The 44,704-nt window shown below is 44.7% G+C and carries 31 protein-coding genes; 12 read left to right on the top strand and 19 right to left on the bottom strand.

Annotated features, from left to right (window positions below):
* Nucleotides 1-62: 62 nt before the first annotated feature.
* Nucleotides 63-2,132 carry a DEAD/DEAH box helicase gene (locus AB4167_RS03955; RefSeq protein ID WP_080582207.1) on the bottom strand — a complete coding sequence of 690 codons (2,070 nt, stop codon included), beginning with the start codon at nt 2,130-2,132 and terminating at the stop codon, nt 63-65.
* A gap of 309 nt (nt 2,133-2,441) precedes the next feature.
* Here AB4167_RS03955 and rnb point away from each other — a divergent pair, with 309 nt between their 5' ends.
* Complete coding sequence (gene rnb, locus AB4167_RS03950) at nt 2,442-4,448, top strand: exoribonuclease II (protein ID WP_017059497.1); 2,007 nt, start codon at nt 2,442-2,444, stop codon at nt 4,446-4,448.
* Between the two features lie 188 nt (nt 4,449-4,636).
* Nucleotides 4,637-5,467, top strand: a complete 831-nt coding sequence (locus AB4167_RS03945) for an AraC family transcriptional regulator (RefSeq protein ID WP_017064362.1) — start codon at nt 4,637-4,639, stop codon at nt 5,465-5,467.
* A gap of 184 nt (nt 5,468-5,651) precedes the next feature.
* Here AB4167_RS03945 and AB4167_RS03940 read toward each other — a convergent pair whose 3' ends face one another.
* Entirely contained in the window at nt 5,652-6,014 is a 363-nt protein-coding gene (locus tag AB4167_RS03940) for a DUF3024 domain-containing protein (RefSeq protein WP_017059495.1), read from the bottom strand.
* Between the two features lie 264 nt (nt 6,015-6,278).
* Here AB4167_RS03940 and AB4167_RS03935 point away from each other — a divergent pair, with 264 nt between their 5' ends.
* The gene (locus AB4167_RS03935; protein ID WP_017068410.1) at nt 6,279-7,094 is read left to right on the top strand and encodes a phosphate ABC transporter substrate-binding protein; all 816 of its coding nucleotides are present in this window, start codon (nt 6,279-6,281) and stop codon (nt 7,092-7,094) included.
* A 91-nt stretch (nt 7,095-7,185) separates the two neighbouring features.
* Here AB4167_RS03935 and AB4167_RS03930 read toward each other — a convergent pair whose 3' ends face one another.
* The 3 genes from AB4167_RS03930 to AB4167_RS03920 form a co-directional block, all read right to left on the bottom strand.
* On the bottom strand, nt 7,186-7,872 hold the full coding sequence (locus AB4167_RS03930; protein WP_017059493.1) for a MaoC family dehydratase: 687 nt from the start codon (nt 7,870-7,872) through the stop codon (nt 7,186-7,188).
* 334 nt (nt 7,873-8,206) lie between these two features.
* Nucleotides 8,207-11,359, bottom strand: a complete 3,153-nt coding sequence (locus AB4167_RS03925; protein WP_137002375.1) for an efflux RND transporter permease subunit — start codon at nt 11,357-11,359, stop codon at nt 8,207-8,209.
* Between the two features lie 11 nt (nt 11,360-11,370).
* Nucleotides 11,371-12,507 (bottom strand): efflux RND transporter periplasmic adaptor subunit, encoded by a 1,137-nt coding sequence (locus AB4167_RS03920; protein ID WP_137002374.1) that lies wholly within the window; start codon nt 12,505-12,507, stop codon nt 11,371-11,373.
* 259 nt (nt 12,508-12,766) lie between these two features.
* Between AB4167_RS03920 and AB4167_RS03915 the strand changes: the two genes are divergently transcribed.
* Nucleotides 12,767-13,210, top strand: coding sequence for a dCMP deaminase family protein (locus tag AB4167_RS03915; RefSeq protein ID WP_017059490.1), 444 nt, complete (start codon nt 12,767-12,769; stop codon nt 13,208-13,210).
* 144 nt (nt 13,211-13,354) lie between these two features.
* Here AB4167_RS03915 and AB4167_RS03910 read toward each other — a convergent pair whose 3' ends face one another.
* From AB4167_RS03910 to pepT, 3 genes are all read right to left on the bottom strand, one after another.
* On the bottom strand, nt 13,355-14,197 hold the full coding sequence (locus tag AB4167_RS03910; protein WP_137002373.1) for a mechanosensitive ion channel family protein: 843 nt from the start codon (nt 14,195-14,197) through the stop codon (nt 13,355-13,357).
* Nucleotides 14,198-14,333: 136 nt separating this feature from the next.
* Entirely contained in the window at nt 14,334-14,801 is a 468-nt protein-coding gene (locus AB4167_RS03905; protein WP_372136161.1) for a DM13 domain-containing protein, read from the bottom strand.
* 76 nt (nt 14,802-14,877) lie between these two features.
* The gene (gene pepT / locus AB4167_RS03900; protein WP_372136160.1) at nt 14,878-16,110 is read right to left on the bottom strand and encodes a peptidase T; all 1,233 of its coding nucleotides are present in this window, start codon (nt 16,108-16,110) and stop codon (nt 14,878-14,880) included.
* Between the two features lie 348 nt (nt 16,111-16,458).
* Here pepT and AB4167_RS03895 point away from each other — a divergent pair, with 348 nt between their 5' ends.
* From AB4167_RS03895 to AB4167_RS03885, 3 genes are all read left to right on the top strand, one after another.
* Nucleotides 16,459-16,605, top strand: a complete 147-nt coding sequence (locus tag AB4167_RS03895; RefSeq protein ID WP_017059486.1) for a hypothetical protein — start codon at nt 16,459-16,461, stop codon at nt 16,603-16,605.
* Nucleotides 16,606-16,977: 372 nt separating this feature from the next.
* Nucleotides 16,978-18,030, top strand: coding sequence for an aldo/keto reductase (locus AB4167_RS03890; protein ID WP_032545660.1), 1,053 nt, complete (start codon nt 16,978-16,980; stop codon nt 18,028-18,030).
* 175 nt (nt 18,031-18,205) lie between these two features.
* Complete coding sequence (locus AB4167_RS03885) at nt 18,206-18,940, top strand: RNA methyltransferase (RefSeq protein WP_065584752.1); 735 nt, start codon at nt 18,206-18,208, stop codon at nt 18,938-18,940.
* Nucleotides 18,941-19,037: 97 nt separating this feature from the next.
* Here AB4167_RS03885 and fdxA read toward each other — a convergent pair whose 3' ends face one another.
* On the bottom strand, nt 19,038-19,361 hold the full coding sequence (gene fdxA / locus AB4167_RS03880) for a ferredoxin FdxA (RefSeq protein WP_136982565.1): 324 nt from the start codon (nt 19,359-19,361) through the stop codon (nt 19,038-19,040).
* Between the two features lie 253 nt (nt 19,362-19,614).
* Between fdxA and AB4167_RS03875 the strand changes: the two genes are divergently transcribed.
* The 4 genes from AB4167_RS03875 to AB4167_RS03860 all read left to right on the top strand — a co-directional run bounded on the left by AB4167_RS03875 (nt 19,615) and on the right by AB4167_RS03860 (nt 23,868).
* Nucleotides 19,615-21,246 (top strand): NAD(P)/FAD-dependent oxidoreductase, encoded by a 1,632-nt coding sequence (locus AB4167_RS03875; protein WP_017059483.1) that lies wholly within the window; start codon nt 19,615-19,617, stop codon nt 21,244-21,246.
* Between the two features lie 196 nt (nt 21,247-21,442).
* Nucleotides 21,443-22,639 (top strand): DEAD/DEAH box helicase, encoded by a 1,197-nt coding sequence (locus tag AB4167_RS03870; RefSeq protein WP_372136159.1) that lies wholly within the window; start codon nt 21,443-21,445, stop codon nt 22,637-22,639.
* Between the two features lie 133 nt (nt 22,640-22,772).
* Nucleotides 22,773-23,174: a PPC domain-containing DNA-binding protein gene (locus AB4167_RS03865; protein ID WP_017059481.1), complete on the top strand. Its 402-nt coding sequence runs from the start codon at nt 22,773-22,775 to the stop codon at nt 23,172-23,174.
* 70 nt (nt 23,175-23,244) lie between these two features.
* Nucleotides 23,245-23,868 carry a PolC-type DNA polymerase III gene (locus AB4167_RS03860; protein ID WP_017068401.1) on the top strand — a complete coding sequence of 208 codons (624 nt, stop codon included), beginning with the start codon at nt 23,245-23,247 and terminating at the stop codon, nt 23,866-23,868.
* A gap of 72 nt (nt 23,869-23,940) precedes the next feature.
* Here AB4167_RS03860 and AB4167_RS03855 read toward each other — a convergent pair whose 3' ends face one another.
* Nucleotides 23,941-24,777: a DUF6279 family lipoprotein gene (locus AB4167_RS03855; protein ID WP_372136158.1), complete on the bottom strand. Its 837-nt coding sequence runs from the start codon at nt 24,775-24,777 to the stop codon at nt 23,941-23,943.
* Between the two features lie 303 nt (nt 24,778-25,080).
* Between AB4167_RS03855 and AB4167_RS03850 the strand changes: the two genes are divergently transcribed.
* Nucleotides 25,081-25,254 (top strand): hypothetical protein, encoded by a 174-nt coding sequence (locus tag AB4167_RS03850; protein ID WP_017059478.1) that lies wholly within the window; start codon nt 25,081-25,083, stop codon nt 25,252-25,254.
* A 140-nt stretch (nt 25,255-25,394) separates the two neighbouring features.
* Here AB4167_RS03850 and dbpA read toward each other — a convergent pair whose 3' ends face one another.
* The 9 genes from dbpA to AB4167_RS03805 all read right to left on the bottom strand — a co-directional run.
* Nucleotides 25,395-26,774: an ATP-dependent RNA helicase DbpA gene (gene dbpA, locus AB4167_RS03845; RefSeq protein WP_017064348.1), complete on the bottom strand. Its 1,380-nt coding sequence runs from the start codon at nt 26,772-26,774 to the stop codon at nt 25,395-25,397.
* A gap of 148 nt (nt 26,775-26,922) precedes the next feature.
* Entirely contained in the window at nt 26,923-27,831 is a 909-nt protein-coding gene (locus tag AB4167_RS03840) for an aldo/keto reductase family oxidoreductase (protein WP_017064347.1), read from the bottom strand.
* A 217-nt stretch (nt 27,832-28,048) separates the two neighbouring features.
* Complete coding sequence (locus AB4167_RS03835) at nt 28,049-28,636, bottom strand: hypothetical protein (protein ID WP_372082810.1); 588 nt, start codon at nt 28,634-28,636, stop codon at nt 28,049-28,051.
* A gap of 210 nt (nt 28,637-28,846) precedes the next feature.
* On the bottom strand, nt 28,847-29,791 hold the full coding sequence (locus AB4167_RS03830; protein WP_372136157.1) for a PstS family phosphate ABC transporter substrate-binding protein: 945 nt from the start codon (nt 29,789-29,791) through the stop codon (nt 28,847-28,849).
* Nucleotides 29,791-30,429 carry an OmpA family protein gene (locus AB4167_RS03825; RefSeq protein WP_017059473.1) on the bottom strand — a complete coding sequence of 213 codons (639 nt, stop codon included), beginning with the start codon at nt 30,427-30,429 and terminating at the stop codon, nt 29,791-29,793. The genes AB4167_RS03830 and AB4167_RS03825 overlap by 1 nt, the downstream gene beginning before the upstream one ends.
* The gene (locus AB4167_RS03820; protein ID WP_372136156.1) at nt 30,429-31,742 is read right to left on the bottom strand and encodes a TolC family outer membrane protein; all 1,314 of its coding nucleotides are present in this window, start codon (nt 31,740-31,742) and stop codon (nt 30,429-30,431) included. The genes AB4167_RS03825 and AB4167_RS03820 overlap by 1 nt, the downstream gene beginning before the upstream one ends.
* A 34-nt stretch (nt 31,743-31,776) precedes the next feature.
* A complete protein-coding gene (locus AB4167_RS03815) occupies nt 31,777-33,102 on the bottom strand; it encodes an HlyD family type I secretion periplasmic adaptor subunit (protein ID WP_017059471.1) in 1,326 nt (441 codons plus the stop codon).
* Complete coding sequence (locus tag AB4167_RS03810) at nt 33,095-35,254, bottom strand: type I secretion system permease/ATPase (protein WP_372136155.1); 2,160 nt, start codon at nt 35,252-35,254, stop codon at nt 33,095-33,097. Before AB4167_RS03810 ends, AB4167_RS03815 begins: the two co-directional genes overlap by 8 nt.
* 33 nt (nt 35,255-35,287) lie before the next feature.
* On the bottom strand, nt 35,288-44,704 hold a 9,417-nt coding region (locus AB4167_RS03805), incomplete at its 5' end, for an Ig-like domain-containing protein (protein WP_372136154.1).

Below are 44,704 nucleotides of genomic sequence, written 5' to 3'. Positions count from 1 at the left end.
TAATCCGCGATGAACCTTTTAAATTCAGTGTCTAGACCTAAAGCGTCTAAGCGACAGGTTGATTAACCTTCGTTGCGCTCTGGACGACGACCACGGTTACCACCGCCATTGCCGTTACCATGGCCACGTTCGCCACGGAAGTTACCACGGTGATCGCCACCACGGTTACGGTCGAAACGACGTTCGCCATCACGTCCGCCAGCAGAGTTACCATCGCGAGCACCATCACGGTTGCCACGGTATCCACCACGACCGCCTTCACGGTTACCACCTTCGCGGTTGCCGCCTTCACGGTTACCACGGTAGCCGCCACCATCACGACCGCCACGGTTGCCACCACGGTTGCCATCACGACCGCCGCCGCCACGACGAGGCTCACGGAAGTCATTGAAATCAACAACTACAGCGCCAGCTTCTTTTTGACGAATGCGAAGTTTGCTTAGCTTACCAGCAGTTTCAGAGTTCATTGCTTTTGGCAGTTGAACGTAAGTAGAACCTTGGTCTAGCTTGATAGCACCGATAGAACCTTTAGTTAGGCCAAGTTCGTTTGCTAGTGCGCCAACGATGTCTTTAACCTGAACGCCTTGCTCACGGCCAACTTGTAGTTGGTAAGTATCCCAATCTTGAGTATTGAAGTTGCGACCACCACCGTCACGGCCGTTGTCACGATCTTCACGACGCTCTTTGCGACGGTTCTTATCACGCTCAATAGCAGCGATCATTGGGTCTTCGCCAACGTAGAATAGTGGGCTCTTACCTTGCTGACGCTTAAGAAGCATTGCAGCTAGAGTAGCAGCATCAACTTCTAGAGACTCTTGAAGAGTAGAGATAAGACCTGCAAAGTTTTCTAGTGCTTTGCTTTCTTTCTCAGTTTCAAGTTCAGCGCCAAGCTTAGCAACACGTGCAGCAGCAACTTGGTCACGTAGAGGAAGTTGAATTTCTTCCATTTGAGACTTAGTTACGCGCTCGATTGTGCGAAGCATGCGAATTTGGTTAGTGCGAACTAGTAGGATCGCTTTACCTTTACGTCCAGCACGGCCAGTACGACCAATACGGTGGATGTAAGATTCAACATCGAATGGGATGTCGTAGTTGAATACGTGAGTGATACGTGGAACATCAAGACCACGAGCTACAACGTCAGTTGCAACTAGGATGTCGATAACACCTTGTTTGATGTGATCAACAGTACGCTCACGTAGAGACTGAGGAATATCACCGTGCAGTGCAGCAGCTTTGAAGCCACGTGCAGATAGCCAATCAGCTAGACGCTCAGTGTCTTGACGAGTACGTACGAATACGATTGACGCGTCAGTTTCTTCAGTTTCTAGAAGACGAGACATTGCTTCGTCTTTTTCTACGCCTTTAACAACCCAGAAGTTCTGCGCTACTTTATCAACTGTGTGGTTAGTACCAGCAACGTCAACTTTAGCCGGGTTACGTAGGTAACGGTCAACAATAGTCTTAACCATTGGAGGCATAGTTGCAGAGAAAAGTACACGTTGTGCAGATTCTGGAGCTTGCTCTAGGATCCAAGTAACGTCATCTACGAAGCCCATTTTCAGCATTTCATCTGCTTCATCAAGAACAAATGTGTGTGCTTCATCTAGGTGTAGACGGTCACGAGTTAGTAAGTCTTTAACACGACCTGGAGTACCAACAACAATGTGAGCACCGCGGCTTAGAGCACGCATTTGGTCAACAATTGAAGCACCACCGTAGATTTCAATAACTTTAAGACCTTTGATATCACGGCCAAGGTTTTTGATTTCCGCAGCAACTTGAATCGCTAGCTCACGAGTAGGAGCCATGATGATTGCTTGTGGTTTGTGTTGGTTCAGGTTGATTTTGTTAAGTAAAGGCAGAGAGAATGCTGCTGTTTTACCAGTACCAGTCTGTGCTTTACCTAGTGCGTCACGGCCTTCAAGAAGAAGAGGAATAGCTGCTGCTTGGATTGGAGTCGGAGAAACGAAACCCATGCTATCAAGAGCTGAAAGAATGTTATCGTTTAGGGCTAATTCATTAAATTGAATTACAGATTCGGACATTGGGATCCCACTATATATAAGTAAACAAAAGGTCCCGGGAGCTCTATCAATTCCAATACTGATCCAATCAGATACTGATTCCATTCAGAGTTACGAAGCAGTAATAAAACACTTCAAGCCATTAGGGACGTCTAAGGGAGGCGGATTATTCCCTAAATGCATAAAAAAATCCAGAAAAAATTGAAATACATCACATATTTTTCGCTTTTACATCAGTACTGGTTATCATATCGTCAAAACTTGATGAATATCTCGTCACAGCACCCATCTCCTAGCAAATTGACCTAGTTAAATAAGAGGGCAATTAATTAACGCTCACTTCGCCTTTAAGTAGTAATCAAGCCTCGCAATGATTATAGTGTGCTCAATTGTCCTCGATAGATAAAAGTCAAAATGTTTCAAGATAATCCTCTACTCGCTCAGCTCAAGCAGCAAATCCAAGAAACCCTCCCTAAAAAGGAAGGTACCATCAAAGCCACTGAAAAAGGTTTTGGTTTTCTCGAAGTTGATAGCAAAACAAGCTTCTTTATCCCGCCTCCGTACATGAAGAAATGTGTGCACGGTGACAAGGTGATTGCCATCATTCGCACAGAGAAAGAGCGCGAAGTAGCAGAGCCTGAGGAATTGGTTGAACAAGGTCTTACTCGCTTTATTGCACGAGTTAAGCTTTTCAAAGGCCGATTGAACGTTGTTCCTGATCACCCGCAGCTCAAAAAACTGCAACTTAAAGCGAAAGCAATGAAGGGTCTAAACCCTGAAACGCTTAAAGAAGGTGACTGGGTTGTTGCTCATATCGTTCAACACCCATTAAAAGGTGACAACGGATTCTTGGCTCAGATCTCTGAGAAAATCACAGACGCTGACGACAAGATTGCACCTTGGTGGGTAACGCTGGCACAAAACGATCTACCAAACAGTGAGCCTGAAGGCATCGACAACTGGCTAATCAACGATGACGCCGATCTTGAACGTGTAGACATGACGCACGTCCCTTTTGTGACTATCGATGGCGAAAGCACAAAAGATATGGATGACGCGCTTTACGCGAAGAAGAAAGAGAACGGTGATTTTGAACTGACTATCGCAATTGCTGATCCAACGGCTTACATCTCTCCAGATGATGCGATGGATAAAGTGGCACGCGAGCGCGGTTTCACTATCTACCTTCCTGGTCGCAACATCCCAATGTTGCCTCGTGATCTTGCTGACAACCTATGTTCACTGATCGAGAACGAAGTTCGTCCTGCACTTTGCTGCACAGTAACGGTATCTAAAGATGGCGTTATCGGTGATGACATTAACTTCTTCGCTGCAAACATCAAATCTCATGCTCGTCTTGCTTACGACAACGTATCAGACTGGCTAGAAACAGGTGCATCAGAGAAATGGCAACCATCAGAAGAGATTGCTGCAATTGTTTCTGATCTTCACCAATTTGCTCAAGCACGTTCAGCATGGCGCTCAGCAAACGCTGTTGTGTTCCCAGATCGCCCTGACTACCGCTTTGAACTGAGCGAAGATAACGATGTTGTCGCTATCCACGCTGACATGCGTCGTAGCGCAAACAAGCTGGTTGAAGAATCAATGATCAGCGCGAACATCTGTGCGGGCCGAGTACTAAAAGAGAGCTTCAACCAAGGTGTGTTTAACTGCCATTCTGGTTTCAAGGCTGAGAAAATCTCCGACGTTCTTGAACTGGTAAACCCGCAAGCGGAAACGCCGTTCACTGAAGAGCAAATCATTTCTCTAGAAGGTTTTGCTACTCTACGTCGTTGGTTAGGTTCTTTAGATAACAGCTACTACGACAACCGTATTCGTAAATTCCAAGCGTATAGCGAGATCAGCAATGAGCCTGCACCGCACTACGCGATGGGATTAGATATTTACGCAACTTGGACTTCTCCAATTCGTAAATATGGCGACATGATTAACCACCGTATGCTTAAAGCACACATCTTAGGTAAAGCGCCAATTCAAACACCAGATGAAACTATCGGTGATGAACTTGCCCTGCACCGCCGTCACCACGGCATGGCTGAGCGTAATGTTGGCGATTGGTTGTATGCTCGCACTCTAGCCAATGCTCCAGCAGAAGAAACTCGTTTCCAAGCTGAGATTTTCGATATTAACCGTGCAGGTATGCGTGTACGTTTACTTGAAAATGGTGCTGCTGCATTTATCCCTGGATCTCTCATTCTTAATAATAAAGAAAGAATAGAGTGCAACGGTGATATGGGTACTGTATCTATCGATAAAGAAATGGTATACAAACTGGGAGACGTTTTAGAAGTAGTTCTCTCTGAAGTTAATCAGGAAAACCGTAACTTAGTAGCAAAACCTACTCAAGTATTTGCGGACTTGCCTAGCGAGCCTGAAACGACAAACGAAACCGAAGCTTAAAGGCTTTAACAGCTACAGCTTTCAAGGTTACGGCTTTCAAGGTCAAAGCTATCAAGGTCAAAAGCTTCAAAGGTTCACTTCTAAAGGCGCTAATTATTAGCGCCTTTTTTGTAAATGTCTCATGCTTAAACAATACTTAAAAAAAACAATCAATAAGCAATCAATTTACAACGTCAAAGAAGCTCACTATGTCATCAATCACAGTTACTCAGTTCAGAAACTTCATTCCCAGGAGACGAGAACGTTATCCTGCCTCTAAAAACGGTATCTTTATAGTGTCGAAAGGCAGCATTTCTTTTGTGTTGCCCAATGGTACTCAAGCCTCGTTGCAAGCGGGAGATTTCACCCTTTACAATTCTGGTCAGATTAAAGACATCACGGTTAACACTGAAAATGGCGAATTCAGCGCAACCTGCTTAGATTTTGATTTGGCTATCTTTCAAAAGTTCATTAATCAGTTCAGCGATTTAGAGTCCGCTCGAATCCCAGACAAGTACATTAAGTTCAATCAAACGGATACTGAGCTCTGTCAGTTGAAAGATCTCATCATGTCACTGGCCAACTCTTCTTCTCAGAATGACTACGCACTCACTCAATTAGGCTTAAGTTTGCTGTCTTTGATGGTGGAACAGTACCCAGCTCTATTGGCTATTATTGCTCGAGCTTCAAGGTTAACCGTGACCCAAAGAGTCATTCATTACATCGAGCAAAACATTGAAAACAATATCTCTTTGGATACGCTCGCCAGTTACATGGGAATGTCACCGGCTACGCTTAAACGTCGCTTATCGGCTGAAGATCTGTCGTTCTCAAACTTATTAAAGATAAAACGTATTGCTCATGCAGCCACTCAGCTAAGAACATCGGATAAGTCGATCACTCAAATCGCGTATGAGTCAGGCTTTAAAAGTGCCGCTCACTTCAGCACGGCCTTTAAAACGTATCACGGAAAAACACCAAAAGACTTCCGATCGCTAGTGGCACAAGCACAACTGCAGAGCGTAAAGCCGCAAGTTTAAAGAAACAAAGCGATAGATTGATGTGGACGTCTTAGTTGGGAACTGGTGTAAACCAAGTGGCTTCAATATTAAGCCACTTGGGTGTGGGATGAGATGATTTGGCTTTGGGATTCAGTGGTTGAGTTTTGATACTCATTGATTCAGCTTTGCGAGCAGGCCACCAGCAAACGTGAAAACAGAGTGACTATGACCAGAAGTACGATTTAGGGTCTTTTTCTATTTCCGCCAAAATAGCATCAAGATCCTTCGATTTAGGAAGGTACGGATACGGCCCCCAATTCACAGAGTCGGTTTCGACATCCCCTTCAAGCGGCACCATCACTAACCAACAAGACAGCGACTCATCAAAAGTCACGCAGACGATCTCGTTTGTATAATCACTGTGAGATGAGTCGAGTAGATAATGCGCCTGAGAAAACAGCACACCACCCTCACACTCTTCATATAGGGATTTGCCTAGCTCGACAGGTAAACTTCGATTTCGAGATGTACAGAGCCTCTCGGCCCCAATTAAAAGACGATTCAGCTCGATATGAATGACGGACATAACACCCCTTGTAACTTCATAGAAACTTCATAGAAACTTCTAAGTAGTGAATTCCTCTACTTAGCTTAGGACTCAACAAACATTTTAGCGAACAAGCGTAATCAAAATACCGGCCCTGCTCCCAGAAACGAATCTTGCTTTCGGAAACCCAGAAAGCTACGACTCATCAAGCGAACAGCTATACATCGAGAGTATGGAATTTCACAAAAGTGTCATATAACCGACCTATCATATGCGACAAATGTTATTAACTAGGAGTTGTTTATGTTACGAGTCGCGCTTGCCTCTCTTTTATCCTTAGCCCTGTCTTCTCATGCTGCTTTAGCACAAGAAACCACTATTTCGGGCTCCACTTCAGTATCACGAGTGATGGATGTATTAGCTGAGGAGTACAACAAGACTCACCCTGATAACTATATTGCGGTTCAGGGCATTGGTTCTACAGCAGGTATTACCATGGTTAATAAAGGTGTCTCTGACATCGGTATGAGCTCGCGTTATTTAACCGACCGCGAACAAGACGAGAAGTTGAAGGTATTTCCAATTGCCTTTGACGGCCTAGCTGTAGTAACTAACCGCTCAAACGCTGTAAGCAACGTTACACGTGAGCAGCTGTTCGATATCTACAAAGGCAAAATCACGAACTGGAAAGCTGTGGGTGGCGCAGATCAGCCTATCGCAGTTGTCACTCGCGAAGCGTCTTCTGGCTCACGCTATAGCTTCGAAAGCTTGCTTGGTTTAACGAAGATCATTAATGACCGTCTAGTGTCTGACATCAACCCAAATAACTTGGTTGTAAACAGCAACAGCATGGTTAAAACGATTGTTAACCATAACCCACACGCGATTGGTTTTATCTCTGTTGGTTCAATCGACCGTTCGATTAAAGCAATTACATTTGAAGGCGTAGAGCCAACATCTAAGAACATTGCTAACCACAGCTATGAATTGGCTCGCCCATTCTTGTTGCTGCACAAGACAGACTCAGTTTCTGACGAGAGCAAAGACTTCATCAAGTTCGTGAAGTCAAAGCAAGGGCAAGAACTTATCGAAGAGTACGGCTACACTCGCATTAAATAAGTGGGATAGTTTTATCTAATGTAAACAAAAAGAGAGAGCACTATGCTCTCTCTTTTTTTGAATCTTTATAAATCGCTTCTTTACAAACCACTTAGAAGTGAAGTTGAATCACTGAAACGATCACAGCGCCAGGACGACGAATACCTTCGATTTCTACGCGGATTTCGCGTTCAATCTCTAGGCCTTTCTTAATTGGCGTTACTTTTGTTAGCGTACTTTTAGCACGAACGTTACTGCCCGATTTAACAGGGTATGGGAAACGTACTTGGTTAAGACCAATGTTTACGACCATCTTCGCTGTTGGGAATTGAGACTTGTCAGGGTCAACACTGTCAGTCAATCGAGGAAGCAGAGATAAAGTTAAAAAACCATGTGCGATGGTTGTTTTGAACGGAGAGTCTGTTTCCGCTTTTTCAGGTTCAGTGTGAATCCACTGCATATCTTCAGTAACAAGGCCGAACTGGTTAATACGGTCTTGACTTACATTGATCCAGTCGCCAGTATGGATGACTTCACCGATCTGCTGATTAAGCTCATCAAACACAAGTTGTGCTTCAGGCTTAAGTACGATCGGCTGTTCCACCGGCATCTCTGGTGCATCTTCATTGACAGCAGGTTTGTGGTGATCACGAACCCACGCAAAGAAATGGCTATTTTGCGTACGATTAAGAAAGTCGCCCCAGTAATCTCTAAGAGCTGGAGACATCCATTGCATAAACTCTGAGTGTTGCGAAGACATGCTATCGCCTCGGTGTTTAAATAAATCAATGACTTTCATAAGAACCTCAATGCACAAAAAATTTCAATATAACTTCGTAATTTTGAAACACTTCACACTATTGTGCAAATGTTTTCGAGCATACAACCGTTAGCTGAACCTTGTTAAAATCATATTAAACATATACTTACCAATAAAACATCATTTTATTACAAAACCCAAATTAGAGTGTTAGCTCTATCACATGACAAACATTTGTTTATATAAAAGGCGTTTTTATTCATAAGTGGAATAAAAAAAGGCTTAGCGCAATGCTAAACCTTAGTTTTTACAAGGAATTAGTTTTCCGAGGGTTGGTCTTGTAAGAGACGAATCTTACAAGACACTCAATCCTCTATTCGTCATCAAGCGGAACCAGCTTGGTATTACCACCGTGTGCTTTCTCACGCTTACGTTGCACGAATGCGTAGAAGCCAGGGATTAGGAACGTACCCGCCAGTAATACACATAACAGGCCGCCGATCAGTGAAATACCCAGAGAGTTCTGACTCACGTGACCTGCGCCCGCAGCGAAGATAAGCGGGAAGATACCTAAGATGAACGACCAAGACGTCATGTTCACAGCACGGAAACGCAGTGTACCGCCCTTCACCGCTGCATCTTCAATCGGTGCGTCTTTCTCTTCACGCTCTACCTTTGCGAATTCCACAATCAAGATTGCGTTCTTCGCGGCCAAGGCTATCAAGAGAACCAAACCTATTTGTGCATAAAGGTTCAGCGGAGTGCCCGTTAGATTCAATGCCAAGAAGGAGCCTAAGGTTGCGACAGGTACCACGAGGATAATCGCAATCGGAATTGTCCAACTCTCGTATTGAGCCACCATAAACAGGTAGATGAAGATCAGAGCCAGTGCGAAAGCAAAGATCGCTTGGTTACCTGCTAGTACTTCTTGGTAAGCCATGCCTGTCCATTCGTACTGATACCCCTGAGGCAATACTTCTGCAGCTACGCGTTCCATTGCCGCAATCGCATCACCACTTGAGTAACCTTCTGCAGGTTGACCTTGAATCACGGCACTGCGGTACATGTTGTAACGCCATGCTACATCTGGTTCGAAGATCTGATCGTAAGTCACCAATGTGCTTAACGGGATCATCTCGCCATTAGACGAACGAACGTGGAATCGTTGTAGGTCGTCCATGCTGCTACGGTGTTCACTGTCAGCTTGCATGGTTACGCGGAAGTTCTTACCAAACATGGTGAAGTCGTTCACGTACAACGAACCAAGGTTACCTTGTAGTGTTTGGAAAATTTCCGACAACGGAATACCTAATTGCTGCGCTTTCTCACGGTCAATATCGACATAGTAGTGAGGTACGTTCGCACGGAAAGTACTGAATGTGTGTGAAATCTCAGGCTGTTTAGTGGCCTCAGCAATCACGTCATTCATAACCATCGCTAGATCAGTACGGCTACGACCTAATGTATCTTCTAGAACAAACTCAAATCCAGACGCGGCCCCCATGCCCGGTACTGCTGGAGGCCCCATCGCAAACACGACAGCTTGAGGAAGTTCAGTCGCAGCACGACCATTAATACGCTGTGAGATAGCCTGAGCAGAGTGTTGACCATCCAGTGCATTACGCATGTCCCAATCGTGAAGCTTGATGAACATTGACGCACCATTCGACGCAGAAGCGCCCGTCATAAATGCGTAGCCGTTAACCAGTGTTACGCCATCAACACCCGGCTCTTGTTCAACCATTTCAAGCAGCTGCTTAGTCACTTCTTCGGTTCGAGACAAGGATGCCGCGTCAGGAAGCTGAACGTTAACCAGCAAAATGCCTTTATCTTCTTGAGGTACAAACGCCGTAGACGTGGTTTTCGCGAAGTAAGTTACCGCTGCTAGCGCCACAACGAAGAAGGTAAACAGCAGAACACCCTTTTTCACAAGGAAGCCTGCAATTTGACCGTATTTGTTGGTTACTGATTCAAGACCACGGTTAAACGCTTGGTACCAACGAGCCGTGTTACCACCACCCTGCTTAAGAACCAGTGAACACAATGCAGGTGATAGCGTTAATGCGTTAATTGAAGAGATAACAACCGCGATACAGATAGTCAGAGCGAACTGACGGTACATGATGCCAGTAATACCAGGAAGCATTGCAACAGGGATGAATACCGCAAGTAGAACCAAGGTCGACGTAATGATCGGCCCCGTTACTTCTTTCATCGCAATAAGCGTGGCTTTACGCGGTGAAATGGTTGGGTCTTTAGCCATTGTGGTATCAACGTTCTCGATAACCAAGATCGCATCATCTACTACGATACCAATCGCTAGTATCAAACCAAACAGGGTTACCGTGTTGATGGTGAAACCCGTCATCTGCATGATGGCAAACGTACCAATCAAAGATACCGGAATCGCAACTACAGGAATCAAAGTCGCACGCGCACTACCTAAGAACAGATACGTTACCGCGATAACCAGTAAGATCGCTTCAATTAGCGTTTTTACTACGCCTTTGATCGACTCTGCAACGAAGAGTGTCGTGTCATAACTCGCCTCATAAGCAACGCCTTCAGGGAAATTTTTGCCTAAATTATCCAGCATCGCCATCACCGCTTTACCACTTTCCAGCGCGTTAGCGTCTGATTGAAGTGACAACGTTACGATTGAAGCGTCTTGACCACGGTATTTACCATTGCCATCGTAGAACTTTTTACCAAGCTCAACGCGTGAAACGTCTTTTAAATAAACCGTTGAACCATCTTGGTTTGCACGAAGTACAACATTTTCAAACTCATCAGCCGTTTCTAGTCGGCCTTTGGTTACCAAGTTGAACTGCACTTCTTGTGCGTTGTTGTAAGGTGCAGCACCAATACGACCAGCCGCTACCTGAACGTTCTGTTCAGCCAAGGCGCGATTCACATCAGAGGTGGTTATATTGAGGTTAGCCATTTTCTCAGGGTCTAACCAAACACGCATCGCGTATTCGCCACCACCCAATACGTTAACTTCACTGATACCCTTTACACGGGCCAATTGGTCTTTAATGTTCAAGTTCACGTAGTTGATCAAGAATTGATCGTCATACTCTCCGTTCGGCGAGTAGAAGTTCAATACCATCAGCAAGTCAGGAGAACGCTTCTTGACCGTTACACCCACCATTCTTACTTCTTGTGGAAGTTTCGATTCGATCTGAGCAACACGGTTCTGCACGTTGACCTGAGCCATATCAGCATCAGTACCGACATCAAAGGTCACGTTAAGGTTGTATGAACCATCGTTAGCACTTTTAGAGGACATGTAGATCATATCTTCTACGCCGTTAACCGACGTTTCTATGGGGTCGGCTATCGCCTGCTCCACCACTTCAGCACTTGCGCCCGTATAGAATGCAGACACACTGACCGACGGTGGGCTAATTTTTGGATATTCAGCCACCGGCAAGATAGCGAGAGAAATCGCACCCGCCAGCGTTAATATGATGGATATAACAAGGGCAAACTTAGGCCTTTGGATAAAGAAACGACTCAACATAAATAGCCCCCTTACTCAGCTTGTTCAGCAGAAGGTTGAATGCGAACGGACATACCATTACGGACACGCTGTAAGCCTTGAGTGATGACTGAGTCGTTCTTCTCTAATCCAGAATGAACAATTACACCACCTTCAACCTGACGACCCATCTCGATGTTTCTGCGCTCAGCAACTGGTGCCGCTTCACCTTCAACCAGTACCATCACAAAGTCGCCTTCTAGGTCGGTTTGTACTGCTCGGCGTGGGATAGTCACAACATCAATAGATTGCTTTTCACGTAGATCCACACGAACGTGTTGACCAGGAAGTAATCGTTGATTCGGATTATCAGCGATTGCGCGCATCGCGATCGTACCGGTATTGAGATTGATACGGTTACCCAAAAAATCGAGCTGACCTAGGTGTTCAAACGCTTCACCGTTCTCAAGCATGATCTGAACTTCAACACCTGCAGAGTCGCTGCTGCCATCGCCTTCGATGCGGTCCATACCCAGCTCAATACGCTCTCGCTCACTGATGCTGAACGATGCGTGGATTGGGTCTAGGCTAACCAAAGTCGTCAGTACACCTGAAGACGGCGAAACCAGATCACCCGTGCTCACTTTGGTATCGCTTATACGGCCAGAGAAAGGCGCGATGATTTTGGTATGAGAAAGCTGAACATTCGCAGCATTAAGCTGTGCTTGGCTTGCTTCAAGCTGTGCTTGAGAACCTAACAAGTTTGCGGTTAATGCATCGAATTCAGATTGAGAGATACTGCCTTTCGGAAGTAGGTTTTTACCACGATTAAAATCAAGCTCAGCTTTTTTAAGGTTCGCGTTCGCTTGAGCAACAGACGCTTTTGCGCTTGCTACTTCGGCTTCAAACGAAGAAGGTTCAATCGAATAAAGCAATTGACCCTTTTCAACCATTTGGCCTTCATTAAAATGACGGCTTTGTAGGTAGCCAGAAACCTGCGCTGTAATAGCCGTGTCTTCAACGGCTTCTATACGACCGATATACGACTTACTTTGCTGGTGAGAAACAACGCTAACATCCTGTACAGCTACGAGAGGTAAAGGTGCTTGCTTGGCATTCTGAGCATCTTGCCCACACCCAGCAAGAATAAGAGAGCTTGCAAGAGCAGTAAGGATCAACTTTTTACGCATGGTTATACCGTCACTTATTAGTATTTGAACAGCATAAAATTTACGTAACACCTCTGTTACCATTGTCCGAGGAATATCAATTATAACTGGCCAAAGTGTATCAATATGTTAATTGAAACCAAGTGCTTATAAAGTGATTACAAACACGCTACAATTCCTAAGTAAATCAATCTCTCAGCTTTTGTTCTCTATGGATATTGTCTAACATAATGTATTGTCAGACAGATAAGCATTCACATTTAATTGTTAAGGAATTCTCATGATTTCAAAATGGGCTAAACGTTTCTATCAAATGGCGGAATTGGTCGGTTCTTGGAGTAAAGATCCTTCAACTCAAGTCGGCGCCGTAATCACTAAGCACAACCGCATTGTTTCTGTTGGTTTTAATGGCTACCCACATGGCGTGTCTGATAGTGCGGATACTGATGACAGAGAGATGAAGTACCTCAAGACACTTCACGCTGAAGAAAATGCGATCTTATTCGCCAAGCGTGATTTGGACAGCTGTGAAATCTGGGTGACTCACTTCCCTTGCCCAAACTGCGCAGCGAAAATCATCCAAACCGGTATTTCTGCGGTTCACTGCCCAGAGCAAAGTGAAGACTTTCTTTCTCGCTGGGGAGACAAAATCAAAGTGAGCCAAGATATGTTTGAACAAGCAGGCGTAAAAGTCGATTGGTTGCCACTGGCTGACCTAGATTAAACGAACAGATAGTTAGAACAAAAAAGCCGAGAGTCGATATTATCGCTCTCGGCTTTCTTTTGTTTGGACTTATAGTTTGGTCGCTATATTTTAGAAGCTATAGTTTAGAGGCTATAGCTTGGTCACTGTAAACGGATGAGCAAACTAAGCGTTCGTTGGGAATGCTTCCGCGTACGCTTCCATAAAGTCTTTACGAATATCTTGCTCTAGATGAATCGCTTTTTCGGTCGGACAGAAGATCATAAAGTGCACTTCTTGCTCACCTGTCGAACTGCTTGTGATATGGATGTGAGGCTCAGAACCCGGAAGGTCAACGCCAGCGTGCTTTTCGATCACACCGTTGTAACGGCGGGCAACATCGATAAACTCTTCACAATGCTCTTCAATTTTCACAATAAGACCCGACAGCATAGGGTATAGGTTTACAAAGTCTTTCACCGTCACAAAAAAGTTATGATAAACATAACGCTTCATGAAGTTGAGGTTCTTTACCGGATAAGTGAAGAACATGCTATTAGGCAGCGTGGCTGTCTTGCCAGTGAAGTGATATTGCCCATGATACAAATCGATTTCTTGAATCACGGTCGCCATCAAATTGTGTTCAATCACCTCACCGCTGATTTTACCCACTTCGATCCAGTCGCCGATTCTAAATGAGCGAGAACTCGCACGCTGAATAGAACCGGTGAAACACAAAATGATCTCTTTAGATGCGACGACTATAGCAACAGCAATGGCCGTTACCGACAGCGCAAACTCGCTGATTTCGGATTTCCACAGCACAAATAACGTCACAACAATAATCGCGAATGTGCCGTTTTTGGTTCGTGACATCCAGTTACGTTGGTCTTCGCTAAGGAAAGCAACATCACCTCTTATTTGAGATAAGGTGATTCGGCGAATGATTAATATAATAGTGATAATCAACGCACTAAAAATAAACTTATGAGCGAGTAGAAAATCAATTACTTGCCACAACTTTTCCATTACTTATTCCTTAGCATTACAACAGTTAGCTTTACAACGGTTAGCTTTACAAGAAAGCCGCTAATATCCTTTCTATGAAAAAGCGCTCAACTCCTGAGCGCTCGTATACATTCTGGTATTAGCCTAGCTAAGGCTATCATTTTATCTTGGCAGAAGTAATAAATTGACCAAAAGTTTCACACCAAATCACAACCGTATTAAATCGATTAAGATCAGTACCTTCGGGAAGCTCAACCATAAAGCGGTCGAATGTTTTCACATCTCCGACTCTCAATAACTCGTTCTTGCTGTCATTGAAAGCTTGCTCGGTTTCAATAAACTTAGGCGAGAGGTAAACTTTGTAATCAGGCCCCGGTGCCAGTTCACCTTCAAAAGCTATCGCATTTTCAGAAACCGAGACGATACCTTCTCCCCAATGCAAGAAGTCACTGTCTTGGCGATCTTTACTGAACTCACCCATGTAAATAGCCTGTTGGCTGATCGCTTCAACCGAACTTGAAGACGGAGAATCAGGCTCAATCAAGATAGGTAGTGCATAAACACCAAGCCCAAAACCAACAGCACCCACGGCTAAGTGGGTGCAAAGTAAAACTAACTTTTTCATCGCGTACTCCCTTATGCTTAAAGAGAGTATTATTGAATACTCTCAAAAATACAAAGAGATATAACGCTCTGATGTTCTATTTTTGGTAATGCGTTGCTGTACGGTGTGACAGTTCAACAATCACTTTTACCGCTTGCTCCATGCCTTGAATGGTAATGAACTCATGAATACCGTGGAAGTTGTAACCGCCAGTAAAGATATTCGGACATGGTAGCCCCATGAAAGATAAGCGAGCACCGTCTGTACCACCTCGGATTGGTTTAACCATTGGCTCGACATTGCACTCAATCATCGCCTGCTTGGCCAATTCAATAATATGTTGATGCGGTTCAACCATCTCTTTCATGTTGAAGTAGCTATCGGTTAGCACCAGCTCAACACGGCCTTTCTCAAGGCGCTCATTCAGCTCATCGACTTTCTGCTGCATGAATGCTTTACGCGCTTCTACACCCTCACGTTCAAAATCACGGATGATGTATCCCAGTTCAGAGCGAGCCACACCCATTTCCGCCGACTTCAGGTGGTAAAAACCTTCATAACCTTCTGTGCACTCTGGTGTTTCTTGTGCTGGCATCATCAATTGGAATTGCGCTGCTATGTTCATCGAGTTCACCATTTTACCTTTTGCGGTGCCCGGGTGAACGTTCACGCCATGACAGATAACATCGGCGCTCGTGGCATTGAAGTTCTCAAATTCCAACTCCCCTACTGGGCCACCATCGATGGTGTACGCCCACTCGGCGCCAAATTTTTCAACGTCAAACAGGTTCGCACCGCGGCCAATCTCTTCATCCGGCGTGAAACCAATGCAGATGTCGCCGTGTTTGATGTCTGGATTCGCTTTCAGGTAAGCAATTGCACTGATGATTTCAGCGATGCCCGCTTTGTTGTCGGCACCAAGCAGAGTTGTGCCGTCAGTCGTAATCAGGTCGTGACCATGTAAAGAATCAAGATCTGGATACTGGCTTGGGTTCAAACTCTCGCCACTTTCCCCTAATTCAATCGTTCCACCTCGGTAATCTTTAATCACTTGTGGTTTCACGTTGGCGCCTGATGCGTCAGGAGCGGTATCCATGTGCGCCACAAAGCCAATCGCAGGCACATCGTAATCGACATTCGACGGCAGTTTCGCCATCAAGTATCCATTGTCATCTAAAGACACATCAACTAAGTCTAATGCCACCAATTCTAACTTTAAGACTTCAGCAAAGGTAATTTGACCCGGTGAACTTGGGCATTGCTGATTAGAAGGATCGGATTTGGTATCAAAAGTAACGTAATTCAGAAAACGTTCTACAAGCTTTTCCATAATTCATCTCACCATGGATTAAGTAATTGATTTACTGACTTAATTATTATGTCGATAAGTGATACATCGTTAAATAAATACGAGCACAGAGTCAGTAGCGAGGGTTTTCATCTTACGCCCCTGACCATGTATGTAATTGCTCTAAATCATTATTGTGCGAAATTAGATGCGCTTCCTATACTTGAAAACAGAGGGTTTCGTCAGTTCAACATTGCATACGGATGATAAGAGATCGCTTTGTACGCATTCTACGCCCTCCGCTCTCAGCCTAACAAAAGTACAAAGTGGATGATGATCACAATTTATCCTTGATGCAGAATCTGTCATACGTTACACGGAGACACAGTTATGACGATTAATAAATATTTCATTTTCTCTCCTCAAGCCTCTGAGGAAACGCTTCGACCAGTATTAACTGAGAAAGAAGTTCAAAGGCAGGAAGCTCTAAGACAGGCGCAGATCCAGGGTGGATTAGACACAAACGCGACCTCGTAACTCAATGAATACCTAGCACTATTAAGACCCCTATAAAAAAGCTCTACGCTCTATCCGGTAGAGCTTTTTTTATTTTTGATCTGTTCTCCTCTCCCCCACTCCCAAACAAGCTGAACATTAAACCTTCGCTCATTGCTTGTTGTTCTTCACTTCTCGATCACCGTTTGGCTCATAGTCTCTCGCGAATGTATTTTCACGCATTGCACACTCTAGCTTGCAGCGCTGAGAAATGACTCACTAAACTCCCCGATGCCATACCTTGTCGTGTCATTTTGTGCTAATAATTCATATTCGTTTTCATTCCTCACTCGCCCTCTTTTCAAAACTATAATGCGAGTACCAGAGAACCTAACCACAGGAACCCCGAATTCAATGGAATATTCAAAGCTAGGAAGTAGTCAAATTCCCGTTTCCCGTATCTGTCTTGGCAGCATGACTTGGGGGCTACAAAATACGCAGCAGCAAGCCGACCAACAGATCGAATACGCATTAAGCCAAGGTATTAACTTTATCGATACTGCAGAGATGTACGCGGTTCCACCTTCTCCAGATACCTACGGAAAAACAGAAGCGATCATTGGTAACTGGTTATCGCGTAACCCACAGCGTCGACAAGAGTTGATCATTGCGAGCAAAATTGCCGGGCCAGGGCTTCCTTGGGTTCGAGATGGCGGCCCGATAACGGGTGAAGCGGTGATCGCAGCCGTTGACGCATCATTAAAACGCCTACAAACAGACTATATCGACCTTTACCAACTTCATTGGCCAAATCGTACAACGCCTCACTTTGGTAAGCATTTCCCGAATCACATTCGATTCAGTGATATTGACCGAAAGCAGCATGAAGCTGAGATGTTGGAAATCCTACAAGCACTGGCAAGCTGCATTAAGGCGGGGAAAATTCGCCATGTCGGGCTTTCAGATGATTCTACTTGGGGCATTAACACATACCTCAAGCTGAGCGAAAAACACGATTTGCCACGTATGGTTTCGATTCAGAATGAATTTAGCCTACTGCACGCAAAAGACTGGCCATATCTGATTGAGAACTGTGTGCATGAAGATGTCGCTTACCTGCCATGGTCACCTTTAGCTGCAGGCATGTTGAGTGGAAAGTACATTGATGGCGCAAGACCGGAAGGCAGCCGTTGGACTTACATGCAACGTAAAGGCATTTTCCGTGACACTGAATCTGCCAACGAAGCGGTTAAAGGCTATGTTGAAGTAGCAAACGCTCATGGATTTACTCCGAGCCAACTGGCATTGGCATGGTGTAATCAAGTTGATGGGGTGACGTCCACCATCATCGGTGCAACGACCATGGAGCAATTAAAAGAGAACGTAGCCGCTTTTAGTAAACCGCTATCAGAAGAGATCCTGACTGATATCAACACAGTATTTAAACGCTATCCTGCTCCGTATTAGGCTGCCAGTTCAGCTTAACTTAGGTGAGTAAATCCCATAAGAGCGCGCTATTTAGTGCGCTTTTCTTTTTTAAGTGAGTTGCTTTTGCATTTTATGTAGATCGCATTGAGTCATCACGCTTTTGGTTCGCTAACCTTTGCTCTATAATGCGCGGGCTTATATCTAGGATAAAAACATGATTTCAAAAAACCAATTAAAACTCCTTCGTGCTTTGGGCCAAAAGAAACAACGTAAAGCCCACGGCCTGTTTCTAGTTCAAGGTGAAAAGAACGTTCTTGAGCTGTTCAATAGTGACTTAGTCGTGAAGAACGTCTTTGCTACCGCTGATTTCTTATCTGAAAATCATGCTTCACTGATTGAGTTTGATTGTGTTGAAGCCTCGCTGGATGATCTAACCAAAGCAAGTACTTTGGTGAGTAACAATGCCGCGATTGCAGTTGTTGAGATCCCAACGTTTGAACTACCAGAAGCGACAGGACTGATGATTGCACTTGATGGCGTTTCAGACCCTGGCAACCTAGGTACGATTATTCGCGTAGCAGACTGGTATGGCATCAAGCATATCGTTGCGAGCAGCGATTGCGCAGACCCATACAACCCTAAAACTATCAGCGCGACTATGGGCAGCTTTGGCCGAGTACACGTAAGTCAAACTGACTTACCAGCTTACTTAGAGCAAGCGAATCTACCGGTTTACGGTGCATTTTTGGAAGGCGAAAGTGTTCATAAGACTGACTTCACTGCAAATGGCATTTTGCTGATGGGCAGCGAGTCTCACGGCATTCGTGAACACGCCGCTAAATACGTGACAGATAAGATTACGATTCCAGCATTCGGTGGCGCAGAGTCTTTGAACGTTGCAATGGCGACTGGCATCATTCTCGACAACATGCGTCGTCAGCACAGCTAGGTCTCATAAGCTAACGATCCAGTCGACAATGTTCAAATATTAAAAAAGGCGTATTGATTAAATCAGTACGCCTTTTTATTTGAGTTCTTTTCAACAATTACTTTTCTAGCATTGCCAACTTATCAGACACACCATTCCACTTTTCCGCATCATCCATCGCTGGTTTTACTTCCGTTTGCACAGGCCAAATCTCAGCAAGTTCTGCGTTCACTTCAATGAAAATCTTTTGATCTTCAGGCAGTTCATCTTCTTGGAAGATTGCTTGAGCATCACATTCAGGTACACATAAACCACAATCGATACATTCGATCGGGTTAATTACCATGAAGTTTGGGCCTTCATGGAACGCATCTGCGGGACACACTGCCACACAGTCTGTGTATTTACATTGAATACAATTATCGCCTACGACAAATGCCATGATGCTCTGCTCTATAAGTTAGTCAAAATTGAAGAATGGGGATAATACTCATCCCAAAGCAAAATTCAACATCATACGGCTCTAATATCGTGTCTATTTGCTCCATGTTTCCAAATTAGTATGACAGATAAATCAATTTCTCGTAAAATGCGCGCCATTGTGAGCTTATCGCTTCTTTGAACATCAGCGTTTCCATCAAACTCTGTATTAAGAAACGATCTAGCTAAGACACCTATAAAAACGAGACATCGAAATGATACGTTTAACCGAAATTAAACTCCCACTAGACCATGAAGAGTCTGCTATTCAAGACGCTATTGAAGCGAAACTTGGTATTAACTCTGATCAGGTACTCTCTTTTAATATCTTTAAACGTGGCTACGATGCTCGTAAGAAATCAAAGATCTTACTTATCTACACGCTTGACGTTCTCGTTGAAAACGAAGCTGAGTTGTTAGAACAATTCATTAGCGACCCGCACGTAAAAGTGACTCCTGATATGGAGTACAAGTTTGTTGCTAAAGCGGTTGAGAACCAAACTGAGCGCCCTGTGGTTATCGGTTTTGGCCCATGTGGTCTATTCGCTGGCCTAGTGCTTGCTCAAATGGGTTTCAACCCAATCATCGTTGAGCGTGGTAAAGAAGTTCGTGAGCGTACGAAAGATACCTTTGGTTTCTGGCGTAAGCGTACGCTGAACACAGAATCAAACGTACAGTTTGGTGAAGGCGGCGCAGGTACTTTCTCTGACGGTAAGCTGTACAGCCAAGTTAAAGATCCAAAGCACTACGGCCGTAAAGTAATTGAAGAGTTCGTTGCTGCGGGTGCACCAGAAGAAATTCTATACGTAAGTAAGCCGCACATCGGTACCTTTAAACTGGTTACCATGATCGAAAAGATGCGCGCTTCTATCATTGAACTTGGTGGCGAAATCCGTTTCAGCACTCGTGTTGACGACGTTCATATGGAAGATGGTCAAATCACTGGCCTAACGCTTTCTAACGGTGAAGAGATCAAATCTCGTCACGTGGTATTGGCTGTTGGCCACAGTGCTCGTGACACGTTTGAAATGCTGTACGATCGTGGCGTTTACATGGAAGCGAAGCCTTTCTCTGTTGGTTTCCGTATCGAACACAAGCAATCGATGATCGATGAAGCTCGTTTCGGTAAGAACGCAGGCAACCCAATCCTAGGTGCTGCGGACTACAAGCTGGTTCACCACTGTAAGAATGGCCGCACTGTATACAGCTTCTGTATGTGCCCAGGTGGTACTGTGGTTGCTGCAACGTCTGAAGAAGGCCGCGTAGTAACGAACGGCATGAGCCAATACTCTCGTGCAGAACGTAACGCAAACAGCGCGATCGTTGTAGGTATCGACCCAGAGCGTGATTACCCAGGTGACGCACTGGCTGGTATCCGTTTACAACGTGAACTAGAAAGCGGCGCTTATGTTCTTGGTGGTGAAAACTACGATGCACCAGCTCAAAAAATCGGTGACTTCTTGAAAGGTCGCGATCCAAGTGCAATCGGTGAAGTACAACCGTCATTCACGCCGGGTATCCACCTGACTGATATTTCAAAAGCGCTGCCTGATTTTGCTATCGAAGCGATTCGTGAAGCAATCCCAGCGTTCGAGAAGAAGATCAAAGGTTTCTCTACGCCAGACGGCCTACTTACCGGTGTTGAGACACGTACGTCTTCTCCTGTATGCATCAAACGTGGTAAAGACTTCCAAAGCATCAACCTTAAGGGCTTCTTCCCTGCTGGCGAAGGTGCAGGCTACGCAGGCGGTATCCTTTCCGCTGGTATTGATGGTATTAAGGCTGCAGAAGCGCTAGCACTATCAATGGCAGAGCAAAACCAAGCCGAGAAGATTGAGATCGCTTAAACGCTTTCGATAAACCCAAGCTAAATAGCGAACACCCAAAACTGAAAATCCAGTGTCTTGTCGACACTGGATTTTTTTATGTGCATGTGACTAGCGGTGAGCAAGCAACATGGTAGAATGCCGCCATTAATCTTATCCTTGTATAAGATTGTTAAACCTTTCCATCGCTATTTAGCCAAATCATACCGAGAAACTTATGCCATTTTCCAAGCTTGGATTAAGCTCACCTATTGTTAAAGCCGTTGCAAAACAAGGCTATGAAAAGCCAACCTCTATTCAAGAAAAAGCAATTCCGATTGTTCTTTCTGGTAAGAACCTTATTGCTGCAGCACAAACAGGTACAGGTAAAACTGCGAGCTTTGTTCTCCCTATCTTAGAAATGCTAAGCAAAGGTGAAACGCAGCGTAAAAAACGTATCCGCGCAGTTATCCTGACACCAACGCGTGAGCTGGCAGTTCAGGTTGAACAGAACATCACTAAGTACGCGAAGTTCCTAAACCTAACATCACTAGCGATGTACGGTGGCGTGTCTTACCAACACCAGAAAGATCGTCTTATTGAAGGCGTGGATATTCTTGTGGCAACACCAGGTCGTTTGATCGACATGTACGGACAACGTGCCGTTCACTTTGATGAAGTGGAAGTACTGGTTCTAGATGAAGCTGACCGCATGCTAGACATGGGTTTCATTGAAGACATCAACAAGATCATCGCGCGTCTACCACAAGACATCCAAAACCTGCTGTTCTCGGCAACGCTTTCAACGCCAGTGCGTGCACTAGCGAAAAGTGCAATCAGTGAAACGGAAGAGATTTCGATTGCCAAGACTGATGCGTCTAAAGCGAACATTGAGCAATGGTTGGTAACGGTAGATAAAGACCGTAAGTCAGCACTATTGAGCCACATGATTACCGAAGGTAACTGGGACCAAGCGCTTATCTTTATCGAAACCAAGCACGGCGCGGCTAAGTTGGTTGCTCAACTTGAGAAACGTGGTATTCAAGCGGAAGCTTTCCACAGTGGACGTAGCCAAGCGATTCGTGAAAAAATCTTGGCTGACTTTAAGAAAGGTCGCCTAAAATACTTAGTCGCGACGGGTGTTGCTGCTCGTGGTATCGATATCGACAACCTAAGCCGCGTAGTGAACTACGACATGCCATTCCCAGCAGATGATTATGTTCACCGTATTGGTCGTACAGGCCGTGCTGATGCATCTGGCGAAGCGATCTCTTTCCTATCAAAAGATAACTTCAAAAACCTGTGCATTATTGAAAAGCGTCTTGGTCACTTGATTGAACGTCGCGTTGTTGAAGGTTTCGAACCACGCAAAGAAGTACCCATTTCAGTATTGAACTTCGTTCCTAAGAAGAAAAGAGAACAGCAACAAGACTAAGTAATTTCAGCGACAGAAAATGCAAAGTTGCATTAACCAAAAGAAAAGTCGCGTTAGCCAAAATGAAAATAAAACGAAGCCCTATGTGGCTTCGTTTTGTTCTTTGAAATACATATAACGTTGAGGCAATAAGATGATCACTCCTATCGCAACGAGATTAACCCGCGGCCAAGACCTAAAGCTAGAGATCCAGAGGCTAGTGACAGCGCACAATATCTCCGCGGGCTCTATTGCGTCTTGTGTCGGATGTGTTTCTCAACTCAATATTCGCTTAGCTAATGCCAACAACACCAAGCTAGTTCAAGCTCCGTTCGAAATAGTCTCGGTGATGGCAACGCTAACCCCAAACCACCAGCATATTCATATCTCCGTTGCTGATGAGAATGGCAATGTAATTGGTGGGCATTTGCTTGAAGGGACGATTATCGCGACCACCGCTGAATTGATTGTTCACCGCTACGATACCTTGACCTTCAACAGAGAGCATGACGATTCGACGGGTTACACTGAACTTACTATCAGCAATAGCAAATAACTGATTTACCCATAGCAACACCAAACGCCCCATACAAAGCGATACTACCAAACAGCAATTAGGAAACACGATGGCTCCAAACTCCGCAGATTCCGTTATCGTTCTCGATTTCGAGACCACAGGCTTATCACCAAATATGGGCGACCGAGCGATTGAGATCGGTGCGGTTAAACTCGTTAACGGCGAAGTCGTCGACACCTTCCAGCAGCTCATGAACCCGGGATTTCGTGTGAGTGGATTCATTGAAGGTTATACCGGAATCAGTAACCGTATGTTAAGCACAGCGGCCAGTTGTAGTGAAGTGATGGATGAGTTTGCAGACTTCATTCAAGACAGCCAACTTGTCGCTCACAATGCCTCATTTGATAAGCGCTTTCTTGATGCGGAATTAGATAATATTGGTCGCGATTACAATGGACAGTTCGCTTGCTCAATGTTGATAGCTCGTCGTCTAATCCAAGACGCACCAACTCATAAGCTAGGCGACCTTGTGCGTTTCAAAAATATCGACAACGACGGTACTTTCCACAGAGCGTTAGCCGATTCAGAAATGACAGCAAGGTTGTGGTTATTGATGATTGATGAATTGCAAAGTGATCACGGCATTCAACAGCCAAGCTTTCAACTGATGCAGAAAATATCTAGGACAGCCAAAGGTTCGATTCCAAAACTACTGATGAGCAACAGGGGTTAGGTTCCGAAATTCACCTTAAAGTGGGATGAAAGGCTAGCTCGACAATAACCGCTAGCCTTTAAAAGGGACGCTCTACTCTTGCAATGACTTCAACGTTCCTTTGAGGCTTTCTAATTCATTCATAAAATACGCCCACTGCTTGTTACTGCTGGTCGCGGCCATATCTACTAAAAACTTGGCTGATGTTTCCATATTTTGGTTAAGCTGCGGCTCAAGTTCAGCAGGATAATAAGCTTCATTGTTTAAAAGCAACTTCATAATAATTGGCTGAGCAATATGTAGGTCGCTCTTCTTTGCCATCAGCGTCGTTAGCTCTTCATAGATGTTGTTTTGATATTGTCGCCAACTGCTATTGGTATTTACCCACTCTTTAGACCAAGCCAAAATAATCTGTTTTTGTTCTTTCGATACTGAACCTAACCACCGTTCTGCACGCTCTTCTATTCTGTTTCGGTATCGCTCTCTCGAATCGTCATCGTTCAACGACAACCTTTCTTCATAATAGTCTTGCTGCTTTTCACGAAAGTTCTTTAAAAACTCCCTGTCTTGCTTAGGGCTAAGCTGCATACTCAAGGCGTAAATATCTGGAGCGAACTTATTGACGATTGTGCGAATATGCTCTTTCGTTTGTTCACTTTGGCCCACAATAAAAGCGGGATTCATATCCGACCGATCTACGTTTTGAATCGCTTCTAATTGCGAGATGTACAGAGGTAGCTGAGTTTCTTTATGCCATTTTTGTAATATATCTAATCGCTCTTCAAGCTCTGATTCTTGGCTATTTGAGAGGGAAACAAAATCTTCTATATAGCTAACGACAAACCAACCTATATTGTTATAGGCGAACTTGGTCCCGCACCCAGTAAATAGAAAACAGATCACTAAAACTAACCACCGGCACTTTCTCATTCTACCCTCTCACGACATTCAACAAAGCCACAAACCGATTAACTCATCCCTTTAAGGTTAGCCCAGTTTTTATAACGCTAATTCTAGCTCTTATAAAAGTAGTCTTAATAAACAGTGGTCGTAAAAACTTTGAGATAAATTGAGACCCAAACTTGCTAATTTAGCTATTTAGGCAAATGATTAAACTAAAAATAATTAATGGCAGTGATGTAACTTGATTTTATTACTCATTTGACGTGATACGAGCCCTATAAATGAGTTGGGTTGACGTATTTAAAATGATTGATATTTGGGAGGGAAGCTATGGCCGCTATTCCTGATCATCCAAGCGATTTAGAATATGAGCTTTGTTATTTTGATGATGGTTCAATAACCACAATCACGATATTGGTTGACAATCGACAGGAAGCGATGACTTGGTATCTTAGCGAAGGAAAACATATCAACGATCTTTATTCGATAAGACCCGATGAATAATGCTTTGGTATAGAGGACTAGGTCGATAAACCTAAGATAAGAAACTTAAGTGGCATTTTGTGGAACACCCTTTACTGCAATGCCATTAATTAGCAATGTCGTTAATTAGACATATCGCAGCAAAGGGATTCAGTCTCGAATTACTTCAGGATTCGGGCGCGGAATTGACGACCCTTCATTTTACCTGATTCGATTTTGTTCAGTGCTTTTTTAGCCACAGATCTTTCTACCGCTACGTAAGCACGCATTGCAAACAGATTGATCTTACCTACTGATTTACCATCAATGCCGCCTTGGCCCGTCAGTGCGCCAAGAATATCACCAGCACGAAGCTTAGCTTTCTTACCGCCATCAATTTGGATGGTAACCATGTTTGAGTAGTACGGCTTAGCAATTGGTTTTGCTGGCAGTTCAGATGGCTCGATTGGCATGTCCATGTACTCATCAATTTGAGCAACACGGTACATCTCTTTTTCGCTAAAGAAGCTGATCGCTACGCCTTTGCTTCCTGCACGGCCAGTACGACCAATACGGTGTACGTGAACTTCAGGGTCGCGAGACAATTCAAAGTTGAACACAGCATCTAGGTTATCAACATCAAGACCGCGAGCCGCAACGTCTGTCGCCACTAGAATCGAGATGGTTTTGTTTGAGAACTGAACCAAAGCTTGGTCACGTTCACGCTGTTCCATGTCACCATGAAGTTCGATAACACTGAAACCGCGGTGGCTTAGCTCATCGTTTACGTTCTGCACTTCTTTCTTAGTGTTACAGAACACAACCGCAGACTCCGGTTGGTGATGCAACAACAGCAGCTCTAGAGCGTCATCACGAGCTTCAGAACCTTCTAACTTGTAGAAGTGTTGTTGGATGCTTGAGTGATCGTGTGTTGATTCAACCTTCACCATTTCTGGATTGCGCATAATGCGGTCTGCAACAGATTTGATCTGTTTAGGGAAAGTCGCACTGAATAGCAGAGTTTGGCGTTCTTTTGGCGCCGCTTCAATCACAGCATCCAAAGCGTCTTGGAAACCCATCTCTAGCATGCGATCCGCTTCATCTAACACAAGTGTGTTCAGCTCAGACAGGTCAATGCGGCCTTTCTCTAGGTGATCAAGAATACGACCAGGTGTGCCTACAAGAATGTGTGCGCCATGCTCTAGTGAACCAATCTGTGGGCCCATTGGCATACCGCCACATAGTGTCAGCACTTTAATGTTGTGAATACCACGAGCAAGAGTACGAATCTCTTTTGCTACTTGGTCTGCAAGCTCACGAGTCGGACATAACACTAAAGACTGAACACGGAAACGCTTAACGCGTAGGTTCTGCAGCACGCCTAAACCGAAAGCAGCTGTTTTACCTGAACCCGTTTTACCCTGACCGATAACGTCCTTGCCATTTAGGATAGTAGGAAGACTTAACGCTTGGATCGGCGTCATTTCAGTATAACCAAGAGAATCTAACGTATTTAGAAGCTCTGGTTTAAGGGCGATTGAAGAGAATTTTGAAGTGCTCAATGGAAATATCCAACTGGTGAAAAACAGAGTGCATTATGAGTGTTTTTGAAAATTATTCCACCTTAATCACAGTTTTGGAGAAACATGTTAGGCGAACACAAAAAAGCCAGCTTACTTAGCTGGCTTTGACTTCTATACGAATTGCTTTCTATGGCACACCGTGACCTTTAGATGCCACCCATACGCGATACCACTGTTCGCGCGTCAGCTCGATTTTCAGTGCATCAACGGCCGTCTTCACACGCTCAATCTTACCAGAACCAATAATTGCAATTGGACTAGATGGTAAACGACGAACCCAAGCGTAAATCACTTGATCAATGCTGTCTGCACCGACTTCTTGACGAATCGCCTCTAGCTCATCACGAACGCGAACCGCTTGCGCTGAATCACCACTGAAGATGCTACCACCACCGAGACAAGACCACGCCATCGGGCGAATGCGGTTCATCTGCAGTTGATCTAGCGTGCCATCATGAGCCACTTCGAAGTTCAATGGGTTGATTTCAACTTGGTTGGTCACTAACGGCTTACCGAGTCGAGATTGAAGCAGTTCGAACTGACGCGGTGAAAAGTTAGAAACACCGAAGTGCTTAACTTTACCTACTTTGTGTAGCTCTGCGAACGCTTCTGCTACTTCATCGGCATCCATTAACACGTCAGGGCGGTGAATCAACAATACATCGATATCGTTAACACCTAAGTGCTCTAATGAGTTATTTACTGATTGGTAAATATGCTGCGCGCTGGTGTCATAGTGATTGATCTTACGATCTGGAGTGTGGTCACCACATAGGTTGATATCGCACTTGGTGACGATTTGAATATCATCACGAAGGCTTGGTTCAAGCGCTAACGCCTCACCAAACAACTTTTCACATTGGTAGTTACCGTAAATATCCGCGTGATCAACAGTTGTGATGCCAAGATCAATATGTTGCTTCAGGAAAGTCAGGCGTTGTTGCGGGGTCATGCCCCACTCTGCTGTACGCCAGTATCCTTGCACCAGCTCAGAAAGTTCTGGGCCTTGTGGCGCTATCGTTACTCTTGCAACCATGGGTTGTCTCCTTTATCAATACTGAACGTATCCTAAGCTCGTTTTACCGAAGGCTCAACGTATAACAAATGGCAAAGCTAAACGCTTATTAAAAATGTGAGAGCCGCAGAAAAACGAACACTTAAATGAATTATAACTTGCTGTCTGCCCGCGAGCCGTTCTCCTGAAAGGCTTGTTTAGCCTAATAAATAACGAAACTATCTATAAATTTGAGCAATTAAAAACGATTAAGTTCAACCGTTAAGTTGTCACCATCACTCTGTAACTGAATCCAAGGAGAAGTAGAGCTAGAAGAAGATAAGCTAGGCACATTCCACACACTCAGTTGCTCTGCTGAACCGTGAGGCGCGTTGATGAATTCGACCAACTGTTTATCCACCTTATCGAAACCAACACCTTCATTTCGAGCTTGTTCGAGTTGAGCTGTAACATCGAATTCATCTTCACCAATACGAATTGAACTGAGAGCAAAGCCATCTTGGCGAAGGTATGCCTGAAGCTTTGTGTAACTTAGGTCCGAATATGGCAGGTTTAAGAGAACCGTTTCGACACTTGAGTCCCCCAACTCCAGTTCAACATACACATCCAGGTCGTAATATTGGGTTAAGTCACTGCACAACAAAGTACCTTCGATCTCACCACAATCCATCAACTCGATATCATTAATATAGTTTTGAGAATTCGGCAGACTTGGGCTGCTGTTAAATACTGTTCTTAGCCACCAGCTTTCGGTTGCTTGCGCTGAAAATGAAATAGCATTGAGGGACAGCATTAGAGGCAAGATTAGAACTTGAAAGATTTTCATCGACTGGGCTTATTTAGCGCTATATGAAGTGTCCATTATACGTGACCAATCGACAAACAACCGCTCGAGTCGCAAATTTTAGGCGAAAAAAAACGGGCATACATGCCCGCTAGATAATTTCATCACCGAATAACGTAATCCGTCACGTTGAGAACCATTACGAAAGAGAGAATATCGCTCTCCCACAACAGTTGCAACACGCCGTACCAATTACTTATAGCCACCTTCAATCGAAGGCTCTTCAAGCGACAATCTCACTTTGTTACGTTGAATAGCTTCTGGCGGCAAGCTGATGAAGCCGTATTGGTTCAAAACGACTTGATGATCTTGTGACAAGGTAAGCCCAACAAAGAACTCCTCTTGTTCCGTAAAGCCTTTGCGATGCGCTGGAATATTCAAGTACATGTAATAAACCGTTGCTAACGGGTAACGACCAGAGAGGATCGTTTCTTTGTTTAGGTCGTAGTTCACACCTAGGTTATCAACCACGCTCAACCATTTCACATCAGAGATCTGATCTGAGTAAACGGTGTAACCAATGGCGGCATCTTCGTCTTCAATCTTATTAATCAGATCAGGTAAATCCGCTAAGAACTGAGTATGGGCATATTCTCCTTCTGTTCCACATTCGACCCAACTTGAAAAGGTAGTATGGCCTTTCAGGTTGTGATCAATGGCAAAGGGCAACATATGAGTATCTAGGCTTTCACCGTTACGAATATCACTACTTGCTGACCATTTTGGATGTTTAGGATCGTTAGAACAACCAAACACATCAATTAATTCAGCGACGGTGATTGATGTCGCAGGGTTATTTTCATTGGCTAGAATCGCAATCACGTCAGCGGTAAACATCAGCTCTGTTGGCCTATAACCGTAACGCATATCAAACCTTGCCATCTCTTTGTCAGTCCACTTTTTGGAAGTGATACCAACACGCGAGCGCTGCATGATCATCTGTTCTGGGACGCTGTCACTCAACAAGATTTCTAAGTCGATCTCTTGGCTCTTAAGCAGATCTTCTACAAGCCCCTGCATATTCGGCTCAATCGCGACCAAACCAATGTCACTGGCATCATTCGCAAATGTCGATACAGAGAACAACGCAGGTACAGCAGCAAGCAGCAAGCCCGATTTATTAGCTAGACATTTCATTACTGGCCTCCTACTGGATCAATCGACGTTTTAGACTCAACATCGCTATTACTATCGAGCTGCATTTCTGAAGTGAAGATGTTCCAAGATGGGTTCACTTCCATGCTTTCTGTTTTAATCACCGCGATCGTTCTACGCTTACGCTTGTGAAGATGCTGAGTTAAGCTGGTTATCTGAGTAAACTCTTGTTCAAAGATTCGCTCACCATTGATGCCTCTATCAATCAATGCGTCTCGAATCACGCCCGTTCTTTTCTTGGCCAATGCTTTGTTATACACGTTTGTACCTTCAGCACTGGTATCTCCGACCAAGGTAACCGAAGCATCAGGCTGCTCTCCTAGTAAACGCACCAACTCATTTAATACAGCGGTATGATCAGGTTTAAGGTCATACTTATCAAAATCAAATGCCACACTTAATACTTCAACGTCTTCGACAATTTTCCAATTGGCACACCCTTTAATGTCTACCGTTACACCTTCTGGCGTATCGGCACATAGATCTCGCTGGTTAATCACACCATCTCGGTCATTATCCGCTAAGTCATCAATTTGGTGGCGTGTCATTGTCGTATCAGGCGTTTCTGCACATCCCATTAGCAAGATAGAGCTAAGTAGCGCTAGTTTAAAATATCTCATTACTTATTCTCCCCTTGCCACTCTTCTGGATGTTCAATCCTCAACGCATACGTCAACATACCCATCGCATTTAACACTCGATAAGCCGCTAACGTTTGATCATATTCAGTGCTGATGAAGTTTCTTCGAGCCAAAAACACTTCTACTTTTGCATCCAGTACATCAAGAAGGCTTCGTCTGCCAACATTGAATTGCTGGATATAGCCAAGCTCTGCAATTTTCGCTGCATCAACATTCTGTTGAAGTAAGGATTTTTGCTGCTCAAGCATTTTGTAAGCGTTCCAAGCCAGTTGTGTACCTTCTCGAACCTCACGCTCTGTTCGTAATCGGATCGCCCTTGCCTCTTCCACTCGCCAAGCTGACGATTCAACCCTGGAGTCGGTAGAGAAGCCATTAAACAGGTCATAATCCATCGTCAACATGATACGTGCATCTTCATCGACACCGCCTGGCGGGTTAGATACGTTGTCATTCTTATTGGCATGAAGCTCAAGTTTTAGTTCTGGGTAGTAATCCCCTTTCTCGCGGCGCATCTCTTTACGAGCCGCGTCGATATCAAGCAAAGAGGCTTTGATTTCAGGGTGATTCTCGACAGCTTGTTCAAGTGCGACCTGTGCTGAGCTTGGTAATAGAGCGTAATCAAACCGGGGGTAAACCAAGTTCACCGCAGGTTTGCCAACCAAGCGTAGATACTGAGTTTGCAAATCAAACAGGTTGTTCTGAGCGGCGATAAGTGAAGACTGCGCGGTCGCGACACGGGCGGAGATTTGAGCCAGATCCGAGTTGCTACTCAAGCCTTTGCTCTTTTTATCTTGGATATCTTGATAGATCTCTTGGTGCTCTTTTACATTACGCTTAGACAATTCAAGTAGCGTCTCTGCTTTTAGGATATCGAGGTAATTTCTCACCACATCTAACGATACGTTTTCAGCTCGCGAAATCAGAGTTAGACGCTCAGCTTCTGCTTCGAACGTCAGTCGATCGACATTCGATATGGTTTTAAAACCATCAAATAGTAACTGGGATACTTTAACGCCAATTTCCGTTCTCGTTAGGCCTCTATCATCGCTATCGAGTTTGCTGCCACTGTTGTAGCGTGTCTCTTCATAGCCTGCTGCCGCGTACAAGTTCACTTGTGGCATATACAAACCACTCGCAGCGTCTCCGTCTCTGACCACCGATTGGTATCGGGAGTATTGCGCCAATATCTCTGGGCTATAGTCGATGGCAAAGGCCACGGACTCTTCTAATGAAGCTGCTTGAGACAGCCCACTCATTAGCAAGCAAGAAGAGAGTAAGAATTTTGAATGCATTACACTTCCTTTTATATTTATGCTTTAACCCACTTCATCGTTCACGAAGTGAGTTTTCCTTAGCTCGTAAAATAGGTTTTAACCAATAACTCAATACTGTTTTCTCTCCGGTTAATATATCGACCGCGACTTGCATCCCTGGGATAATGCTAAAGGCAGAGTTTTGTTGCTGGTCTTCGTTTAACTGAATATGGGCACGATAATAGGCGTTTCCGTCTTCCGTTTGTAAGGCGTCGGCACTCACGTAAATCACCTCGCCTTTAAGTCCGCCATAAATGACGAAATCATAGGCCGTGAATTTAACTGTCGCACCCAGCCCGTTATGAACAAACGCGATATCTTGCGGAGAGATTCTCGCTTCAACAATCAGGTCACTGTTTGATGGGATGATCTCAATGATTGGCTCGCCGGGACGAACTACACCACCAATGGTACGCACAAAGATCTCTTTGACTGTGCCATCAACGGGCGCAACAATTTCGGTACGCTTGAGTTGGTCGGCAATCGCCTGCTGGCTTTCGTTCAGCTGCGCTATCTTGCTCGCCACTTCATTCAACTGGCCTTGCACTTTGGTACGAAAATCTAAAGCGATACTTCGATGATCCGCTATCGACTCTGAGTAGGCAGCTATCTGCTTCTGCGCTGCTACTTTTGAGCTAGCAATATCACCTTTGAGTTTGACTACATCACGGTTGAGTTTAAGTAGCTCAACTTCCGCAACAGCACCGCTCGCTACCACGTCTTTCAGCATGTTGCGCTCACGAATCACAATCTCGAGGCTGCTTTCAAGAGTCTGGATATTATTAAACGTATCGACACGAGCTTGGTCTTGTTGCTCGATACGAAGTGCCGCCTCTTCCAGTTCAGACTTCAACTGTCCTAAACGTTCTCGGTAGTTCGCCTTGGCATTCATTAACGCAGGGTGGCTTGATACATCAACCGCAATATCTTGAGGCACCAAGACCACTCGCTCATACCACTCTTTCGCATCGTTATTTAAAACGACCGTCGACAGCTCAGCCTTTAATCTTAATTGCTGAGCAAGCAAGGTATCCGCTTGTTGAGCCGACTCTAAAAACGCCGCCTTAAAACGTGTGTCTTCTAACTTAGCTAGAGGTTGCCCCTTCACTACAGATTGGCCTTGTCGCACCATGATCTCTTGAACCAGTCCACCTTCTAAGCTCTGAATGGTTTGCACCGAAAGACTTGGAACGACTTTACCTTCACCGATCACGACTTCTTCTAATGTTGCCCACGTAGCCCAACCGATAATTGATACAATGAGTAGAGCACTCAACCAAATCAGCTTTCGAGAGCGGAATGCTAAGTGGTTGTTGGTCCATTGAATATCATTACTCATGACGACCTCCCTTCACCACAGATACCGTCTTAAAGCGGCTCGTACCTTTAGGTACACTTTTCTTCTGTAAAGAGAGAATTTCTTTAGGCTCACCTTCTGCCACGATTTGACCTTTATCCAATACAACAACACGATCACACATCATCAAGAATGAAGATTTATGGGAGCTGATCAGCATTGAGGTTTCTCTCGGCATACTTTGAAGTGCATTGAAGAACTGAATCTCGGCCTGATTATCTAGCGCGCTGGTTGGCTCATCCATGATCAATAACTTTGGACAACGATACAGAGCTCTCGCGATGGCAACGGCTTGGCGCTGACCACCAGAAAGTAACCGACCACCCTCACCGACAGGTGTTTCAAGGCCATTGCTTAAGCGCCCCATGTAACCATTCAAACCCGACTGTTGAAGCGCTTGTCTTAGCTTTTCTTCATCAACGTTGATCGCACCCAAAGTAACGTTGTCGTAAACACTGCCAAAGATCAAATTAGTGGTTTGCCCTACCCAACCCATTCCGCTACGTAAGACACTGGTTGGCCATAACTGCCCATCAATCTCTTGATAGAAGGCTTGCCCTGTTGTAGGCAAATACTGTCGAGCAACAATCGATAAAAGCGTGGTTTTTCCTGCACCAGCGGCACCAACAAGGCCAACTCGCTCACCCGGCTTAATATCAAGAGAAATCTCTTTCAACGCAGGGCTTTGAGTCTCTGGATAAGTAAACGTGACTTCATCTAGCCTAACCCCACCGTCAAAGTCACCCTTATCAATCACTTGATGCTTAGACTCTTCTTGCGGTAACTCCATGATCTGATTCAAACCTTCGACTGCAGAACGGGTTTGTTGAAACCTCAACAATAGAAGAGAAAGCTGGTTCACTGAGCTCGCAGCACGTCCACTCAACATCACCACAGCTATCAAACCACCCATACTCAGCAAGCCTTCAGAGATCTGATACACGCCGAAGATGATGAGAGTAATGGTGACGATCTGCTGACTCGATTGAATGGAATGTGTCACGATATTAGAGTAGTGGCGAGATTGAGTCTGCCATTGAGAGAGCGATGAAATAGTCTGTTCCCAACGCTTCTGGGTAATACCTTCAGCATTGTTTTGCTTGATATCCGGAAGAGTTGTTAAGCAATCAAACAGCTGTGCTTGTCTTTGTGTCGACAAACGTGCGGTTTCATCGAATGTTTTCTCGACTTTACCTTTCATCGCAATGCTTAGCACGATCAATACCAACATGATCGCGACAGGGATGAACATCATCGCACCACCGAGCCAGCCGATAAGGAATAGGAATAACAAGGTGAATGGCAGGTCGACTAAAGTAACCAAAGAAATAGAAGTGAAGAAATCTTTCACGCTATCGAAATCTTGAAGCTGTCTGGCAAAGGCGCCTACCGACTGAGGTCGATTTTCCAACTTCATACCAAGGACTTTTGAGAACAATTGGGAAGACAACTTGTTATCAATATAGCGCCCAGCCATATCAGTCACAGAGCTGCGTGAGCTTCTCAACACCCAATCAAAAATAACGACAATACCAACGCCTGCTGCCAGAACCCAAAGCGTGTTAAACGCTTGGTTTGGCACCACGCGGTCGTACACGTTCATGGTAAACAGAGGCACGACTAGCGCGAGTAAGTTGATCAAGAATGAAGCGATAAACAGGTCTCGATACCAAGGTTTCACTTCTTTGACGACACGCCATAACCAACGGGTGTTGGATTTATTCTCGCTACGTTCATGGGATTGAACACGCGCATCATCAAGTGCTTGAGCACCTACTTGCCACACATACGATTCCACTTGAGCAACCAAGTCTTTTAACGATGTTTCTTGGCTTGAGTTGGTTTCACAATCCAATACTTGAAATTCGCCACCGGAGCCTTGAGTGACAACAAGGGGACTCCCTGTCGCGGAATTAACAGCAACAACAGGGAACTGACATTGAGTCAGTAATTCTTTTTTAACGTGGCTCAAAGTTAACCCCGATTTTTCAATAGCTCTTGGAAAAAGGGATTCATTGAGCCTTCCTTCATTTAAAGGTAGGCCAGACACTATTTTGGAAGGATGGCTGCGAACATTAAAATGCTCACATAACCATTCAACACAACCTAGCCAGCTGTCTTTTTGTTCTACCAATCTAAACTTCCTTTTATAGACTGTACATCTAACTTACAGCGTTAAATTATTGTCTTCTATCATTTTTTGTAAAATTTGTGCTTCTAATGCACTGCTACTGTCACCTTGATACAGATCGTCGTACGTGACATCGGCTATTAAGATGTTTTGTTGAACGTCTTCGTCGCCATTAGGTTTAATAGAAATGGTCACGCCTTCACCAGATTCTTCTAAATCTAGATATTGTGTTGCCCCTAGCCCTGTATTAAGCCCTAGGCTTCCCAAAATACCCGAAAGGTCAATTGCATCAGTGTCTGGAGACGCATCAAAATCTTGAACTACATCGTAGCTTGGGGCTTCTGCACTCCCTAAGCCTGAAGAGGCGAACACAAAATTATCAGAGCCCGTACCGCCAATCAGCAGATCATTATCATCTGTCGCGGTAATCGTAGAATTCCCTTCAGCAACAAACTCAACCGATACCGTTTGAGGTAACCCTACCGCTTGGTTATTGCCTATTTCAGCAGAAGGTTCGATGGTGAGTTCAAATGGTTCAACACCATCATAACCGCCAGTAATAGCCAAATTAGGTACATCCGCTAAATCCACCACATACTGACCATCGACCATAGAACCGTGTGAGAACGTCAAACCTGCGGGAATATCATAGATGGTAATTAAGCCCGCTTCTGAGTCGGCAGGGTTAACAAGAGAGAGATCTAGGTTAAGCGGAATCGTGCCACTCGCTTCTGCCACAATCGAAGAGTATTCAACACTCAATAACGGAGCATCAGGCTCTGGTGTGATGATAAGCGTCATATCTTGTGAACTTGGGTCACCCGTGTCGACCACTAACTCACCGAGTACCGTATTTTGATCAACCGTTCGGCCTGTAATCGTAATATCAAGGTTACCAAACGCGTCGCCCGCAAAGAATTCGAGCTCATCAACAGAGCTTGCTTTAACGAGGATCGTCGCCTGTATGATGCCACCCACATTAGTGAAAGAGCTGGTTTCTGATCCAATTCGAATTCGATCTAGCCCAACTATACCTGATGGATCCGAAGTCGAATTCACCGTTACGGTAATTGCTAAGAATTCATCACTGTTGGTTTCAAAGCTATTAGCATCGAGAGGAATCACGATGCCATCATCTTCACTTCCAGTGAGCTGTTCAGGTAAATCGAAGAACTCCACTTTATCGCCGATAGGGTTTACACCAACGGTAAATTCAGATTCGGTATAACGAATATCTGTCGTGCCGATTTCCTGAGTAATCGCCTCAAGGACTAGATTCATATCACCACTAAAATCTCGTGGCGGCAGAATAACAAGATTAGCAAGCTGACTTGGATCGAGCTGCCACTCATAAGTAGGGTTACCATCAAAGGTACCGCCATCAACGCCATTATTTGGAACTAATTCGTAGCTATCGCCCACCTTTATCGCAACAACCGCGCCTTCAGGCACGCCTTTCAATGCCAAGGACATATTTTCAGAGCCATCTTGGTCAATCAGCTCCGCGCTAAGTGATGACAGTGAAATGTAGTTGTCTTCGTCGCCTACTATATCCTCCGTCACCAAGTTCGCCGCATCCGCAACAGGTTCAACGGTGATCGTCACCACGGTCGTCTTGTCTTGAGTATCGGTTTCAACGACACAATCCGCTTCATCGGTAATATTGGCCGTCACTGTTAAGGTAATTTCGCCGCTGTAATGTTCTGGTGGTGTTACCAACACATCGCTCAATCGGCTAGGATCCGTGACCGTCCACTCACCATTGCCGTTATCAACCAACAAACCAGTATCAGTAGGGCTTTCCGATAGCGTGCCGCCATTTGATACCGTTATTGTTAGAGAGTTAATGGTCTCTTTACCGGTAGCACTGTTACCCTCTCCCGTGATTAACTGCCCGTCTTCAACGCTATCACCGAGAACTAACTCAAGGTTAAGGTCGGTTGTAATATCTTCCTGGATTGTTGTCGAATCCGTGGCAACGGTAATGTCATCCACAACAGGCAATACTTGAATACTGATGGTTTGATCTGTTGTGACGGTCTCTCCGTTACAAGGAGAGGTCTCAATGGTTTTAATCGTAAAGTCGATACAGCCGGCAAAGTCTTCATCTAATCCTGTTAGCGTTAGTTTGGATAGTCCATCCGCTGTAATCGAGTAACCGACAACCTCACCAGAAGCGTCGTATTCGGCAATAACACCATCACCTGAAATCTCGACGCCATCAGGCAGAGAGTCCGCAGGAATATAGAAAGAGATCTCATTGTCCGGATCACTACCTACATTGGTATTCAATAAACCAGTAAGGTCGATGTCCTCTCCCTCAGGCGTTTTGATATCACCATCAGGCTGAATTAGGCTTGGAGGTCCAACAGGATCACAAGTGCCGCCACCGCCATCATGGCCAGTGATCTGAATTTGGAATGAAGTATCAATATACTTCGAATCTTCACCGTCAATGACACGAGCACGTACCACTATATCTAAAACAGGCGTGTCGCTTGGGCTCGAGATAGTCATGCCACTTAAGATTTCTTGCGCCAACTCTTGGATAGAGTCACTCGTAAGGCCATTTGCAGAGATAATCCAGTTTCCTGAAATATCTTGAGCGGCTCCGTTCGGGTGTTCAATAATCAACGAATAACCATCAGGCACATCGATCAAGATATAATCTAAGTATTCTGAGCCATCCATATCTGCGTCAACAAAAGTAACCGCATCCGACACGTTGACCGGAGAACCGTCCTCACTGATATATAGCTGACCAGAACTTTCCAAACGAGTATCTGACTCGACCCTCGCATCGACCGTGACACTGATTGATCCCGAGATATCTTTTACATCAGTTGCGCCTGTCGGCGAAGTATCAGTAACTTCATAGGTAATTGGGATCGAAAATGTACCGCTCAAATCTTCAGTAGCGGTTACTGACAGTCTTCCGCTACTTAAAAGCTCGGATAGTGTTGGTGTCGTAGAGTCTAATAAACTTTCTAAATCTAACCCTGAAACTGGCACTGCAATAACACTGCCATCGAAATAAAGAGTCAGATCAGCAGGTAGGCTATCAATCACATACCCCGTTAAAGACTCACTTCCATCAACATCTTGATTCAAAGATGGCTCAAGGTTCAATCCGATTTGGCTGTCTTCAATACCTTGAGTGCTAACCACCTGACCATCTTCTTGATCGACAATCGGTGCTAACTCTACCTTCAACGTCATCGGGAATTCGCCCGAATCACCATCAGGTTCAGTTGAGATAGCAATAACGGTCAGTTCCATCTCACCACTGAAATCAGTCACTGGCTTGAGATACAAATCATTCAGTTGGGCGTTAGAAACCTGGAATACTGGGCCTGTTACATCGTCAATGTAGGCGATGGTCAGCGACACAGGCTCACCCAATGAATCCACCAGCAAGGTGCCGTCAGGAATATTAGTAAGCAGTATATTGATATCTTCAGAAACATCGTCATCAGTTGTTTGGACGACAAAGTCGAGTTGAATCAAACCATCTTCATTGAGAACAGATTGATTGCTGATGACTTTGGTAATACTGTCATATTCCCAATGCGCATTTCCTCCATCCACAACAGCAGGTTCATCAACAACGCCTTTGAGGAAGATGTTGATGGTTTGAGTATCGCTTAACGCAGTCACATTGATAGGGTCTAGTGAGTCAATGGCAGATTCTGTGGCTACCGCCGTGACCTTAATGTACAAATCTTCAGTAAACGAGCTGATGTCTTCTTTTGGTAGAAGATAAGCCACACCATTCTCGATGGCCTCCGCAGAGACTAGGTAGGTATCAGGACCAATTAAGTCGAACAGTCCACCTTGGATAGACCAACCATCTTGCAGTTCGATTTGATAGCTTAACGATTCAGAACCGTCGGTATCAGTTAGCGATCCATCAATCACGTTCTTGAGGAAGATGATTTCATCTTCTAGACCTTTGTAGTCCTTAACGGATACATGTGGAGTATCAGCATCCGGTGAGATTTCAACGACTACGGTATTGACGATATCGGCCGTTTTATCTGCGGGGTCAGCGAAAGTGTTTCCCGCTTCGGTTGCAATCGCAGTAATCTCAAACTCAAATCGACCAGCAAGATTTTCATCAGCTCTGATTTCCATTTTGTCGATTTGGTTCTGGGTGTACTCTTTGCCTTCTTTAACCGCGTTTCCGTTCAAGGTGATATTCAGCCCATCGGGAATGCCGCTAATGGTGTAAGACAGTTCTTCAGATGTATCTTGGTCAACCAACTGAGCAGTGATATCTAATTTAATTGGGTCTGCGTCATCTTCTACCGATTGGTAGGTGAACACTGAATCAGACCAATCCGGCGCATCCGCTACGGGTAAAACAGAAACAGAGACATCTGCGGTCAATTCTTTTGGAATTGTGTCAGTACTAATAATGGCGTTGATCGCTAGAATAACCGTTGAGGTCGTATTTGATTCATGAAGTGCCGGTCGATAAGTTAACTGACCATTAGGGCCGGTAAACTGACTGTCAATCACCGTTAACTGATTGCCTGAAAGCGTCACTTTTCCATCAACCACTTGAAGTAATACGCCATCTAAATACAGGCTACCGCCTTGCAAAGAATCTTCTGAGAATTCAATAGCCGTAACGGTTTCGCTTTGGTCAACGTCTCCGGTAGAAACACTCACCACAATAATGGCATCGTTATCTTCTGTAGTTTCAGAATCCTCATAACGAATAAAGCCTTCGTTATCATCTAGGACAAGCTCTGCAGTACTCGTGACCTCATCACCATCGGCATCGCGAACCAAATAATCAATGTCATCGATTAATCGAGGATCGGTAGGGTCAGTTGATACATTGGCATTAGTAGTCAGTTGGTAGCTGCCATCAGAGTTAAGAGTAAACTGACCGTAGACGCTATTATCAAAATCATTAATGAGATCAATCTCGATTGACGTAATTACATCGGTAAAAGTGTAGGTATCACCGCGATAGTCAAAACTAACAATGACGGCGCCATCCGCACCAGCAAATTCTTCTGTTAAGAACTGTCCGCTGAGATTATCGCCTTCCACCATTTCAATGGAACCAGAACGAGAAGTTGGCACTGCATCCGTAACATTAACAACATAAATAGCCGGATCAGAACTATCACCATCGGCATCAGTAACGACCAATTCAAAATTCACAGCAAGATTATTTTCACCATCACCCGTAGCATGATCAAACGGCGCATATAGATTGAACTCTGTTGTGCCATCGTTGTTAAAACGAATTCGGAAGATATCGTTACCCGACGTATCTTGAGCGTAATACCAACCATCGGCATTCACTGCCTGCAATGAAATGGCTTGCCCACCACTGGTATAAGCTAATGCGTCAAAAGCATCGGTATTAACTGAAACTGATGCGATATCGTCCGAGCCTTGGATAATAGCGATCGATGGGCTTGGTTCTTCAGTCCCAGTTTGTTCGTTGTCACCAATGAGTCCATCTTCATCGACAGATATGCTGCCTACAATCGAGAATGCAGGATCCTTACCATCGTATATTTTAATGTCTGATTTTTGGGTGGAACGCGAACCATCTGAATCAATAACGACAACCGTGGCCGGTATGCTCAATTCGGTATCTTTTAACCCAGCACCATGATCAATAGAGCGATATAAATCAATCTCAACGGCAACGGTACCTGAGATATTAGCTTCTAAGAAATAATCAGATGGCAGACGAATCTGCATAATGACATCGCCATTACTTAATATCGCATCAAAACTGCCATCACCATTATCTCTCCAAGATAAAGCCTCGCCATTATGGGTGACTGCTTCACCGTCGCTATCCAAAACGGCTTGACCGTTTGTCACATCAATACCAAGATAAACGATAGGATCATGCGATGCCGTGATATCCAAATTAACCACTGCACTCTGTTTTACGCCATCAGGAGTAGTATCCGCAATTGGGGTTTCAGACAATTCAACCGTACCGCTGCCAATCGTTGGCTCACCACCGTCGGTAATAGAAACGATTAAATCTAGTTTAGTTTGGTCGTTATCGGAATCACGGGCTGTAACAGTAAACGGTATGGTATCTGTGCCATTGGCTTGATCCAAACCTTTGTACAGTGTGAAGACGTAATCCACACTGCTGTCTACATCATCTGATACCGGCGCTGCGAAACTCACGGTAAAGGCAACGTCACCACCAGCGACTGGCCCTGCGTAGCCAGTCAATAATGTACCATCCTCAGAAACGGTGTAATAAATCTGCTCGCCGCCACTAAAGAGCTGAGGTTGATCAGCTAAATCAAAGAACACGCTATCTAAATAATCACTGCCAATCCCGATACTGAAGGTTCCGGTGCTACTGACTTCACCGATAGGATCATTGCTTAGCTCCGACTCGTTGACCGAAGAATTTGAATCGAGAATTAAACTCGGATCATTACCGTCCTCGATCACCCATGATATTTGGCCGTTTTCTAAAGCAGTGCCATCGGTGTCTGTGCCAATAATATTTAACGGAATCGTAAGTAAATCACTGGTGAGCACATGGTCGAGTGGCCGTTCAATCACCAAAACGATATCGGCAAGTACATTGTTCCCGTTGACCGTTGTCGTCATTGAAAACGAGAACACATCATCATCACCTTGCTTAGCTGTAATAGTACGACCATCTGCGCTGAGAGTATAAGTAAGCACTGTAGCGTCGCCACCTGAAGTAATACCTAACGCTTCTAGTTGCGCGACAGTCTCAGAGCTAAATTGTATAGAATCTGGGTCTGGATTATCCGAACCACCTAATACAGTAAATTGAGCATTGATGGTTTGCGAACCGGAGGTCACGTCGACTTCCGTCACCGTTTTCGAATCATCCAATATCTGTCCTGCCGCACCATCCATGATATCAATAGTCGCCGTTGCAGAGCCAAAATCACCACTAGAGTCAGCGGCAACGTAATTGAAGATAACGGTATGGTATTGGTTATGATCTAGATTTCGATTGGCTTCAAAGGTCCACTGGCCATTAGCAAATACGGTCAATACACCATCCCCGGTATTGAACACCGCAGGAGTTGCACCTGAAATATCCTGACTGACTCCACCAACTTCGACGCTACTAATGGTTAGTGCGGTATCAAGGTCAATGTCATTGTTAAGAACGTTGCCTGACGATGTTTCACCTTCAACCATCGAGTAAGACTCGCCGAACAGCAAAGGTTCAGAATCTAGAATCGTGATCGGTAATTCGCCTAAAACGAGCTCAGTGGTTCCATCATCATCAATCTGAAGACCTTCGATAATGATCGCCGTTTGAAGTAACTCTTCACCAGCCTGTTGGTCAACCGCTTGGTAGAAAGTGATTTCAACGGTACCTCCAACAATCTTAGCTTCGAAAACCAGTGTTCCATCGGTTCGTGTTGCTTTGATCACTTGACCGTCAGACTCTAATTCAATAGCGATAGATTGACCTTGAGACGTCACTCCCTCAGCAGAGACTTGGTTTGCACTAAAAGCAAACTCATCAGCAAACTGAATATTGATGTCAGCGACTTGGGTTTGATCTCCAAAGATACCAACCGTATTTTCAGAAAATGAGACTGAATCTGGCAGTATAATACTTGGCATGTCATCACTGACTTCATTACCAATCGAGTTAACAACTCTCGCATCGATAATCCACTCAGTAGATGGGTCTAAGCTAGAGACATCAATATTCTCGACTAGCCAGCCACCGGACGCATCAACTACACCTTCAAAAGTCAGCGTTTGCGTACCATCATTGATCTCTATGTAGACAGGTAAACCTTCGGAAACATCGGTCGTACCCTGCATGGTGGTTAAATCACCACTACGAAAATCTAAGATGTTGAAACCAGATAAGGTATCAATATCGATAACAGGTGGGACGGTATCAATTTGTCCTGTCGAGTCTGTGCCCGTTGTTTCATTACCTGCAATATCAACGGTAACTGCTTCTACGGTAATGTTGCCATCCGCAAATGCAGACAGATCGACATCATCGATGCTCCAAGCCCCTGCAACAACTACGGTTTGTAACGTGATAGACTGATTATTGCTATCCGAAACTGTGACGGTAATAGGCTGTCCATTTTCTACATTTTGAACAACACCTTGTAGACGAACAGATTGAACCTCTTCAGTGTTGAGTATGTTGTCGGCATCATCGAATTTTGCTGTGATACTTGCCAGAGTATCCTTAACGATTATATCGCTAGAAGTAACAGTATTGCCCGCAACATCCGTAACGCTAGCCTCTACGGTCAAGATTCCTTCTGCAAAACCCGAATAGTCTTGACCTGTCAGCGTCCAATTTCCGCCAACTACTGTGGTCGTATAAACTTGGGAGACATTAAGGCTATCGGTAAGGGTAATAGTGATCGTTTGACCGTCTTCAACATTGGTCACCGTGCCAACCAAGGCACCATTAGTAATTTCGGCTAAGTTGTAATACTCATCACCAAAACCATCAAAATCGACACTGATGTCCGCCAACGTATCTTTAACGATGGTATCGCTAGAAGTTGCTGTATTACCGGCAATGTCCGTAACGCTTGCTTCAACCGTTAACTCACCTTCAGCGAAAGCTGAATAATCTTGGCCAGTTAGAGTCCACTCGCCACCGGAAACTATCGCGGTATAACTTTCTGACTTACCATCGACATCGGTGATGGTGATTGACACTGTTTGGCCATCTTCAACATTGGTCGCCGTGCCGACCAAAGTGCCATTGCTCACTTCGGCGGAGTTGTAATACTCATCACCAAAACCATCGAAATTGACACTGATATCCGCCAACGTATCTTTGACTATGGTATCGCTAGAAGTTGTCGTATTACCGGCAATGTCCGTAACGCTTGCTTCTACTGTTAGCGTACCTTCAGCGAAGGCAGAGTAATCTTGGCCAGTTAGAGTCCACTCGCCACCAGTCACTGTCGCGGTATAATTTTCTGACTTGCCATCAACATCGGTGATAGTGATTGAAACTTCTTGACCGTCTTCAACATTGGTCACCGTGCCGACCAGTGCGCCATTACTCACCTCGGCAGAGTTGTAATATTCATCACCAAAACCATCAAAATCGACACTGATGTCCGCTAACGTATCTTTAACGATGGTATCGCTAGAAGTTGCCGTATTACCCGCAACGTCTGTAACACTTGCTTCTACTGTTAGCGTACCTTCAGCAAAACCCGAATAGTCTTGGCTGACTAATGTCCATTCGCCACCAGAAACTATCGCGGTATAACTTTCTGACTTACCATCAACATCGGTGATGGTGATTGAAACTTCTTGGCCATCTTCAACATTGGTCACCGTGCCAACTAATACGCCATTACTCACCTCGGCAGAATTGTAATACTCATCACCAAAACCATCGAAATTGACACTGATATCCGCCAACGTATCTTTAACTATGGTATCGCTAGAAGTTGCCGT

Source organism: Vibrio sp. 10N.286.49.E11 (assembly GCF_041469505.1).
Lineage (GTDB): Bacteria > Pseudomonadota > Gammaproteobacteria > Enterobacterales > Vibrionaceae > Vibrio > Vibrio crassostreae_C.
Note: the sequence above shows the minus strand (reverse complement) of the source record. Positions and strands in the feature narration are given on the sequence as shown.

Excerpts from the sequence above, each read along its gene's own strand:
- AB4167_RS03830 (WP_372136157.1), bottom strand. The coding sequence starts at position 29,791 with ATGAAATGTCTAGCTAATAAATCGGGCTTGCTGCTTGCTGCTGTACCT.
- AB4167_RS03895 (WP_017059486.1), top strand. The coding sequence starts at position 16,459 with ATGACGATTAATAAATATTTCATTTTCTCTCCTCAAGCCTCTGAGGAA.
- AB4167_RS03865 (WP_017059481.1), top strand. The coding sequence starts at position 22,773 with ATGATCACTCCTATCGCAACGAGATTAACCCGCGGCCAAGACCTAAAG.
- pepT (WP_372136160.1), bottom strand. The coding sequence starts at position 16,110 with ATGGAAAAGCTTGTAGAACGTTTTCTGAATTACGTTACTTTTGATACC.
- AB4167_RS03955 (WP_080582207.1), bottom strand. The coding sequence starts at position 2,132 with ATGGAATCAGTATCTGATTGGATCAGTATTGGAATTGATAGAGCTCCC.
- AB4167_RS03910 (WP_137002373.1), bottom strand. The coding sequence starts at position 14,197 with ATGGAAAAGTTGTGGCAAGTAATTGATTTTCTACTCGCTCATAAGTTT.
- AB4167_RS03945 (WP_017064362.1), top strand. The coding sequence starts at position 4,637 with ATGTCATCAATCACAGTTACTCAGTTCAGAAACTTCATTCCCAGGAGA.
- AB4167_RS03855 (WP_372136158.1), bottom strand. The coding sequence starts at position 24,777 with ATGAGAAAGTGCCGGTGGTTAGTTTTAGTGATCTGTTTTCTATTTACT.
- AB4167_RS03875 (WP_017059483.1), top strand. The coding sequence starts at position 19,615 with ATGATACGTTTAACCGAAATTAAACTCCCACTAGACCATGAAGAGTCT.
- AB4167_RS03885 (WP_065584752.1), top strand. The coding sequence starts at position 18,206 with ATGATTTCAAAAAACCAATTAAAACTCCTTCGTGCTTTGGGCCAAAAG.
- AB4167_RS03820 (WP_372136156.1), bottom strand. The coding sequence starts at position 31,742 with ATGCATTCAAAATTCTTACTCTCTTCTTGCTTGCTAATGAGTGGGCTG.
- AB4167_RS03870 (WP_372136159.1), top strand. The coding sequence starts at position 21,443 with ATGCCATTTTCCAAGCTTGGATTAAGCTCACCTATTGTTAAAGCCGTT.
- AB4167_RS03905 (WP_372136161.1), bottom strand. The coding sequence starts at position 14,801 with ATGAAAAAGTTAGTTTTACTTTGCACCCACTTAGCCGTGGGTGCTGTT.
- AB4167_RS03840 (WP_017064347.1), bottom strand. The coding sequence starts at position 27,831 with ATGGTTGCAAGAGTAACGATAGCGCCACAAGGCCCAGAACTTTCTGAG.
- AB4167_RS03815 (WP_017059471.1), bottom strand. The coding sequence starts at position 33,102 with ATGAGTAATGATATTCAATGGACCAACAACCACTTAGCATTCCGCTCT.
- fdxA (WP_136982565.1), bottom strand. The coding sequence starts at position 19,361 with ATGGCATTTGTCGTAGGCGATAATTGTATTCAATGTAAATACACAGAC.
- AB4167_RS03920 (WP_137002374.1), bottom strand. The coding sequence starts at position 12,507 with ATGCGTAAAAAGTTGATCCTTACTGCTCTTGCAAGCTCTCTTATTCTT.
- AB4167_RS03925 (WP_137002375.1), bottom strand. The coding sequence starts at position 11,359 with ATGTTGAGTCGTTTCTTTATCCAAAGGCCTAAGTTTGCCCTTGTTATA.
- AB4167_RS03850 (WP_017059478.1), top strand. The coding sequence starts at position 25,081 with ATGGCCGCTATTCCTGATCATCCAAGCGATTTAGAATATGAGCTTTGT.
- AB4167_RS03835 (WP_372082810.1), bottom strand. The coding sequence starts at position 28,636 with ATGAAAATCTTTCAAGTTCTAATCTTGCCTCTAATGCTGTCCCTCAAT.
- AB4167_RS03890 (WP_032545660.1), top strand. The coding sequence starts at position 16,978 with ATGGAATATTCAAAGCTAGGAAGTAGTCAAATTCCCGTTTCCCGTATC.
- AB4167_RS03930 (WP_017059493.1), bottom strand. The coding sequence starts at position 7,872 with ATGAAAGTCATTGATTTATTTAAACACCGAGGCGATAGCATGTCTTCG.
- AB4167_RS03860 (WP_017068401.1), top strand. The coding sequence starts at position 23,245 with ATGGCTCCAAACTCCGCAGATTCCGTTATCGTTCTCGATTTCGAGACC.
- AB4167_RS03825 (WP_017059473.1), bottom strand. The coding sequence starts at position 30,429 with ATGAGATATTTTAAACTAGCGCTACTTAGCTCTATCTTGCTAATGGGA.
- rnb (WP_017059497.1), top strand. The coding sequence starts at position 2,442 with ATGTTTCAAGATAATCCTCTACTCGCTCAGCTCAAGCAGCAAATCCAA.
- AB4167_RS03915 (WP_017059490.1), top strand. The coding sequence starts at position 12,767 with ATGATTTCAAAATGGGCTAAACGTTTCTATCAAATGGCGGAATTGGTC.
- AB4167_RS03940 (WP_017059495.1), bottom strand. The coding sequence starts at position 6,014 with ATGTCCGTCATTCATATCGAGCTGAATCGTCTTTTAATTGGGGCCGAG.
- AB4167_RS03935 (WP_017068410.1), top strand. The coding sequence starts at position 6,279 with ATGTTACGAGTCGCGCTTGCCTCTCTTTTATCCTTAGCCCTGTCTTCT.